This is a genomic window from Streptomyces sp. NPDC002490 (genome assembly GCF_040296045.1).
Taxonomy (GTDB): domain Bacteria; phylum Actinomycetota; class Actinomycetes; order Streptomycetales; family Streptomycetaceae; genus Streptomyces.
This window is the reverse complement of record NZ_JBEOWM010000005.1, coordinates 1-57671: the sequence shown is the minus strand read 5'-3', so window position 1 is coordinate 57671 and position 57671 is coordinate 1. Positions and strand designations below refer to the sequence as shown.

At 73.8% G+C, this 57671-nt stretch carries 49 protein-coding genes and 1 pseudogene; 36 read left to right on the top strand and 14 right to left on the bottom strand.

Translation table 11 applies throughout. The features are described from left to right. The first annotated feature begins 165 nt into the window (after window positions 1-165). The 4 genes from ABT092_RS04685 to ABT092_RS04670 are packed head-to-tail and all read left to right on the top strand — an operon-like array spanning window position 166 to window position 3300. Entirely contained in the window at window positions 166-573 is a 408-nt protein-coding gene (locus ABT092_RS04685; protein WP_351239757.1) for a hypothetical protein, read from the top strand. Window positions 574-605: 32 nt separating this feature from the next. After that, window positions 606-1400, top strand: coding sequence for an ATP-binding cassette domain-containing protein (locus ABT092_RS04680; protein ID WP_351239755.1), 795 nt, complete (start codon window positions 606-608; stop codon window positions 1398-1400). Further along, complete coding sequence (locus tag ABT092_RS04675) at window positions 1397-2692, top strand: hypothetical protein (RefSeq protein ID WP_351239753.1); 1296 nt, start codon at window positions 1397-1399, stop codon at window positions 2690-2692. The genes ABT092_RS04680 and ABT092_RS04675 overlap by 4 nt, the downstream gene beginning before the upstream one ends. Next, window positions 2689-3300 carry a hypothetical protein gene (locus ABT092_RS04670; RefSeq protein ID WP_351239751.1) on the top strand — a complete coding sequence of 204 codons (612 nt, stop codon included), beginning with the start codon at window positions 2689-2691 and terminating at the stop codon, window positions 3298-3300. Before ABT092_RS04675 ends, ABT092_RS04670 begins: the two co-directional genes overlap by 4 nt. Window positions 3301-3319: 19 nt before the next feature. Here the strand turns inward: ABT092_RS04670 and ABT092_RS04665 are convergent, their stop codons facing one another. Then, complete coding sequence (locus tag ABT092_RS04665; RefSeq protein ID WP_351239749.1) at window positions 3320-3925, bottom strand: GNAT family N-acetyltransferase; 606 nt, start codon at window positions 3923-3925, stop codon at window positions 3320-3322. 211 nt (window positions 3926-4136) lie between these two features. Here ABT092_RS04665 and ABT092_RS04660 point away from each other — a divergent pair, with 211 nt between their 5' ends. The 9 genes from ABT092_RS04660 (at window position 4137) to ABT092_RS04620 (ending at window position 15295) form a co-directional block, all read left to right on the top strand. Beyond that, a complete protein-coding gene (locus tag ABT092_RS04660; RefSeq protein WP_351239747.1) occupies window positions 4137-4730 on the top strand; it encodes a hypothetical protein in 594 nt (197 codons plus the stop codon). 122 nt (window positions 4731-4852) lie between these two features. Then, the gene (gene gatC, locus ABT092_RS04655; RefSeq protein WP_023538474.1) at window positions 4853-5149 is read left to right on the top strand and encodes an Asp-tRNA(Asn)/Glu-tRNA(Gln) amidotransferase subunit GatC; all 297 of its coding nucleotides are present in this window, start codon (window positions 4853-4855) and stop codon (window positions 5147-5149) included. 5 nt (window positions 5150-5154) lie between these two features. After that, window positions 5155-6657, top strand: coding sequence for an Asp-tRNA(Asn)/Glu-tRNA(Gln) amidotransferase subunit GatA (gene gatA / locus ABT092_RS04650; RefSeq protein WP_351239744.1), 1503 nt, complete (start codon window positions 5155-5157; stop codon window positions 6655-6657). 56 nt (window positions 6658-6713) lie between these two features. After that, window positions 6714-6893 (top strand): hypothetical protein, encoded by a 180-nt coding sequence (locus tag ABT092_RS04645; protein WP_351239983.1) that lies wholly within the window; start codon window positions 6714-6716, stop codon window positions 6891-6893. A gap of 14 nt (window positions 6894-6907) precedes the next feature. Next, window positions 6908-8419: an Asp-tRNA(Asn)/Glu-tRNA(Gln) amidotransferase subunit GatB gene (gene gatB / locus ABT092_RS04640; protein ID WP_351239742.1), complete on the top strand. Its 1512-nt coding sequence runs from the start codon at window positions 6908-6910 to the stop codon at window positions 8417-8419. A gap of 362 nt (window positions 8420-8781) precedes the next feature. Continuing rightward, window positions 8782-11025 carry an MMPL family transporter gene (locus ABT092_RS04635; protein ID WP_351239740.1) on the top strand — a complete coding sequence of 748 codons (2244 nt, stop codon included), beginning with the start codon at window positions 8782-8784 and terminating at the stop codon, window positions 11023-11025. A 43-nt stretch (window positions 11026-11068) separates the two neighbouring features. Continuing rightward, a complete protein-coding gene (locus ABT092_RS04630; RefSeq protein WP_351239738.1) occupies window positions 11069-11629 on the top strand; it encodes a GNAT family N-acetyltransferase in 561 nt (186 codons plus the stop codon). A gap of 169 nt (window positions 11630-11798) precedes the next feature. After that, window positions 11799-11987, top strand: coding sequence for a hypothetical protein (locus ABT092_RS04625; RefSeq protein ID WP_351239736.1), 189 nt, complete (start codon window positions 11799-11801; stop codon window positions 11985-11987). A 185-nt stretch (window positions 11988-12172) separates the two neighbouring features. Beyond that, the gene (locus ABT092_RS04620) at window positions 12173-15295 is read left to right on the top strand and encodes a helix-turn-helix transcriptional regulator (RefSeq protein WP_351239734.1); all 3123 of its coding nucleotides are present in this window, start codon (window positions 12173-12175) and stop codon (window positions 15293-15295) included. A gap of 34 nt (window positions 15296-15329) precedes the next feature. Here the strand turns inward: ABT092_RS04620 and ABT092_RS04615 are convergent, their stop codons facing one another. Next, complete coding sequence (locus ABT092_RS04615; protein ID WP_351239981.1) at window positions 15330-16469, bottom strand: PQQ-dependent sugar dehydrogenase; 1140 nt, start codon at window positions 16467-16469, stop codon at window positions 15330-15332. Between the two features lie 122 nt (window positions 16470-16591). Beyond that, window positions 16592-17602, bottom strand: coding sequence for an aldo/keto reductase (locus tag ABT092_RS04610; RefSeq protein WP_351239732.1), 1011 nt, complete (start codon window positions 17600-17602; stop codon window positions 16592-16594). 166 nt (window positions 17603-17768) lie between these two features. Here ABT092_RS04610 and ABT092_RS04605 point away from each other — a divergent pair, with 166 nt between their 5' ends. The 6 genes from ABT092_RS04605 to serA all read left to right on the top strand — a co-directional run bounded on the left by ABT092_RS04605 (window position 17769) and on the right by serA (window position 28374). Next, the gene (locus tag ABT092_RS04605; RefSeq protein WP_351239730.1) at window positions 17769-18761 is read left to right on the top strand and encodes a 2-hydroxyacid dehydrogenase; all 993 of its coding nucleotides are present in this window, start codon (window positions 17769-17771) and stop codon (window positions 18759-18761) included. A gap of 448 nt (window positions 18762-19209) precedes the next feature. After that, window positions 19210-22368, top strand: a complete 3159-nt coding sequence (locus tag ABT092_RS04600; protein ID WP_502968385.1) for a putative bifunctional diguanylate cyclase/phosphodiesterase — start codon at window positions 19210-19212, stop codon at window positions 22366-22368. 243 nt (window positions 22369-22611) lie between these two features. Continuing rightward, window positions 22612-24483, top strand: a complete 1872-nt coding sequence (locus ABT092_RS04595) for an acetolactate synthase large subunit (RefSeq protein ID WP_351239977.1) — start codon at window positions 22612-22614, stop codon at window positions 24481-24483. 39 nt (window positions 24484-24522) lie between these two features. Continuing rightward, window positions 24523-25047, top strand: a complete 525-nt coding sequence (ilvN, locus tag ABT092_RS04590) for an acetolactate synthase small subunit (RefSeq protein ID WP_351239728.1) — start codon at window positions 24523-24525, stop codon at window positions 25045-25047. A 238-nt stretch (window positions 25048-25285) separates the two neighbouring features. Beyond that, on the top strand, window positions 25286-26284 hold the full coding sequence (gene ilvC / locus ABT092_RS04585; RefSeq protein ID WP_351239726.1) for a ketol-acid reductoisomerase: 999 nt from the start codon (window positions 25286-25288) through the stop codon (window positions 26282-26284). Between the two features lie 485 nt (window positions 26285-26769). Then, complete coding sequence (serA, locus tag ABT092_RS04580) at window positions 26770-28374, top strand: phosphoglycerate dehydrogenase (RefSeq protein WP_351239724.1); 1605 nt, start codon at window positions 26770-26772, stop codon at window positions 28372-28374. A gap of 75 nt (window positions 28375-28449) precedes the next feature. Here the strand turns inward: serA and ABT092_RS04575 are convergent, their stop codons facing one another. Next, the gene (locus ABT092_RS04575) at window positions 28450-30000 is read right to left on the bottom strand and encodes an MFS transporter (protein ID WP_351239722.1); all 1551 of its coding nucleotides are present in this window, start codon (window positions 29998-30000) and stop codon (window positions 28450-28452) included. A gap of 94 nt (window positions 30001-30094) precedes the next feature. On the opposite strand from ABT092_RS04575, the gene ABT092_RS04570 reads away from it, so the two are divergent. After that, the gene (locus ABT092_RS04570) at window positions 30095-30679 is read left to right on the top strand and encodes a TetR/AcrR family transcriptional regulator (protein WP_351239720.1); all 585 of its coding nucleotides are present in this window, start codon (window positions 30095-30097) and stop codon (window positions 30677-30679) included. Between the two features lie 54 nt (window positions 30680-30733). On the opposite strand, the gene ABT092_RS04565 is transcribed toward ABT092_RS04570, so the two are convergent. After that, window positions 30734-31126 (bottom strand): MerR family transcriptional regulator, encoded by a 393-nt coding sequence (locus tag ABT092_RS04565; RefSeq protein WP_351239718.1) that lies wholly within the window; start codon window positions 31124-31126, stop codon window positions 30734-30736. 63 nt (window positions 31127-31189) lie between these two features. On the opposite strand from ABT092_RS04565, the gene ABT092_RS04560 reads away from it, so the two are divergent. Next, window positions 31190-32137, top strand: coding sequence for an NAD(P)-dependent oxidoreductase (locus ABT092_RS04560; protein ID WP_351239716.1), 948 nt, complete (start codon window positions 31190-31192; stop codon window positions 32135-32137). 53 nt (window positions 32138-32190) lie between these two features. Here the strand turns inward: ABT092_RS04560 and ABT092_RS04555 are convergent, their stop codons facing one another. Continuing rightward, entirely contained in the window at window positions 32191-33378 is a 1188-nt protein-coding gene (locus tag ABT092_RS04555) for a PucR family transcriptional regulator (RefSeq protein WP_351239714.1), read from the bottom strand. A gap of 203 nt (window positions 33379-33581) precedes the next feature. On the opposite strand from ABT092_RS04555, the gene ABT092_RS04550 reads away from it, so the two are divergent. Further along, window positions 33582-34508, top strand: a complete 927-nt coding sequence (locus tag ABT092_RS04550) for a proline dehydrogenase family protein (protein ID WP_351239712.1) — start codon at window positions 33582-33584, stop codon at window positions 34506-34508. A 44-nt stretch (window positions 34509-34552) separates the two neighbouring features. Beyond that, on the top strand, window positions 34553-36184 hold the full coding sequence (gene pruA / locus ABT092_RS04545; RefSeq protein WP_351239710.1) for an L-glutamate gamma-semialdehyde dehydrogenase: 1632 nt from the start codon (window positions 34553-34555) through the stop codon (window positions 36182-36184). Window positions 36185-36370: 186 nt separating this feature from the next. Here pruA and ABT092_RS04540 read toward each other — a convergent pair whose 3' ends face one another. Further along, window positions 36371-37072, bottom strand: coding sequence for a nitroreductase family protein (locus ABT092_RS04540; RefSeq protein ID WP_351239708.1), 702 nt, complete (start codon window positions 37070-37072; stop codon window positions 36371-36373). 133 nt (window positions 37073-37205) lie between these two features. Here ABT092_RS04540 and ABT092_RS04535 point away from each other — a divergent pair, with 133 nt between their 5' ends. Next, complete coding sequence (locus ABT092_RS04535; RefSeq protein ID WP_351239706.1) at window positions 37206-37775, top strand: GNAT family N-acetyltransferase; 570 nt, start codon at window positions 37206-37208, stop codon at window positions 37773-37775. Between the two features lie 47 nt (window positions 37776-37822). On the opposite strand, the gene ABT092_RS04530 is transcribed toward ABT092_RS04535, so the two are convergent. Genes ABT092_RS04530 through ABT092_RS04515 form a run of 4 tightly spaced genes read right to left on the bottom strand, consistent with a single transcriptional unit; the run spans window position 37823 to window position 41419 of the window. Beyond that, a complete protein-coding gene (locus tag ABT092_RS04530; protein WP_351239704.1) occupies window positions 37823-39022 on the bottom strand; it encodes an ABC transporter permease in 1200 nt (399 codons plus the stop codon). Beyond that, window positions 39019-39714: an ABC transporter ATP-binding protein gene (locus ABT092_RS04525; RefSeq protein ID WP_351239702.1), complete on the bottom strand. Its 696-nt coding sequence runs from the start codon at window positions 39712-39714 to the stop codon at window positions 39019-39021. The genes ABT092_RS04530 and ABT092_RS04525 overlap by 4 nt, the downstream gene beginning before the upstream one ends. Continuing rightward, entirely contained in the window at window positions 39711-40790 is a 1080-nt protein-coding gene (locus ABT092_RS04520; RefSeq protein ID WP_351239700.1) for a peptidoglycan-binding protein, read from the bottom strand. The genes ABT092_RS04525 and ABT092_RS04520 overlap by 4 nt, the downstream gene beginning before the upstream one ends. Beyond that, window positions 40787-41419 carry a hypothetical protein gene (locus ABT092_RS04515; protein WP_351239975.1) on the bottom strand — a complete coding sequence of 211 codons (633 nt, stop codon included), beginning with the start codon at window positions 41417-41419 and terminating at the stop codon, window positions 40787-40789. The genes ABT092_RS04520 and ABT092_RS04515 overlap by 4 nt, the downstream gene beginning before the upstream one ends. Window positions 41420-41562: 143 nt before the next feature. On the opposite strand from ABT092_RS04515, the gene ABT092_RS04510 reads away from it, so the two are divergent. The 9 genes from ABT092_RS04510 (at window position 41563) to ABT092_RS04470 (ending at window position 51557) form a co-directional block, all read left to right on the top strand. Then, window positions 41563-42258 (top strand): response regulator, encoded by a 696-nt coding sequence (locus ABT092_RS04510; protein ID WP_351239698.1) that lies wholly within the window; start codon window positions 41563-41565, stop codon window positions 42256-42258. After that, complete coding sequence (locus ABT092_RS04505) at window positions 42255-43733, top strand: ATP-binding protein (RefSeq protein ID WP_351239696.1); 1479 nt, start codon at window positions 42255-42257, stop codon at window positions 43731-43733. The genes ABT092_RS04510 and ABT092_RS04505 overlap by 4 nt, the downstream gene beginning before the upstream one ends. Window positions 43734-43765: 32 nt before the next feature. Beyond that, window positions 43766-44239: a hypothetical protein gene (locus ABT092_RS04500; protein WP_351239694.1), complete on the top strand. Its 474-nt coding sequence runs from the start codon at window positions 43766-43768 to the stop codon at window positions 44237-44239. A 302-nt stretch (window positions 44240-44541) separates the two neighbouring features. Then, a complete protein-coding gene (locus tag ABT092_RS04495; RefSeq protein WP_351239692.1) occupies window positions 44542-44667 on the top strand; it encodes a hypothetical protein in 126 nt (41 codons plus the stop codon). A gap of 76 nt (window positions 44668-44743) precedes the next feature. Beyond that, window positions 44744-45784, top strand: coding sequence for a 3-isopropylmalate dehydrogenase (locus ABT092_RS04490; RefSeq protein WP_351239690.1), 1041 nt, complete (start codon window positions 44744-44746; stop codon window positions 45782-45784). Between the two features lie 315 nt (window positions 45785-46099). Beyond that, window positions 46100-47185 carry a branched-chain amino acid aminotransferase gene (locus tag ABT092_RS04485; RefSeq protein WP_351239688.1) on the top strand — a complete coding sequence of 362 codons (1086 nt, stop codon included), beginning with the start codon at window positions 46100-46102 and terminating at the stop codon, window positions 47183-47185. Between the two features lie 171 nt (window positions 47186-47356). Further along, window positions 47357-48184, top strand: coding sequence for a hypothetical protein (locus ABT092_RS04480; RefSeq protein ID WP_351239686.1), 828 nt, complete (start codon window positions 47357-47359; stop codon window positions 48182-48184). Between the two features lie 341 nt (window positions 48185-48525). Beyond that, window positions 48526-50127, top strand: a complete 1602-nt coding sequence (gene cimA / locus ABT092_RS04475) for a citramalate synthase (RefSeq protein ID WP_351239684.1) — start codon at window positions 48526-48528, stop codon at window positions 50125-50127. Window positions 50128-50174: 47 nt separating this feature from the next. Further along, window positions 50175-51557 carry a hypothetical protein gene (locus ABT092_RS04470; protein ID WP_351239682.1) on the top strand — a complete coding sequence of 461 codons (1383 nt, stop codon included), beginning with the start codon at window positions 50175-50177 and terminating at the stop codon, window positions 51555-51557. A 126-nt stretch (window positions 51558-51683) separates the two neighbouring features. On the opposite strand, the gene ABT092_RS04465 is transcribed toward ABT092_RS04470, so the two are convergent. Further along, complete coding sequence (locus tag ABT092_RS04465) at window positions 51684-52286, bottom strand: YceI family protein (protein ID WP_351239680.1); 603 nt, start codon at window positions 52284-52286, stop codon at window positions 51684-51686. A 198-nt stretch (window positions 52287-52484) separates the two neighbouring features. Between ABT092_RS04465 and ABT092_RS04460 the strand changes: the two genes are divergently transcribed. The 3 genes from ABT092_RS04460 (at window position 52485) to ABT092_RS04450 (ending at window position 56865) form a co-directional block, all read left to right on the top strand. After that, window positions 52485-54845 carry a polysaccharide lyase 8 family protein gene (locus ABT092_RS04460; protein ID WP_351239678.1) on the top strand — a complete coding sequence of 787 codons (2361 nt, stop codon included), beginning with the start codon at window positions 52485-52487 and terminating at the stop codon, window positions 54843-54845. A 141-nt stretch (window positions 54846-54986) separates the two neighbouring features. Further along, the gene (locus tag ABT092_RS04455) at window positions 54987-56606 is read left to right on the top strand and encodes an acyl-CoA carboxylase subunit beta (protein WP_351239676.1); all 1620 of its coding nucleotides are present in this window, start codon (window positions 54987-54989) and stop codon (window positions 56604-56606) included. A gap of 46 nt (window positions 56607-56652) precedes the next feature. Beyond that, window positions 56653-56865, top strand: a complete 213-nt coding sequence (locus ABT092_RS04450) for an acyl-CoA carboxylase epsilon subunit (RefSeq protein WP_351239674.1) — start codon at window positions 56653-56655, stop codon at window positions 56863-56865. Between the two features lie 73 nt (window positions 56866-56938). On the opposite strand, the gene ABT092_RS04445 is transcribed toward ABT092_RS04450, so the two are convergent. Next, the gene (locus ABT092_RS04445; protein ID WP_351239672.1) at window positions 56939-57466 is read right to left on the bottom strand and encodes a DinB family protein; all 528 of its coding nucleotides are present in this window, start codon (window positions 57464-57466) and stop codon (window positions 56939-56941) included. Between the two features lie 110 nt (window positions 57467-57576). Next, window positions 57577-57671: pseudogene (locus ABT092_RS04440) on the bottom strand (ATP-binding protein); the annotation flags it as partial.

Sequence of the window (57671 nt, the reverse complement as noted above, 5' to 3'; positions counted from 1 at the left end):
CGCCCCAGAAGTAGTTGGGCGCTGCAACCACCTCTTCAAGCCATTTGATGACACGTGTGACTTCCGTCTCTCCGGGGCGGGTTGGGCCCGACCTACGATGATCGCGACTCGTGTGAATCTCGAATACGAGATCAATTCACGGAAACGAATGATGGGGGAAACATCATGTTGCTCACGCCCCGCCGCATAGCGGCGACGACCCTCGCCGCCGCGCTGGCACTTCCCGTCGGCATCGCCGCCGCCGGTGAAATCAGCGGCAGCCGGCTGCCGTTCTCGATCGCGACCTCCGGAAGCCAGGAGGACGGCAACCGTTGGAGCGGACCCGGCTCCAACCGCGTCCGTGCCTGCGGCGACGTTCCGACGTCGGACCTGAAGACGTTCAGCGCCTACGTCTACCAGGACCGGTCGCTCCTGCCCGACCCGCAGATCGCGTCGACCTCCCGGAACTACTCCAGTGGGTACGGTTGTGGTGCCTACAAGAGCACCAGCACCGGCAACAAGTACTACACCAAGGCCACCTGGGCGGGCGTGCCCGGCAGCCGTGCCTACGGTTTCGTGGCCGCCGAGAACTAAAAAACCAGGAAAAAGTGACCGTCGACAGTGACATGACCACGACCGGTGTGACGCCGGTCGCGTCCGTCGAGGGCGCCACGGTCCGCTACCGGACCGTGGTCGCCCTCGACGGCGTCCACGCCGAGTTCCGCTCCGGCACCACCGCCCTGCTCGGGCCGAACGGAGCGGGCAAGACCACCCTGCTCTCCCTGCTGAGCACGGCCCGCCGCCCCGACGAGGGCACCGTGACCCTGCTCGGCGAGCCGGTGCGGGGCCGGTCCGGCGTCCGCGCCGTGCGGGAACGGGTCGGCGTGCTGCCCCAATCCTTCGGCTACTACCCGCGCTTCACGCTCCAGGAGTTCGTGGAGTACGCGGCCTGGCTGCGCAAGGTGCCCGCCGGGCAACGGCGCGACCGGGTCCGCGAAGCCCTGCACCTGGTGGAGTTGGAGAAGTACGCGGACCGGCGCATGTCCGCGCTCTCCGGCGGCATGCTCCGCCGGGCGGGCATCGCCCAGGCCGTCGTCAACCGTCCGGACCTCGTCCTGCTGGACGAACCCACGGTGGGTCTGGACCCCGCCCAACGGGTCGGGTTCCGCACCCTCATCAAGGACTTGGGGGAACGATCCGCCGTGGTGCTGAGCACCCACCTCGCCGAGGACGTCGCCCACGTCTGCGAACGGATCCACGTCCTCCTGGAGGGCCGGGCCCGCTTCAGCGGCACCGCCGCCGAACTCTGCGGACGGGCCCCGGGGCACGACGGGACGGCACTGGACGGCCCGGCGGTGGAAGCGGGCTACCTGGCCGTGGTCGGCCAGGGCACCGGGGAACAGGGGAGCGAACGACCGTGACGCGTGTGCTGTGGCACGAGATGCGACGGGGCGAGGCGGGCAAAGCGGCCGCCCTGTGCGCGGTCGCCGGTCTCTGGTACCTGCTCTCCGGCGACCCGCAGACCAACGACTGGGCGGGCTGGTGGAACCAGACGAGCCTGGTCGTCCACGTCTTCGGCGTGATCGTCATGGGCTCCCTGATGGCCGCCGCCGCTGCCTGGAGCGCCAGCCGCGCCCAGCGCACCCGGGCGCACCTCTGGGCGGACACCACCCCCCGCGGCGGCTGGTCGCAGGCGCTGCTGGTGGGCGCCGCGGCATGGCTGTGGGCGCTGCTGGTCACCGCCCTGCTGGCGGCCGTCGCCTTCCACCGCACGGCCCAGATCAGCGAGGTCACCCGGCCGGCGTGGACGCCCCTGCTGCTGACCCTGGCGGTGATCGGGGTGCAGATCGCGGTCGGCGTCGCCGCCGGCACCCTGCTGCCGTCCCGGATCATCGCCCCGGCCGTCGGCGCCTTCTGGTACCTGGTGTTCCTGCTGACCGCCTTCGCGCCCGACCTGCCGCTGGTCCGGCTGCTGCCGGCGATCGACAGCCACTGGGACGTCGCCCACCAGCCGAACACCGTGCGCCTGCTCCTCGCGACCGCCTGGTGCGCCGCGGCGGCGCTCGCCGTCCTGGCCCTGCCCGCGCTGGCCCGCCGCACGGCCCCGGCCCCCGGCCCGCTGGTCGCGGTACCGGTCGCGGTGGCGGTGCTGGCCGCCGGCACCCTGCTGTTCCTGCGACCCGCCCCCCACTCCTTCTGGGCGGTCCCCGCGCCGCAGCCGGCGGAACCCGTCTGCGTCACCGAAGGCCGCACCGAGACGTGCCTGTGGCCCGACAACCGGCACCTGCTGCCCCAGGCCCGCACCGCGACCCGCACCGTCGACGAGGCCCTCGGCGACCTCCCCGGGTTCCGCCGTGCCTTCCACGAGGTCGGCTTGGCCCCGCGGGGCACCGGCAGCGCGGAACTCCCCCTCGCCCGGCCGGCGGTGGACGCGCGGACCCTCACCGAGTCGCTGCTCGTCGCCGCGCTGCCGCAGCCGCCGCAGGGCTGCGGGCCGCACCTGCTGGACGAGGCCGGCGGCATGCCCGACGCCTACCTCCTGGAGGCGGCCGTCCAGAGCCGGGCGAAGATGCCACCGGCGTACTACGGGGAGGACTTCGGCGCCGCCCTGGGTCGGGTGCTGGAGGCGCCGGCCGCCAACCGGGACCGCTGGCTCGGTGCCGCCGCGCACGCCGTCGGCTCCTGTCGTCCCGTCCCCCCGCTGCCCCGGTGAACCCCGCCGTCGCCTTCGCGCGCACTCGCGAACTGCCGCGCGCCGCGCTCGTCGCGCTGGTCCTCGCGGTGGCCGCCTCGGCGCTCACCGAGTCCCGGGTGGGCTTCCCCGACGTCCGCTACCTGGTCGACTACAGCGTGCCGGTGGCCGCGCTGGTGCCCGTCGCCCACGCCGTGGTGCTGGCCACCACCCTCCACTCGCCGATGGCCGACCTGGAGCGGCACGCGGCCCAGCCGATGGCCCTGTACCGCCGGCTGCACGTGGTGGCGCTGACCCTGTTCGCCCTCCTCCTGGCCGCGCTGCCGCTGGCCTTCGGCCTGCCCACGGAGGTCTTCACCACCTCGGCCCGCAACGCCGTGGGCCACCTCGGCCTCGCGGTGATCAGCGCCCGGTTCTTCGGCAACGGCATGGCCTGGCTGCTCCCGCTGGGCACCTTCGGCCCGACGCTGCTGCTGGGCGTCCGCGCGGACAACACCCCCGAGTGGTGGGCCTGGGCCATCCACGGCCCGTCCGCCGGCGGGGCCGCCGCGGTCGCGGCCGTGCTGTGGCTGGTGGCCCTCCTGCTGCCCGGCGGGCCGCCCCGGGCCGAGGAGCGGGGCGCGGTCTGAGGGCCCCGGGCGGGGACCGTCAGCGGTCGGCTCGGGGGCGCGGCTCGCGCCACATCGACCACAGCACCGGCCCGCCCCCGGGCAGCGGCACCTCCTCCCGGACGGCGAAGCCGAAGTGTTCGTAGACCGGGATGTTGGACTCCTGGGAGGACTCCAGGTACACGGGGTGCCCGGTCGCGTCCGCCTTCGCCAACCCGGAGCGCAGCAGCGCGCCGCCCTGTCCGAGGCCCCGGACGGCGGGGTCGGCGCCGATCAGGGCGAGGGACCAGTGCGGCTCCCGGGGCGCGTGCGCGGCGGCCGTCTCGACGGCCGCGCGGAACGCGCCGGCCCGGTCGCCGAGGAGGCCCAGCAGGGTCCCGACGGTCTCCTCGTCAGGAACGGCCCGAGCCTGCTCCGGCGGCACCCAGAAGGCCGCCGCGCCACCGGTGCGTTCGCACACCCCGTTGTGGAGGTACTGGCCGGTGAAGAGCACCGTGAAGTACGTGACCAGGGACGCCTCCCGCGAGGACGCCTCGGGAAAGAACCAGCCCATCATGGGGTCGTCCTGGAAGGCCCGCGCCAGGGAACGGCTGATCGGTCCCGCGTCATCGGCGGTGGCCGGGGCGGGGGTGTGCGTCGTCGACATGGGTGCATTCTGCATCTATGGATCTTGGTCGGCGGCACCGGGGCCGGTCCGCCCACCCGCGGCGCCAGCGACCCCGGCCACCGGCAACCGGGCGGCCGTGAGGAGGAACTACGATCGGGGCCCGGTCGCTGCGGGCACCGGTTGACGGTTCCCTCGGACGCGGAGCCGGACGCCCCCCCCGCAGCCCGACACCAGGGAGCACGCAAGCAGCATGCGAGAGCCGTTGGCTGACATCGCCCGGGCCGCCCTCCGGCTGGGCCGACCGCCGCACGACCGCGCGGCGGTCCGCCGTTCCGAGCCGGAACCGGGTGCTCCCCTGGTCGCCGACGTGTGGATCAGCGGCGACCTCGGGTTCGTCCTCCTCCTGCACCGCAGGGACGACGGGCAACTGGCCGAGGAGTTGTACCACTCCCTGCGGGGCGAGGACGGCGTCTGGGCGCGCCCGGACCACCTCGGCGGCGGGGTCGTCGGCGCCGAGATCGCGGACCCCGCCGTCCTGCGGGTGGTGCTCGCGGGGGCGCCGATGGCCGTGGTCGCGGAGTCCGAGTCCCTGATCGACACTCCGGACGGGGACGACGGGGCGCTGGCGCACGTGTGGGAGGTACTGCTCGGCGACGAGGTCGACCTCGTCGAGGTCGAGCGCTCTCCACCGGCCGCCTCCGGGACGTCGACGTCCTCCGCCGGCCGGCTGGCGCTCGTCGTGCTCCTGCCCGGTGAGCGGGCGCGCCTGCACGCCCTGCGGCGGGAGGACGGCAGGCCCGTCCGGCTCGGCGACCCGCTGGAGCTGCGCCACCCCGAGCGGTGAGCTCCCGTCCGCACGCAGGGGAGCCCCCGGGCCCGTGCGTGCGGACGGGGGTTTCGCGGGGACGGGGTCGGGCCCCATAGGATTGGGCCAAAACCCATTACTCACCCCTAGAGGATCGCCGCATGCCTGGCATCACGCGCGAGGAGGTCGCTCACCTCGCCCGGCTGGCACGCCTGGAGCTGAAGAGCGAAGAACTCGACCACTTCGCCGGTCAGCTCGACGACATCATCGGCGCGGTCGCCCGCGTCGCCGAGGTCGCCGACCAGGACGTCCCGCCGACCTCCCACCCGCTGCCGCTGACGAACGTCATGCGCGCGGACGAGGTCCGACCGTCGCTCACCCCCGAGCAGGCGCTGTCCGGCGCCCCCGCCCAGGAGCAGCAGCGTTTCAAGGTCCCGCAGATCCTGGGGGAGGACTGACCGCCATGGCCGACCCGAACAGCATCATCAAGCTGACCGCCGCCGAGACGGCGGCGCGCATCGCCTCCGGCGAGCTGACCGCCGTCGAGGTGACCGAGGCCCACCTGGCCCGGATCGAGGCCGTCGACGAGAAGGTCCACGCGTTCCTGCACGTGGACCGCGAGGGCGCCCTCGCCCAGGCCCGCGCGGTGGACGCCAAGCGCGCCGCCGGCGAGGAACTGGGGCCGCTCGCGGGCGTGCCGCTGGCGCTGAAGGACATCTTCACCACCCGGGGCGTGCCGACCACGGTCGGCTCCAAGATCCTCGAAGGGTGGATCCCGCCCTACGACGCGACCCTCACCAAGAAGCTGAAGGCCGCGGACGTCGTCATCCTCGGCAAGACCAACATGGACGAGTTCGCCATGGGGTCCTCCACCGAGAACAGCGCCTACGGGCCGACCGGCAACCCGTGGGACCTGACCCGCATCCCGGGCGGCTCCGGCGGCGGTTCCTCCGCGGCCCTCGCCTCCTACCAGGCGCCGCTGGCGATCGGCACCGACACCGGCGGCTCCATCCGCCAGCCCGCGGCCGTCACCGGCACCGTCGGCGTCAAGCCGACGTACGGCGGGGTGTCCCGCTACGGCATGGTCGCGTTCTCCAGCTCCCTGGACCAGGGCGGCCCCTGTGCCCGCACGGTCCTCGACGCGGCCCTGCTGCACGAGGTCATCGGCGGCCACGACCCGCTGGACTCCACCTCCATCGACGCCCCGGTCCCGCCGGTGGTCGAGGCCGCCCGCAACGGTTCGGTGGCGGGCATGCGGGTCGGCGTGGTGAAGCAGTTCCGCGGCGAGGGCTACCAGGCCGGCGTGGTGCAGCGCTTCGACGAGTCGGTGGAGCTGCTCAAGGAACTGGGCGCCGAGATCGTCGAGTTGGACTGCCCGTCCTTCGACCTGGCGCTGTCGGCGTACTACCTGATCGCGCCCTCCGAGTGCTCCAGCAACCTGGCCCGCTTCGACGCCATGCGCTACGGCCTGCGGGTCGGCGACGACGGCGACCACTCCGCCGAGGAGGTCACCGCGCTCACCCGTGAGGCGGGTTTCGGCGACGAGGTGAAGCGGCGCATCATGCTCGGCACCTACGCGCTCAGCTCCGGCTACTACGACGCGTACTACGGCAGCGCCCAGAAGGTCCGCACGCTGATCACCCGGGACTTCGAGAAGGCGTTCGAGCAGGTCGACGTGATCGTCTCGCCGACGACGCCGACGACCGCGTTCCCGATCGGGGAGCGGGCCGACGACCCGATGGCGATGTACCTCGCCGACCTGTGCACCATCCCGACCAACCTGGCGGGCAACGCGGCCATGTCGCTGCCCTGCGGCCTCGCCCCGGAGGACGGCCTCCCGGTCGGCCTCCAGATCATCGCCCCGGCGATGCAGGACGACCGCCTCTACAAGGTCGGTGCCGCCGTCGAGGCCGCCTTCGTGGAACGCTGGGGTCACCCGCTGCTTGAGGAGGCACCGTCACTGTGAGCGCACTGTCCAAGGCCAAGGGCTTCAAGAAGTCCAAGTCCGGCACCTACCTGTCCATGGCCACCACGGCGTTCGGCGCGGTGAGCATCGTCAAGCAGGCCCGCAAGGCCCGCTCCGAGCACGACACGCTGCGGCTGGTCGACGCCGCCGTGTCCGCCGCCGCCATCGTCACCGGACTGGCGATCCTCTACCGGGAGCTGAAGCGCCTCGGTGACGACGACGTCCTGCTGGGCTGAGAGGGAAGTTCCACGTGACTGTCACGACCGACCTGGTGTCGTACGAGGACGCCCTCGCGTCCTACGACCCCGTCATGGGCCTGGAGGTCCATGTCGAGCTGGGCACCAGGACCAAGATGTTCTGCGGCTGCTCCACGGAGCTGGGCGCGGAGCCCAACACGCAGACCTGCCCCACCTGCCTCGGCCTGCCGGGTTCCCTCCCGGTCGTCAACGCGACCGGCGTCGAGTCCGCGATCAAGATCGGTCTCGCGCTGCACTGCGAGATCGCCGAGTGGTGCCGCTTCGCCCGGAAGAACTACTTCTATCCGGACATGCCGAAGAACTTCCAGACCTCCCAGTACGACGAGCCCATCGCCTTCGACGGCTACCTGGACGTCCAGCTGGAGGACGGCGAGGTCTTCCGCGTGGAGATCGAACGCGCCCACATGGAGGAGGACACCGGCAAGTCGACGCACGTCGGCGGTGCCACCGGCCGCATCCACGGCGCCTCCCACTCGCTGCTCGACTACAACCGCGCGGGCATCCCCCTCATCGAGATCGTCACCAAGCCGATCGTCGGCGCGGGCGAGCGGGCCCCCGAGGTCGCCAAGGCGTACGTCGCCGAGCTGCGCGAGCTGATCCGGGCCCTCGGCGTCTCCGAGGCCCGGATGGAGATGGGCCAGATGCGCTGCGACGTGAACCTGTCGCTGCGCCCGCACGGCCGGGAGAAGTTCGGCACCCGCAGCGAGACCAAGAACGTCAACTCGCTGCGGTCCGTGGAGCGGGCCGCCCGCTTCGAGATCCAGCGCCACGCGGCGGTCCTGAACGAGGGCGGCGCCATCGTCCAGGAGACCCGCCACTTCCACGAGGACACCGGCTCCACGACCTCCGGCCGGATCAAGGAGGAGGCCGAGGACTACCGGTACTTCCCGGAGCCCGACCTGGTGCCCGTGGCCCCCGCCCGCGCGTGGGTGGAAGAGCTGCGCACCACCCTGCCCGAGCTGCCCCGGGTGCGCCGCAACCGACTGCGCGAGGAGTGGGGCGTCTCCGAGCACGACATGCAGTCGATCCTCAACGCGGGCGCCGTCGACCCGATCGCCGCCACCATCGAGGCCGGGGCCGACTCGGCCGCCGCCCGCAAGTGGTGGATGGGCGAGCTGGCCCGCAGCGCCAACGAGTCCGGGCGGGCCCTGGACGAGCTGCCGATCACCCCGGCGCAGGTCGCCCGGGTGGCGGAGCTGGTCGCGGGCGGTGACCTCAACGACAAGCTGGCCCGGCAGGTCATCGAGGGCGTCCTCGCCGGCGAGGGCACCCCGGACGAGGTCGTGGAGGAGCGCGGCCTGAAGGTCGTCTCCGACGACGGCGCACTCACCGCGGCCGTGTCGGACGCCATCGCCCAGAACCCCGGCATCGCGGAGAAGATCCGCGGTGGCAAGGTCCAGGCGGCGGGCGCCCTGGTGGGGGCCGTCATGAAGGCGACCCGCGGCCAGGCGGACGCGGCCCGGGTCAAGGAGCTGATCCTCGCCCAGCTGGGTGTGGAGGGCTGACGCAGGCGACGAGGGCGGTCCCGGGGTTCCCGGGGCCGCCCTCCGGCGCGTCCGGAAGCGTCCCGAGCCCGGCCCCACCGGTTCTGTGAGGAGAACCACGAACCGGTCCAACGATCACCCGATCCTGCGAGAGTGGCAGCGGTCCATCCGTGTCGTCCGGGGCGTGCGCGGTCCTCCGCGCGGACGCGTCCCGAGCGCGGGGCACCCGCGTGCGCCCGCGCCGACACGCCGTTCTCGCGTTCTTCCCGGCGGCTCCGGAGCGCCCGCGGACCACCGTGGGCGCTCCGGATCCTGCCGCGCGCCCCCACCGGGGCAGCGGCTCCTCCCGCGGAAGGCCGACCCAGCACCCCGGGAGCCCCACGGTGGCAGCACTCGCACGATGGTGCGTCCGGCACCGCCTCCTGGCGGTCCTGCTCTGGCTGCTCACCCTCGGCGCCACTGCGAGCGCGGCGGCCCTGGCCGGCTCCGCGTACTCCACCGACTACGAGGTGCCCGGCACCGAATCGGGTCGGGCCACCGAACTCCTCGCCCGGGGCTTCCCCGGCGTCGTCGGCGAGGGCGGCACCATCGTCTGGCACACCGAGAACGGCACCGTGCGCGCCGCCGACGTGGAACGGACCATGACGCGGACCCTGGACGAGGTCGCCGAGCTGCCGGCCGTCGCCGCCGTCACCGGCCCCTACGGCGAGGGGCCCGCGCAGGCCGACCGGATCAGCGCGGACGGCCGCACCGCCTACGCCACCGTCACCTTCGACCGCCCCGTGGGCGACCTCACCGCGGCCGACGCCCGCTCCGTCGTCGACACCGCCGCGCAGGCCGCCGGTGACGGCCTGCGCGTCGAGCTCGGCGGCAGCGCCGTCGCCCTCACCGAACCCCGCGGCGGCCTCCTCGCCGAGACCGTGGGCGTCGCCGTCGCGGCCGTGGTGCTGTTCCTGGTCTTCGGCTCCCTCGCCGCCTCCCTGCTGCCGATAGCGACCGCCCTGGTCAGCGTCGGCACCGCCTACGCGGGGACCGTGCTGCTCGGGCACGCCATGACCGTCGCCGACTTCGCCCCGATGCTCGGCATGCTCATCGGCCTCGGCGTCGGCATCGACTACGCGCTGTTCGTCGTCACCCGGCACCGGCAGGGACTGCGCCGTGGCCTCCCGGTCGGGAAGGCCGTCGAGGAGGCCGTCGCCACCACCGGGCGCGCCGTCGTCTTCGCCGGCGCCACCGTCTGCATTGCCCTGCTCGGCATGCTCGTCCTGCGACTCGGGTTCCTCAACGGGGTCGCCATCGCCGCCTCGCTGACCGTCGTCCTCACCGTCGCCGCCTCCGTCACCCTGCTGCCGGCCCTGCTGTCCTGGATCGGCCCGCGCGCCCTCGGCCGGCGGGAGCGCCGCCGACTCGCCGAGCAAGGTCCCGAACCGGAGACGGGCACGCCCCCGCAGGGGCTCGCCGCCCGCTGGGCCGCCTTCGTGGAACGGCACCCCAAGAAGCTGGGCGTCCTCGCCCTCGCCGCCGTCACGGTGCTCGCCCTGCCCACCCTCTCGCTCCGCCTCGGCACCTCCGACCAGGGCAACAACCCGGAGTCCGCCACCACCCGCCAGGCGTACGACCTGCTCGCCGAGGGCTTCGGTGCCGGCGTCAACGGCCCGCTCACCCTGGTCGGCGAGGTGCACGGGGCGGCGGACCGGGCCGCCCTGGCGGAACTCGCCGAGGCCGTGCGGGGCACCGAGGACGTGGCTTCGGTCAGCCCCGTCACCTACGCCCCCGACGGGGACACCGCCCTGCTCACCGTCATCCCCGAGTCCGCCCCCCAGTCCCAGCGGACCAGCGACCTGGTGGACCGGCTGCGCACCGAGGTGCTGCCGCGCGCGGAGCAGGGCACCGCCCTCGACCTGCACGTCGGCGGGGTCACCGCCGGCTACGACGACTTCGCCGCGCTCATCGTCGGCAAGCTGCCCCTGTTCGTCGGGGTCGTCGTCGCCCTGGGCTGCGTGCTGCTCCTGCTGGCCTTCCGCTCGATCGGCATCCCGCTCAAGGCCGCCGCCATGAACGTGCTCGCCGTCGCCGGGGCCTTCGGGGTCGTCGTCGCGGTGTTCCAGTGGGGGTGGGGGAGCGACCTCCTCGGTCTCGGCCGGGCCGGCCCCATCGAACCCTTCCTGCCCGTGATCATGGTGTCGGTGCTCTTCGGGCTCTCCATGGACTACCAGGTCTTCCTGGTCAGCCGGATGTACGAGGAGTGGTTGGCGACCCGGGACAACCGACGGGCCGTCCGGGTCGGCCTCGCCGAGACCAGTCGGGTGATCAACTCCGCCGCGGTCATCATGATCGCCGTCTTCCTGGCGTTCGTCCTCACCGGCGACCGGGTCATCGCCATGTTCGGCATCGCCCTGGCCGCCGCCGTCGCCCTGGACGCGTTCGTGCTGCGCACCCTCCTGGTACCGGCCCTGATGCACCTGCTCGGCAGCGCCAACTGGTGGCTGCCCCGCTCCCTGGACCGGATCCTGCCCCGGATCAGCATCGAGCGGCCCCGGCAACCCGTCGCCGCCGACGGCGGACGTGCGAGGATTCCGGGGCGGCGCGAGGAGCACCGGTCCGCCCGAGCCGGGGCGGACGCCTGACCAGCGGCGCCGCACCACCCGCACCACGACGAGGGGAAGCACCGTGTACGCGAGGGAACTGGACGGGAACGGGGCACGACTGCGTCCCCTGGAGCCCTGGCACGCCGAGGAGTTCCTGACCCACCTCGACCGGGGGCGCGACTTCATCGGGCAGTACATCGCCTTCGGCGCCGGGGTCCACGACACCGACGCCGCCCGGGCCCTGCTCCGCTCGTACGCGGACAAGCGCGCGGCCGACAGCGGCAGCCTGCACGGCATCTGGATCGACGACGCCCTCGTCGGCGGACTGCTCTTCCGGACCTTCGACGCGACCACCGGCAACTGCGAGATCGGCTGCTGGCTGGAGCCCGCCGCCACCGGACGCGGCCTGGTCACCCGGGGCGCCCGCGCCCTGCTCGACTGGGCCTTCGAGGAGCGCGGCATGCACCGCGCGGAATGGGTCACGGCCGCCGCCAACGAGCCGAGCCGCCGGGTCGCCCAGCGGCTCGGCATGCACCGCGACGGAGTCCTCCGCGAGAGCTACCCCTACCGGGGGGTGCGCCACGACATGGAGGTGTGGTCCGTGCTGGCTCCGCAGTGGCGCGCGGCACGGGGGAACGGCTAGCGACCGCAGCCCCGTACCCGTCTCCTCATCCGCCTCGGGCAGGTTCCCGCGGGGACCTAAGGCACCCGGGGCGCCCAGGATGCGGCATCTTCCCGATGCGCGGGGCCCTCGCCTACGGCGACGGTGGAAGTGCACCAAGAGGTGTCACCACCGTCCGAGGGGGAACCCGATGTTCGCTTACGAACTGCACCAGTTGAGGGCCGCCGAACTCCACCAGGAGGCCGCCCGCCGGCGTCTCCTCGACCAGGTGCGCCGCCTGGAGCGGGAAGGCGAGTCCGTGGACGGCGCCGATCCGGGCACGCCGGAACGGCCCCGACCCCCGGGGCCGCGGACCGAGAACTACGCCCGCGCCGCATGACCGTCGGCGTCCCCGCGCCGGACCCCCGTGGGCAGCGCGGGGACGCCGGCCCGGCGCCCTCCGGGGCGCCGCGCACCCCAGTGCCCCCGCCGGGCCCCGCCGACCGGCCCACCGGTCCCCCCGGCCCCCGTCCGCCCCGTGGACCTGCGGAGATATCCACTGGGGGAGTTCCTCGCCGCTGTGCGATGCTCGGCGGCGTGGAGTCCCGATCCGTCAGCCCCGTGTTCATCGGCCGCACCGCCGAACTGGCGGTGCTGCACCAAGCGCTCGGCCGCGCGGCCCGGGGGGAGCCGCAAGCACTCCTGCTCGGTGGCGAGGCCGGCGTCGGAAAGACGCGTCTCATCGAGGAGTTCGCCCGCTCGGCCCTCACCCGGGACGTCGTCGTCGCCATCGGCGGTTGCGTGGAGATCGGGGCGGACGGCCTGCCCTTCGCGCCCTTCTCCACCGCCCTCCGGGCCCTGCGCCTGCTGCTCCCCGAGGAACTCGCGGCTGCCGCCGCCGGCCAGGAGGAGGAACTCGCCCGACTGCTCCCGGAGTTGGGCGGCCCGGTCGGCGGCAGCAGCCACAACGAGGAGGCCATGGCCCGCCTCTTCGAACTGACCGTTCGCCTCCTGGAACGGCTCGCCCACGACCGGACCCTCCTGCTGGTCCTGGAGGACCTGCACTGGGCCGACGCCTCCACCCGGCACCTGCTCACCTATCTGTTCCGCGCCCTGCGCCGCGGCCGGATCGTCGTCCTCGCCAGCTACCGCGCCGACGACATCCACCGCCGCCACCCGCTGCGCCCCCTCCTGGCCGAACTCGACCGGCTGCGCAGCGTCCGCCGCGTGGAACTCCACCGATTCAACCGGATCGAGGTGGGCGCGCAGATGGCCGGAATCCTCGCCACGCAGCCCGACCCCGTCCTCGTCGACGAGGTCTTCGCCCGCTCGGACGGCAACGCCTTCTTCGTCGAGGAACTCGCCGCCGCTGCGGGGGAGGACCGCTGTCCGCCGCTGTCCGACTCGCTGCGCGACCTCCTCCTGGTCCGCGTCGAAGGTCTCCCCGACCCCGCCCAACACGTGGTCAGGGCGGTTGCCGAGGGCGGCTCCACGGTGGGGCACGCCCTGCTCGCCGCGGTCGTCGGGCTCGCCGAGGACGGGCTCATCGAGGCGCTGCGCGCCGCGGTCGGCGCCAGCGTCCTCCAGCCCACCGCGGACGGCGACGGCTACCGGTTCCGGCACTCCCTGGTCCGCGAAGCGGTCAGCGACGACCTGCTGCCCGGGGAACGCTCCCGCCTCAACCGTCGTTACGCCGAGGCCCTGGAAGCCGAGCCGACCCTGGTGCCCGCAGACGAGCGCGCCACCCGACTGGCCAGCTACTGGTACCACGCGCACGACCCCGCCAAGGCGCTCCCCGCCGTGCTGGGCGCCTCCGCCGAGGCCCGCGACCGGTACGCCTACGCCGAGCAACTGAGCCTGCTGGAACGGGCGATGCACCTGTGGGACGGCGCCCCCGAAACGGTGCGGGTCCGGCTCTGCGCGGGCGACTACATCGGCCAGTTCCTGCCCTACGAGGGGATGCCCGCAGCCACTCCCCTCACCTTCCACGACGTCCTGGCCGAAGCCGCCGTCGCCGGGCGCCTCTGCGGGGAACGCGTCCGGGCCCTGAAGATCACCAAGCGGGCCCTGCGGTCCTTGGAGGAGGCCCCCGACCCGCTGCGCGCCGCCTGGTTCTGGGTGCAGCGGTCGATGCTGGTCCAGGCACTCGCCCGCGGTGACGGCTGGCAGGAACTCGCCACCGCCCAGGACCTGGTGCGGGGGCTGCCGCCGTCCCCGGTGCACGCCGAGGTCCTCGCCCGGGTGGCCAACTGGTCGATGATCCACCGGCCCGGCCCGGACAGCTTCACCGCCGCGGAGCGCGCCGTCGAGTACGCGCGCATGGTGGGCGCCGCGGAGATCGAGCAGAACGCCCGGCTCACGCTCAGCAGCCTCATGGTCGACGCCGGCGACGCGGAGGCGGGCCTCGCCCAGATGTACCGGATCAAGGAGAACGCGCTGGGGCTCGGCCTGAGCGGCTCCGGCCGCGTGTACGTGAACCTCCCCCACTCGCTCGAAGCGCTGGGCCGCTCCCGCGAGGCCGTCGCCCTGTTGCACGAGGGCGTCGACCACGCCCGCCACTACGGCCTGCGCGAGACGCAGGCGTGGATCTGGGGCAACCTCGCCGACTCGCTCTACAGCCTCGGACGCTGGGACGAGGCCGTCCGGGCCGTCGCCCACGCCGAGCACCCCGGCCACGGCTCCAAGCCCCGTGGCGCCGCCGCCGTGATCGCCGGCCACCTCGCCCTGGCCCGCGGGGACACCGGGGGGACCGCCCGGCACCTGGCCGAGGCCCGCCGCCACTACGGCAGCCACGACCCCGTGCCCCAGCAGGCCATCCCCCTCGCCCGGCTCGCCCTCGGCGTCGCCGCCGGCGAGGGCCGGATCCTGGACGCCCGGGCGGAGTTCGCCGCCGCCCTCGCCGCGGGCTTCCCGCCCGGCACCCAGCGCTACGTCTGGCCGCTGCTGGTCGCCGCCGCCACCCTGGAGACCGAGGCGCGCGGGCTGCCGATCGCCGCGCCCGGCCGGGCAGTCGCCCTCGCCACCCTCCGCACCGCCGTGAAGTCCGTGGCCACGGGCGCCCCCGTGTGGCACGCGCACGCGCTGTGGGTCCGTGCCGAGATGCGCCGCGCCGAGCACCTCTCGACCTGTGCCGACTGGTACGCGGTCGTCGACGCCTTCACCCCCTTGGAACGCCCCTACGACCTCGCCCGGGTCCGCTACCGGCTGGCCGAGGCACTGCTCGCGGAGGCCACTGCGGGCGCCGCCGCGCGTCGCGGCCCGTCCGTCGGAGGGGGGAGCCCGCCGACGCCCCCGGCCACCGCGGTGGGCGAGGACGCACCCGACGGCCGGGCCCGGGCGGCGGAACTGCTCCGGCAGACCGCCGCCCTGGCCCGACACCTGGGCGCCGCCCCCCTCGGCGAGGCCGTGACCGCGCTCGCCGGGCGCGCTCGGCTCGCCCTCGCCCGCCCCGGCGCGCCCGCCCCCACCGACCCGTTGGCCCGCTACGGGCTCACTCCGCGCGAGCGGGAGGTCCTGGGCCTGGTCGCCGCGGGGCGCAGCAACCGCCAGATCGCGGAGGAACTGTTCATCTCGCCCAAGACGGCGAGCGTCCACGTCTCCCACATCCTCCCCAAGCTCGGGGTGTCCGGTCGGGGCGAGGCCGCGGCCCTGGTGCACCGGCTGCGACTGCTCGCCCCGGATCCGCCGTCCGCGCGGGCGCAGCCGTAGCGTCCCGCCCCGGCGGCCCTGCGACCGCCCCGCGTCACTCCACCTCCAGCTCCACCATGCGGTCGTCGCCCCGGCCGGGCGTTCCCCGGCCGTCGGTCTCGCTGCTGGTGAGCAGCAGGGTGTTGCCGCCCACCGCCACCACCGTGCGCAGCCGTCCGTACTCGCCGCGCAGGAACTCCTCCGGCTCCGGGGCGCCGTCCACGCCCCGGACGGGCACCCGCCACAGGCGTTCGCCGCGCAGCCCCGCCAGCCAGATCGAGCCCGCCGCGTAGGCGATCCCGCTGGGGGAGGCGTCCGAGGTGCGCCACTGGGCGACCGGGTCGTGGAAGTCCCTGCCGGAGCCCTTGCCCTCCGCCTCGGGCCAGCCGTAGTTGTCACCGGCCACGATGTGGTTCAGCTCGTCCCAGGTGTTCTGCCCGAACTCCGAGGCCCACAGCCGTCCCTCCTCGTCCCAGGCCAGTCCCTGGACGTTGCGGTGACCGTAGGAGTAGACGTACGAATCCTCCCCGAAGGGGTTCCCGGGCGCCGGTTCACCGGTCGGGGTCATCCGCAGGACCTTCCCGGCGAGGGACTCCTTGTCCTGGGCCAGCCCGGTGTCACCGATCTCGCCCGTTCCGGCGTACAACATCCCGTCCGGGCCGAAGGCGATGCGCCCGCCGTTGTGGATCGTGCCCTTGGGGATGCCCCGCAGCACCGTGCTCGGCGCGCCGAGCTGCGCGCCGGTGGGCTTGTCCTCCTCGTACCGCATCCGGGCGATGCGGTTGTCCGAGGCGGTGGTGAAGTACGCGTAGACCATCCGGTCGGAGTCGAAGGCGGGGGAGAGGGCGATGCCGAGGAGCCCGCCCTCCCCGGCCGCCGCCACCCCGGGCACCGCGCCCAGCTCCACCCGCTGGCCGGTCCGGCCGTCGATCCGGCTGACGGTGCCCTCGTCCCGGGAGGAGACCAGCAGGTCCCCGTCGGGCAGCGACACCAGCCCCCAGGGCGAGTCGAGCCCCTCGGCCACGGTGCGGACCGCCTCCACCGAGCCCTTCGCGGGGGCGGCCGTGGCGGTGCGGCCGGGGGAGGGCGCGGCGGGGGAGGCCGATCCGCTCCCGCGGTCGGCGGGCGGGGCCTCCTCCCCGGAGGAGCATCCGGAGAGGAGCACGAGCACGGCCGCGGTGAGGGCGGCCGTCATGGTTGGACGTGACACGATCGCGGTCCCTTCGACGGGGCGGGTTCACCTTGAGTACCCCGCCGGGCGCCGGAAGGTTCCCGGCGGCGCGGAACGCGCCCGGCGCGTCGACGCGGACGGGCGTCCTACTCCCGGGGCTCCCAGGACTCCCGGACCGGCGGCAGGGCGGCGATCTCCGCCCGGTCGGCGTCCGTGAGCCGCAGCGCGGCGGCCCGGGAGTTCTCCACCACCCAGCGGGCCCGTTTGGCCCCGGGCACCGCGATCACGTGCCGGCCCCGCTCCAGCACCCAGGCCAGCGCCACCTGGGCGGGGGTGGCGTCCGGCCCGTGCCGCCGGGCGACCCGGCGCAATCCCGCCACGATCGACTGGTTGGCGGCCATCACCTCGGCGGTGAACCGGGGGTGCCGGGCCCGGGCGTCGTCGGGTTCGAAGCCCTGCCCCGGGGTGAGGGTGCCCGTCAGGTACCCGCTGCCGAGGGGCATCGCCGCGAGGAGGCCCACCCCGCGCGCCTCGCACCAGGGCAGGAGCACCTCCAGGGCCTCCGGGGACCACACCGACAGCTCCGCCTCGACCGCGGCGACCGGGAAGACCTGCTGCATCCGTTCCAGCCGGCGGACCGTCACCTCGTGGGGGCGTCGCCCGCCCGAGCGGCGGGAGGCCCGGGCGCCCAGGGCGCAGACCCCGAGGGCCCGCACCTTGCCCGCACCCACCAACTCGGCCATCGCGCCCCAGGTCTCCTCGACCGGAACCTCCGGATCCGCCCGGTGCAACTGGTACAGGTCGATCACATCGGTCTGGAGCCGGCGCAGGGAGGCGTCGCAGGCCCGCTTCACGTAGCTCGGCCGGCCGTTGGCGACGATGTGCTGATCCCCCACCAACAGCCCGCACTTGGTGGTGACGAAGGCCTCGCCCCGGCGTTCCCTGAGGACCCGTCCGAGCAGCAGCTCGTTGGTGAACGGCCCGTACATGTCGGCGGTGTCGAGCAGCGTGCACCCCCGGTCCAGGGCCGTGTGCACGGTGCGCAGGGATTCGTCGCCGCGCCGTCGGGAGGCGGAGTACGCCCAACTCATCGGCATGCAGCCGAGTCCCACCGCGCCCACTTCGAGTGCCGTCGCGCCGATCGTCCTGCGCTCCACCTCGCCGTACCCTCCCCGTGCCGTTCGAGCGGCCCCCAAACTAACCGCTGGTGACCGTCCTCCGTGCCCGGGTCGCCGAGCCGTGCGGCGGCGGGCGCACGCCGGGGGCGCAGCCGCCGGCGCAGGCGGGCCGACGGGGAGTGCCGACAGCGCATAGCCTCGGGGCATGACCGGTGACGTATGGCTCGCGCTGCCGCCCGAGGAGATCGCGGGTCTCCCCGCTGGGCTGGACTACCACTTCTACGACGGCGGGGAGGACGGCACGCAGCCGTACCCCGCCGACCCGGCCCGGTGCGCCTTCTTCACCGTGCCCTACCTGAAGCGGTCGTCCGTGAAGGTGGGCGCCCTGCCCCTGATGCCCCGGCTGGAGGTGGTCCAGACGCTCACCGCCGGGGTGGACGACGTGCTGCCCGCGGTGGACGCGCTGCCCGCCGGGGTCCGGCTGTGCAACGCGCGCGGGGTGCACGACGCCAGTACCGCCGAACTGGCCCTCGCCCTGGTCCTCGCCGCCCTGCGCGGCATCCCCGACCACGTGCGCGACCAGGACCGCGGCCACTGGCGTCCGGGCTTCCGCCCCGCCCTCGCCGACCGGTCGGTCCTCATCGTGGGGTACGGGTCGATCGGCGCGGCGATCGAGGACCGACTGCGGCCGTTCGAGGTCGGGGAGGTCACCCGGGTCGCCCGCCGGGCGAGGCTCGCCCCGCACGGCCCCGTGCACGCCCTGGCCGACCTGCCCGCGCTGCTGCCGGCCGCCGACGTGGTGGTGCTCGCCACCCCGCTCACCGACGCCACCCGGCACCTCGTCGACGCCGGGTTCCTGGCCCGGATGAAGGACGGGGCGCTGTTGGTGAACATCGCGCGCGGGGCGGTCGTGGACACCGGGGCGCTCCTCGCGGAGCTGACCGGGAACCCGGGGCGGTTGACCGCCGCCCTCGACGTCACCGACCCCGAACCGCTCCCCGCAGGGCATCCGTTGTGGCACTCCCCGGGGGTGCTGATCAGCCCGCACGCGGGCGGTCCCTCCAGCGCGTTCCGCCCCCGCGCGGAGCGCCTGCTGGTCGAGCAACTCACCCGGTACGCCGCGGGGGAGCCGTTGGCGAACGTGGTCCGGGTGACGGGCCGACAGCCCGGCGCGCAGGGAGCGTCAGCAGCGCACTGAAGTGCACCGGGCACCCTCGTGGCGGTCGTGCGCCGTCGTCCCACGCCGTGCGCGACCCTTGGTACTTCGCGCCCGGGGCGGGCCGGCTGTCGGAAGCGCCCGACTTCCCCGGGTCGGCCGGACACCCGAAAGGTCACTCGCAGTCACGGAGAGTAGAGAGGCTATGTCCCTGAGTGACCAGTTTGGTGTATCGTCGCCGCTAGGGGCTGCGCCACGCAGTGTGTGGCGCGGGGGACGGGACAGCGGAACGCGAGGGGGGCTGATCGTTGGTGCACGGCCTGTGGAACGACCATCCGACACTCAGGGGGACCAGACGCCGACCCGGGCGCGCACCCGCTCGGTGCCGTCGCCCGGATCATGAGGGCGGACGCGGCGCAGCCGCCCCCGCGCGTCACCGGTCGCGGCACGGCCACCGGAACCGAGCGCGCTCTCGGCCGGGGAGCACCCGGTGAGTGCCCCGGGCACCACCGCATCCGTCGGGACCGGGCCGGGCGGCCGCACCGGACGGGTGGTCCACCTGCTGCTCGCCGTCGTCTGCGGCGGCTACGCGATGGGGGCGGCCCTCGACTGGGGCTCCCCCGAAGTGGCGCTGATCATGGGTGACTTCGGGCTGAGCGCCGCCGCGGCGACCGCCGCCGTCTCCTGCCTGCTGTACGCCCGCACCCGGCACAGCCGCCCGCGCGCGGCCTGGTACCTGTTCGCCCTCTCCTCCGCCATGGCCGCCCTGGGAAACGGCGTCTGGGGCTGGTACGAGGTCGTCCTCCGGGTGCCCGTGCCCAGCCCCAGCTTCGCCGACCTGTTCTTCCTCTGCTTCGCCCCGCCCGCCATCGTCGGACTGCTGCTGCTCGCCAAACGCCCCGTGACCCGGGCCGGATGGATCTGCCTGGGCCTCGACACCTGGCTCATCTGCGGCTCCCTGCTCACCCTCTCCTGGAGCCTCGCACTCGCCCACACGGCGCGCTTCCAGGGGCGGAGCGTCTCCCACACGGCGCTCTCCCTCGCCTACCCCCTGCTGGACATCGCCCTGGTGAGCATCGTCCTCGCCCTGCACTACCGCCGCACCTGCGTCAACCGCTCCACGGTGAACACCGCCATCGGCGCCCTCGCCCTGACCGTCATGTGCGACGCGCTGTTCAGCTCGCCGCTGCTGCACGCGAGCTACCGCTCCGGACAGTTGCTCGACGCCGGCTGGTTCGCCGGCTCCCTGCTGCTCGCCTACGCGCCGTGGGCGTCCGTCCCCGAACCCTCCGTCCGCCCCCCGACCGACTGCGAGCCCGGCGCGCATCCGCAGCAGCCGGCGCACGCCCACCCGCTGTCCCGCCCGGGCTGCCCGGCAGGCCCCGGCACGACCCGGGGCCTGCCGGCCCCGCAGGCCCCGGGCCCCCCGCCGGACGAGGGACGGCGTCCCGAGCGCCCCCGGCCGACCTCCGGCTCGCTCGCGGCGCTCGCGCCCTACCTGGCGGCCACCGTCTGCACCCTGGGCATCCTCTACAACGTCCTGAACGACCGCAGCGTCGACCGGGTGGTGCTGGTCACCGCCTGCACGGTCGTCCTGGCCCTGGTCGTCAGGCAGGGCATCATGCTGATGGACAACGTCGCCCTCACCCGAGAACTCGCCGAGCAGGAGAACCACTTCCGCTCCCTGGTGCAAGGCTCCAGCGACGTCATCATGATCGCCGCGCCCAACGGCGTGCTCCAGTACGTCAGCCCGGCCGCCGCCGGGGTCTACGGCCGGGACGCCGAGGACCTCGTGGGCAGCGAGCTGGCCTCGCTGATCCACCCCGACGACCGCGGCGCCTTCCTCCACGAGGTGCGCCGGTTCCTCGCCGCGGACCCGCCCGTCGACCCGACCACCCGCATCGAGTGCCGCTTCCACTCCGGCAGCGACCAGTGGCTGCACGTGGAGTCCACCGTCAACCGGCACCACGGCGGACTGCTGTTCAACAGTCGGGACGTCACGGAACGCGTCCGCCTCCAGGCCCAGTTGCAGCACAGCGCCGAACACGACCCGCTGACCGGACTGCCCAACCGGGCGCTGTTCACCCGCCGGGTCGCCGGCGCCCTCGGCGGTCGCCGCTCCGCTGACCGGGACCCGGGCACCGCGGTGCTCTTCATCGACCTCGACGGCTTCAAGGCCGTCAACGACACCCACGGGCACCAGGCCGGCGACGCCCTCCTGGTGGAAGCCGCCCGGAGGCTCCAGGAGGCGGTGCGCCAGGGCGACACGGCCGCCCGGCTCGGCGGCGACGAGTTCGCCGCCCTCGTCATCGGCGGCGGCGACGCCGACCGGTCCGCCCGCGAGCGCCACCTCGTGGAACTCGCCGACCGGTTGCGCATCCGCCTCTCCCAGCCCTACGCGATCGGCGGCCACGACCTCAAGGTCGCCGCGTCCATCGGCATCGCCTTCGCCGAACCCGGTCTCGGCGAGAGCGAACTGCTGCGCAACGCCGACCTCGCCATGTACCGGGCGAAGGCGGCGGGCAAGGGCCGGGTCGAGCTGTACGCGCCGCACCTCCAGGCCGAGGCCGTCCGCCGGACCGAACTGGCCGGGCGGCTGCGGACGGCCCTCGACGGGGGCGAGTTCGCCCTGCTCCACCAGCCCGTCGTGCACCTCGCCACCGGCTCGATCAGCGCCGTCGCGGCGCAGGCCCGGTGGCGGTCCGGACAGGGCGTGCTGTTCACCCCCGCCGAGTTCCGCACCCTGTCCGAGCTGCCGGGCCACCCCGGGGGCGAGGAGCCCGGTGTCGACCGCGCCGCGGCACTGGACCGCTGGACGCTGGAGGAGGCCGTCGCCCGGGCCGCCGAGCGGGCCCGCGCCGGCCACCGCACGGCCCTCGTCGTCCGGCTCGGTGCACACGGCCTGCTGGAGCGCGGCGGCACCGCGGTGGCGGTCGAGGGCCTGCTGACCCGGCACGGCCTCGCCACCGGCCAGTTGACGATCGAGCTGGCCGACGTCGGCCCCGCCCTCTCGCTGGACGCGCTGGAACGCCGCCTCACGGCACTGCGGAGGGCCGGGGCCCGGATCGCGCTGGACGGCTTCGGCGCCGGCCCCACCGCGATCGAGGCGCTGCGCCGGCTCCCCCTCGACGTCCTCAAGCTCGACCGGGGCCTGGTCGAGGGCGTCGTGGAGTCCACCCGGCTCCACAAGATCACCAGCGGACTGGTGCGGATCGCGACCGCGCTCGGCCTGGAAGCCGTCGCCGACGGAGTGGACCTGCCGGAGCAGGTGACCGCACTGAGGGCGATGGGCTGCACCCACGGTCAGGGCATGGCGTTCTCCGGAGCGCTGGACGAGCACCGACTCCGCAGGGCCCTGGCCACGGGGCGGTACCCCGTCCCCCGAGAACAGGGCGGCGAGCCCCGGGAGCCGGTGTACGAGGAGGGGCCCAAGGCCCTCGGAGCGGCCGTGCTGGCCGGCCCCCGGGGCCTGTCCCGGGGCGCTCGCGAGCCGCACGCCGCCCTGGGGCCCGCGACCCCTCGCGACACCCGTGGCCAGGGCGGATACACCTCCCTGAGTCCGGTCACCCACCCCGCGCCGCCCGCCGGCGGATACCGCTTCGGAGCATCGCCTCGCCCACATAATGAGACCCGCGTCCCACCCACTTGACAGGGGTTGAGTGCGAGAGGGAGGGTCTGATCCATGCGCACCCGAATTCTCGTACTTGGACAGCGCGTCGGCTGAAGCAGGGTCGTCCACCACACCCCGCTACCCGCACCGGCGCGCTCCCCTCGCTTGCCTCACGGCACGAGGGGTTTTTTGTTGCACCGGCACCGCGCCGGTCGCCCGAGCAGACCGCAACACTCCGTACAACCGTCGCACATCCCCCTCAGCATCGAGAAGAGAATGACGATGACCGAGCAGGCCACCGGGGCCCACCATCCGCAGCCGCGGCCCCGTTCCGGAGGACAGTCCGCCACCGTCGAGCACGTCACCGGTGCGCAGTCCCTCATCCGCTCCCTCGAAGAGGTCGGGGCCGAGACGGTGTTCGGCATCCCCGGCGGTGCGATCCTGCCCGCGTACGACCCGATGATGGACTCCACCCGGGTGCGCCACATCCTCGTCCGCCACGAGCAGGGCGCGGGCCACGCGGCCACCGGGTACGCCCAGGCCACCGGCAAGGTCGGCGTCTGCATGGCCACCTCCGGGCCGGGCGCCACCAACCTGGTCACCCCCATCGCCGACGCGCACATGGACTCCGTCCCGCTGGTCGCCATCACCGGACAGGTGGCCTCCGCCGCGATCGGCACCGACGCCTTCCAGGAGGCGGACATCGTCGGCATCACCATGCCGATCACCAAGCACAACTTCCTGGTCACCAAGGCCGAGGACATCCCCCGGACCATCGCCGAGGCGTTCCACATCGCCGCCACCGGCCGCCCCGGGCCGGTCCTGGTCGACATCGCCAAGGACGCCCTCCAGGCCAAGACCACCTTCAGCTGGCCGCCCGCCCAGGACCTGCCCGGCTACCGCCCGGTGACCAAGCCGCACGCCAAGCAGATCCGCGAGGCAGCCAAGCTGATCACCCAGGCCAAGCGGCCCGTGCTGTACGTCGGCGGCGGAGTCATCAAGGCCGGCGCCACCGCCGAACTGAAGGTCCTCGCGGAACTCGCCGGCGCGCCCGTCACCACCACCCTGATGGCGCTCGGCGCCTTCCCCGACAGCCACCCGCAGCACCTGGGCATGCCCGGGATGCACGGTTCCGTCGCCGCGGTGACCGCGCTCCAGAAGGCGGACCTGATCGTCGCCCTCGGCGCCCGCTTCGACGACCGGGTCACCGGCAAGCTGGACAGCTTCGCCCCGTACGCCAAGATCGTCCACGCGGACATCGACCCGGCCGAGATCGGCAAGAACCGGGCCGCCGACGTGCCGATCGTCGGCGACGCCCGCGAGGTCATCGCCGACCTCGTCCAGGCCGTCCAGAAGGAGCACGCCGAGGGCCACTCCGGCGACTACACCGCCTGGTGGGCCGACATCGACCGCTGGCGCGAGACCTACCCGCTGGGCTACGACCAGCCCACGGACGGTTCGCTCTCCCCGCAGCAGGTCATCGAGCGGATCGGGCAGCTCGCCCCCGCGGACACGATCTTCACCGCGGGCGTCGGCCAGCACCAGATGTGGGCCGCCCACTTCATCCGCTACGAGCAGCCCGCCACCTGGCTGAACTCCGGCGGCGCCGGCACCATGGGGTACTCGGTGCCCGCGGCGATGGGGGCCAAGGCCGGCCAGCCGGAGCGCACGGTCTGGGCGATCGACGGCGACGGCTGCTTCCAGATGACCAACCAGGAACTGACCACCTGCGCGCTGAACAACATCCCGATCAAGGTCGCCATCATCAACAACGGCGCCCTCGGGATGGTCCGCCAGTGGCAGACCCTCTTCTACAACCAGCGCTACTCCAACACCGTCCTGCACAGCGGTCCCGACGACCCGCAGGCGGACGGCCAGCCGGTGCCCGGCAAGCCCGCCGGGGGCACCCGCGTCCCCGACTTCGTGAAGCTCTCGGAGGCGATGGGCTGCGTGGCGCTGCGCTGCGAGTCCCCCGAGGACCTCGACAAGGTCATCGCCGAGGCCAACGCCATCAACGACCGCCCCGTCGTGGTCGACTTCATCGTCCACGAGGACGCCATGGTGTGGCCGATGGTCGCCGCCGGCACCTCCAACGACACCATCATGGCCGCCCGTGACGTCCGCCCCGACTTCGGCGACAACGAGGACGACTGAGGCCCGGAAGACGATCGAGGCAGGAAGAGAATGACCGTCATGTCCAAGCACACGCTCTCGGTCCTGGTCGAGAACACCCCCGGCATCCTCGCCCGGATCGCCGCACTGTTCTCCCGCCGCGGATTCAACATCGACTCGCTCGCGGTCGGTGTCACCGAGCACCCCGACATCTCCCGCATCACCATCGTGGTCAACGTCGAGGACCTCCCCCTCGAACAGGTCACCAAGCAGCTCAACAAGCTCGTCAACGTGCTGAAGATCGTCGAGTTGGAGCCCGGCTCCGCGGTGCAGCGCGAACTCGTCCTCGCCAAGGTCCGCGCCGACAACGAGACGCGCTCCCAGATCGTGGAGATCGTCCAGCTGTTCCGCGCCAAGACCGTGGACGTCTCGCCGGAGGCCGTCACCATCGAGGCCACCGGTTCCAGCGACAAGCTGGAGGCGATGCTCAGGATGCTGGAGCCGTTCGGCATCAAGGAACTCGTCCAGTCCGGCACCATCGCCATCGGACGGGGCTCCCGGTCCATCACGGACCGCTCGCTGCGGTCCCTGGACCGCTCCGCCTGACACCCGGGCGGGGGCCACGCCCCCGCCCCGTCGAGCCCTCGTGTGCGCGGGACCCTCCGCGCGCGTGGGGCGGTGCACCCGGCGCGGACCTCGCTCCCCTCGCGGAGGAGGCTCCGCGCGCGTACCACCCCACGCGCGCGCCCGCATCGCGAGACCCCGTCACCTCCCCCTCCCCGCCCGCCGTACGGTGGGACGCACACCCAGCGACACCGGCAGAAATACACCAAGGAGAAACCCAGTGGCCGAGCTGTTCTACGACGCCGACGCCGACCTGTCCACCATCCAGGGCCGCAAGGTCGCCGTCATCGGTTACGGCAGCCAGGGCCACGCCCACGCGCTGTCCCTGCGGGACTCCGGTGTCGACGTCCGCGTGGGTCTGCACGAGGGCTCGAAGTCCAAGGCCAAGGCCGAGGAGCAGGGCCTGCGCGTGGTCACCCCCGCCGAGGCGGCGGCCGAGGCCGACGTCATCATGATCCTCGTGCCGGACCCGATCCAGGCCAAGGTCTACGAGGAGTCCATCAAGGAGCACCTGAAGGACGGCGACGCCCTGTTCTTCGGGCACGGCTTCAACATCCGCTTCGGCTTCATCAAGCCCCCGGCCGGCGTCGACGTGTGCATGGTCGCCCCCAAGGGCCCGGGCCACCTGGTGCGCCGCCAGTACGAAGAGGGCCGCGGCGTCCCCTGCATCGTCGCGGTCGAGCAGGACGCCTCCGGCGGCGCCTTCGCGCTGGCCCTGTCCTACGCCAAGGCCATCGGCGGCACCCGTGCCGGCGTCATCAAGACCACCTTCACCGAGGAGACCGAGACCGACCTGTTCGGTGAGCAGGCCGTGCTGTGCGGCGGTGCCTCGGCGCTGGTCAAGGCAGGCTTCGAGACCCTGGTGGAGGCCGGTTACCAGCCGGAGATCGCCTACTTCGAGTGCCTGCACGAGCTGAAGCTGATCGTCGACCTCATGTACGAGGGCGGCCTGGAGAAGATGCGCTGGTCGATCTCCGAGACCGCCGAGTGGGGCGACTACGTCACCGGCCCGCGGATCGTCACCGACGCCACCAAGGCCGAGATGAAGAAGGTCCTCGGCGAGATCCAGGACGGCACCTTCGCCAACAACTGGATGAAGGAGTACCAGGACGGCCTGCCGCAGTACAACGAGTACAAGAAGGCCGACGAGAAGCACCTGCTGGAGACCACCGGCAAGGAGCTGCGCAAGCTGATGAGCTGGGTGGACGAGGAGGCGTAAGCCCCGTCCGTGCCACCGTCCGTGCGCTGGTGCACCACGGTCCGCGCCCCGCGCGCCGGACCGGGTGCCCCGCGCGCGGGCGTGCCCCCGTGCGCCCGCTTCGCTACGGCGACGCCGGCGCGGGCCCGACCGTGTGGTGCGCCGCTGCCGCACGGGAGCGCGTTTCTCCGGGTCAGGGGCTTCCCCGAGGGCCGGAAGGGGCCGGAGTGACGTTTCCGACGTGCTCTGGTCCCCTGCGCACGAGGGAGCGGGACGGCGTCGACTTCCGGTCACCGACCCGACGGCCGTGGGACGTTTGTCCAGTTCGGCCAGCCACGGAAGGGTGATCCTTCCGGTGCGGCGGAAAATGTCTCCCGTTCCGCCACTACACTGCACAGCACATACGCGTCAGGCCCACAGCGTCGTGCGTCTTCCACGCGGCAAGCCAACCTCCACCGCCTGCGGCCGTCGGGACGGCCGTCCGCAATGGACTTGTGAGGACTCACGTGAGCACTGCTGCCAACGGCAAACCGGTCGTACTCATCGCTGAAGAGCTGTCGCCCGCGACTGTGGACGCGCTCGGGCCCGACTTCGAGATCCGGCACTGCAACGGCGCCGACCGTTCCGAGCTGCTGCCCGCGATCGCCGACGTCGACGCCATCCTCATCCGCTCGGCGACCAAGGTCGACGCCGAGGCCATCGCGGCCGCCCGCAAGCTGAAGGTCGTCGCCCGCGCCGGCGTGGGCCTCGACAACGTGGACGTCTCCGCCGCCACCAAGGCCGGCGTGATGGTCGTCAACGCCCCCACCTCCAACATCGTCACCGCCGCCGAACTGGCCTGCGGTCTGCTGGTCGCCACCGCGCGCAACATCCCGCAGGCCAACGCCGCGCTGAAGAACGGCGAGTGGAAGCGCTCGAAGTACACCGGCGTCGAACTCGCCGAGAAGACCCTGGGCGTGGTGGGCCTCGGCCGCATCGGCGCGCTCGTCGCCCAGCGGATGTCCGCCTTCGGCATGAAGGTCGTCGCCTACGACCCCTACGTGCAGCCCGCCCGCGCCGCCCAGATGGGCGTCAAGGTGCTCTCGCTGGACGAGCTGCTGGAGGTCTCCGACTTCATCACCGTCCACCTGCCGAGGACCCCCGAGACCCTCGGCCTCATCGGCGACGAGGCGCTGCACAAGGTCAAGCCGACCGTCCGCATCGTCAACGCCGCCCGCGGCGGCATCGTGGACGAGGAGGCGCTGTACTCGGCGCTGAAGGAGGGCCGGGTCGCCGGCGCCGGGCTCGACGTGTACGCCAAGGAGCCGTGCACCGACTCGCCGCTGTTCCAGTTCGACCAGGTGGTGGCCACCCCGCACCTGGGCGCCTCCACCGACGAGGCCCAGGAGAAGGCGGGCATCGCGGTGGCGCGCTCGGTGCGGCTGGCGCTCGCCGGCGAGCTGGTGCCGGACGCGGTGAACGTGCAGGGCGGCGTCATCGCCCAGGACGTGAAGCCGGGGCTGCCGCTGGCCGAGCGGCTGGGCCGCATCTTCACCGCGCTGGCCGGTGAGGTCGCGGTGCGCCTGGACGTCGAGGTGTACGGCGAGATCACCCAGCACGATGTGAAGGTCCTCGAACTCAGCGCGCTCAAGGGCGTGTTCGAGGACGTCGTGGACGAGACGGTGTCCTACGTCAACGCCCCGTTGTTCGCGCAGGAGCGCGGTGTCGAGGTGCGGCTGACGACGTCCAGCGAGTCCCCCGACCACCGCAACGTGGTCACGGTGCGCGGCACCCTGGGCGACGGCCAGGAGGTCTCGGTCTCCGGCACCCTGGCCGGGCCCAAGCACCACCAGAAGATCGTGGCGATCGGCGAGCACGACATCGACCTCGCCCTCGCGGACCACATGGTCGTGCTGAAGTACGCGGACCGTCCCGGCGTCGTCGGCACGGTCGGCCGGGTCCTCGGCGAGGCGGGCGTCAACATCGCGGGCATGCAGGTCTCCCGCGCGGTGGCCGGTGGCGAGGCACTCGCCGTCCTCACCGTCGACGACACCGTGCCCGCCGCGGTGCTCGCGGAGCTGGGCGAGGAGATCGGCGCCGTCTCGGCCCGCTCGGTGGACCTCACGGACTGACGTCACCGCCTCCGGCATCCCGTACGGGGCCGGTCGATCCCCCCGGATCGACCGGCCCCGTACGCGTGCGGAGCCTCAGTCCCGTTCCCGACCGCCGGGAGGCGGTTCGCGCACCACCAGCAGGGCGGTCACCGCGGCCAGCAGCAACACCAGCGTCCCGCCGAGGGCCGCCGCTCCCAGTCCGTCCGTGAACGCCTCCCGGGCCAGGGCGGCGAGGGCTCCCGAGGCGTGCTCCGGCAGCTCCCCGGCCACCGCCAGGGCGCCGCCGAGGGTCTCCCGCGCGGCCTCGGGCAGGGCGCCGTCCACGGTCGCCCCGTCCATCCGGTGCCGGTAGACGGCCGTGCCGATCGAGCCCAGGACGGCCATCCCCAGGGCCCCGCCGAACTCCTGGCCCGTCTCCAGCAGGGACGAGGCCGAGCCGGCCCGCTCGGGCGGGGCCGCGGCCAGGGCCACGTCCGTCATCTGCGCCATCACGGTGACGACCCCGCAGGCCAGCACCCCCGAGCCGGCCAGGACCCATCCCAGCGAGTCGGTGCCGACCGTGGCCAGCAGCCCGAACCCGGCGGCGGCCAGCCCGAAGCCGCCGGTGACGACGTGCCCGCGGCGGGCGCCGCGCTGGACCAGGGCGGTGGTGGCGGGGGCGGCGACCCCGATCAACGCCGAGGGCAGCAGCGACCACAGGGCGGCCTCCATCGCGCTCTTGTCGAGCACCGACTGGAGGTACTGGGTGGTGAAGTAGGCCGAGCCCATCATCGCGAACATGGCGAGGGAGTTCAGGCAGACCGCGGGCCCGAAGCCGCGGCCCCGGAACAGCGCGGGGGGCAGCAGGGGAGCGGTGGCGGTGCGCTGCCGCCGTACGAACAGCGCGGCGAAGACCGTCCCCACCAGCAGGGGCAGCAGCGCGGGGGCGACGAGGCCCTCGGCGGGGACCTCCTTGAGCCCGTAGACCAGGGGGAGCACCGCGGCCGTCGACAACACCACGCCCGGCAGGTCGAAGCGGCCGGGCGCGGGGTCCTTGGACTCGGGGAGCAGCAGCGGGGCGAGCACCAGCAGCAGCACCATGGCGGGCAGGTTGACCAGGAAGACGGAGCCCCACCAGAAGTGCTCCACGAGCACGCCGCTCAGGACGGAGCCGAGGGCCACCCCGCCCGTCATCACGGCCGACCAGACGCCGATGGCGCGGGCGCGCTGTCCGGGGTCCCGGAACAGGCTCCGCACCAGGGCCATCGTCGAGGGCATCAGGGCCGCGCCGCCGACGCCCAGCAGGGCGCGGGCGGCGATCAGCGATTCGGCGCTGGGGGCGTAGGCGGCGCTAAGGGAGGCCGCGCCGAAGGCGAGGGCACCGAGCAGCAGCAGCCTGCGGCGGCCGACGCGGTCGCCCACCGATCCCATCGTCATCAACAGTCCGGCGAGGACGAAGGCGTAGACGTCGAAGATCCACAGCTGTTGGGTGCCGCTCGGGGCGAGGTCCGCGCTGATCGCCGGGACGGCGAAGTAGAGCACGGACACGTCCATGGAGACGAGCAGCAGGGGGAGCATCAGGACCGCGAGCGCGGTCCACTCGCGGCGTCCGGCGCGCGGTGGAGCGCCGACGGGCCCGGGGGCCGCCGGTGGGTGGGTGGTCATGGCAGGGACTATACGGCCGTCTTATACAAGTGTCTATGACGCTCGTATGGACGGGCGGGGAGGGCGGGGCGGGAACGTCGGTACGCTGCCCGGCATGGGACACCGCGAGGACTTGCTGGAAGGCGCGAAGCGCTGCTTGCTGGAGAAGGGCTTCCTGGGAACGACGGCGCGCGACGTCGTCCGCGAGTCCGGGACGAACCTGGCGTCCATCGGGTACCACTACGGCTCCAAGGACGCGCTCCTGGCGCAGGCGTACGTGGAACTCGTGGAGGGCGTCAGCACGGCCTTCGACGCCCCGGGGGGCGAGGAGGACCGCACGGCGGACGGCTCCCTGGCCCGCTTCGAGCGGTCCTGGGAGAACGTCATCCGCACCTTCGCCGAGAACGCGCCGACCTGGCGTCTGGGCCTGGAGGTGATGGTGCACGCCGACCGGCTCCCCGGGGTCCGCGAGCACCTGGCCCGCGCCAGCGGACAGGCCCGCAGCGGGCTCGTCGCGATGTTCCTCGGCGGCCCCGAACCGGAGCCCGCCGACCCGCTGGCGACCACCGCCGGGGGCTTCTACTCGACCCTGCTCCAGGGGCTGATGGTGCAGTGGTTCTTCGACCCGGACACCACCCCGACCGCCGGCGAACTCACCGAAGGGCTCCGCCGGGTGATGACCGCGGCCCGGGACGCCTGACCGGGCGCCCGGCGCCGTCCGCCCGCGGCCGTCACCGACCGCCCGGCCCCCGGCTCACGGTGCGCCCTCGGAAGCCGCGGCGGGCCCCGGGTCCGTTCGCGGGGTGAGCGCGATGATGCGGTCCAGGGCGTCGCGCGCGGCGGTCAGGCCGTCGATGGCGGCGTCCAGCCGTTCGCGTTCCCCGAGGAGTTCCGGCAGCCAGCCCGCGCACAGGGGGGCCGGGCCCCGTCCCTCGTCCACGGTGCAGGGCAACAGCCCCGCGATCGTCCGGGTGCCCAGCCCGGCGGCCAGCAGGGCGCGGATGGACCGCACCGCGCCGACGTCCGCCTCCTCGTACGCCCGGTACCCGCCGGGCAGTCGGCGGGGCGCCAGGAGCCCCTGCTCCTCGTAGTACCGCAACAGCCGTCGACTCACCCCGGTGCGCAGGGAGAGGTCGCCTATCCGCATGAATGTCCTTTCGCCCGCAGGCACTTGACCTTCACACCGGTGTGAGGTCCTAGCGTGCCGTCCATGACCACACAGAACCCGACTCCCGCGCCCGATAGTCCCCTCGGACCCGTCACCCTCCTCGGCCTCGGCCCCATGGGGACCGCCCTCGCCCACGTCCTGGTGGACCGCGGCCATCCGCTGACGGTCTGGAACCGCACCCCGGAGAAGGCCGCTGCCCTGGTGGCGAAGGGGGCCCGGCTCGCGTCCACCGTCGACGAGGCGGTGGCGGCGAGCCCCGTCACGATCACCTGCCTCAAGGACTACGCCGCCCAGCACGCGATCCTCGGCCCGGCCGGCGACGCCCTGCGGGGCCGGGCCCTGATCAACCTGAACTCCGGCACCCCGGCCGAGGCGAACGAGGCGGCCGGGTGGGCGGCCGGGCTGGGCCTGGACCACCTCGACGGGGCGGTCATGGTGCCCCCGACGCTGGTCGGCCGCCCCGGTTCGGTGCTGCTCTACAGCGGCTCCCGCACGGTCTTCGAGCGGCACCGGGCCGTCCTCGCGGCCCTCGGCGAGCCCCGGTACCTGGGCGCCGACCCGGGGCTGGCGGTGCTCCACAACACGGCCCTGCTGGAGATGATGTACACCACCGTCAACGGCTGGCTGCACGCCAGCGCACTGGTCGGCTCGGCGGGGGTGTCCGCGGCCGAGTTCGCGGACCTCGCCCTCGGCTGGTTCATGCCCACCGTGCTGGACCCCGCGAGCCTCCTCGCCCAGGCGCCCCTGCTCGACCGGGGCGAGTACCCCGGCGACCTCGGGACCCTGGAGATGAACCTGACCGCGCTCGACCACCTCGCGTCCACCAGCGAGGAGCGGGGGATCGACGCCACCCAGCCCCGGCTGTTGCGGGCCCTCGCGGCACGGGGCGTCGCCGAGGGCCACGGGGCGGAGAACTACTTCTCCCTCTTCGAAGTCCTCCGCCGGGCGTCCCCCGACCGCCCGGTCCGCACCGGCGCTCCGGCGGCCTGAACCTTCGGGCCGCCCAAGCGGACCGCTCGGGTCCGCTCCGGCGGCGGTGCGGATCAGATCGGGTCGGAGCGGGGCTCCAGCCGCGCCGCCTTCAGCGCCATGTGCAGCAACAGCCGGTCCTCGCCGTCGTCGAGGTCCAGGCCGGTGAGCTGCTCCACCCGGGAGAGGCGGTAGTAGAGGGTCTGCCGGTGGATGCCCAACTCGGCGGCGGCACGCCCCGCCTGCCCCGCCCGGTCCAGGTACACCTCCGCGGTGCGGGCCAGCTCGCGGTGGGCGGGGGCGAGCAGTTCGCGGGCCACCGGATCGCCGTCCGGGGCGGTGGCCGGCAGCGCGGTCAGCAGCCGGTACGGGCCGATCGCCGACCACTGGGCGACCGGGCCGAACCGGGGCTCGGCCCGGGCCGCGCGGGCCGCCGCCGCGGCCTGGCGCCAGGCGTCCGGCACCTCGGCCAGGTCCCGTCGCACCGCCCCGAGCCCGGCGGTGGGCGACTGCCGGGCCCCGACGGCCGTGGCGCGCAGCCGGGCCGCGACCGTCAGCGCCGGATCGAGCGCGTCGGACGTCCGCAGCCGTACCAGCACGGCGAGGGCTTCGGCTGCGGAGCCCCAGGCCAGGGTGCACAGCGCCGTCGCGGCGGGCAGGGCACGGACCGAGGGCGGCGCCGGGGCGGGCGCCCCGGGCCGTGACCAGGGCGCCACGCACACCACCGTGTGCAGGCCGTCGGCCCGCGGCCCCAAGGCGGTGCGCAGCGCGGCCACCGCCATGTCCCGCTGCCAGCCGCGCTCCGCCGTGAGCAGCGCCCGCAGCTCCCGGGCGAGGTCGGCGTCGGCCTGTTCCTCGTCGGCGAGGAGCACCCCGATCCGCTCGGTGACCTCCATGGCGGCGGCGAGGCGGGCGTCGGTGGGGTCGGGGTCGTCGTCCAGCAGCCAGACGTAGCCGAGGACCACGTTGCGGTGGCGCACCGGCAGACAGATCCGGCCCCGGAACACCCCCGCCTCGGGGGCCGCCGGGATGCGCACCGGGCCGGTGGCCCGGGTGATGCCGAAGCCCTCGAACCAGGCGCGCACCGCCGCCGTGGAGCCGCGGGTGAGGATCGACCGGGTCCGGACCGGGTCCATGGCCCGGTCGTCCTCGCTGTCGTGGGCGCCGAACGCGACCAGCCGGAAGTCCCGGTCCTCCAGGGTGGCGGGGGCCCCGAGCAGTGCCGAGACCTCGTCGACGAGTTCCTGATAGTCGCCCTTCACGCATCCATTCTCCGGCACCGGCGGAGCTTCTTCATACAGATGTCTGAGATACCGGCCACGGATGCGTGACAGCTGTAGATGGCAGAGGATCGGAGCGATCCTTAGGTTTCACGGTGGTTCCCCTCGCCGTACCCCGGACCGTCCGCACCCGCGCCGGACCTCCCGGGCCGACGGCCCGTTCGTTCTCTCCGTGGAGGTGGCCCGTGCTGGGTCCCGTGATTCTCGCCGCGTCGCGCAGCGACAGGATGCGCCGGTTCGTGTCGGCGGCTCCGGGCACCAAGCAGGTGGTCGCCCGGTTCATCGCCGGGGAGACCGTCGACCAGGTGATCCCGATCGTGAGCGGCGCCGCCGAGCAGGGCCTGGAGGTCACCCTCGACGTCGTCGGCGAGGACATCACCACCCGCGAGCAGTCCTTCGCCGCCCGGGACGCCTATCTGGAGCTGATCGAACGGCTCAAGGAACTGGGCCTCGGCGAGCGCGCCGAGATGTCGGTGAAGCTGTCCATGTTCGGGCAGGCCCTGGAGGGCGGCCACGAGCTGGCGTTGGCCAACGTGCGGCCCGTGGTGGAGGCTGCCGCCGCGATCGGCACCACCGTCACCCTGGACGCCGAGGACCACACCACCCTCGACTCGATGTTCGCCATCCACAGCGAGCTGCGGAAGGACTTCCCGCAGACCGGCTGCGTCATCCAGGCGTACCTGTTCCGCACCGAGGAGGACGCCCGCCGGCTCGCCGCCGAAGGCTGCCGGGTGCGGCTCGTCAAGGGCGCCTACAAGGAGCCCGCCTCCGTCGCCCACCAGGACAAGCCCGAGATCGACAAGGCGTTCGTGCGGGTCCTGCGCATCCTCATGGAGGGCGAGGGGTACCCGATGATCGGGTCCCACGACCCGCGCCTGATCGCCATCGCCCAGGACCTCGCCCACCGCGCCGGCCGCAAGCTGGACGAGTACGAGTTCCAGATGCTGTACGGCATCCGCAGCGAGGAGCACCTGCGGCTGGCCGCCGAGGGCCACCGCATGCGCGTGTACACCGCGTACGGCACCGACTGGTACGGCTACTTCATGCGCCGTCTCGCCGAGAAGCCCGCGAACCTGCTCTTCTTCGCCCGCTCCATCCTCACCAAGGGCTGAGCGCTCCCCGACCCCTCCCGACCCACTTAGGAGACACGGAAACCATGGACGCTGTGACCCAGGTCCCCGCACCGGTCAACGAGCCGGTCCACGGCTACGCCCCCGGCTCCCCGGAGCGCGCCCGGCTGGAGGCCAAGCTCAAGGAGCTGGCCGAGAACCCGATCGACCTGCCGATGACCATCGGCGGCGAGAAGCGGCTGGGCGGCGGCGACGCCTTCCAGGTCGTGCAGCCCCACAACCACCGCGCCGTGCTCGGCACCTACCGCAACGCGACCCAGCAGGACGCCCGGGACGCCGTCGACGCGGCCCTGGCCGCCGCTCCCGCCTGGCGCGCGACGTCCTTCGACGACCGCGCGGCGATCATCCTGCGCGCCGCCGAGCTGCTGGCCGGCCCCTGGCGCGAGACGCTGGCCGCCTCCACCATGCTCGGCCAGTCCAAGACCGCCCAGCAGGCCGAGATCGACACCCCCTGCGAACTGGTCGACTTCTGGCGCTTCAACGTCGCCTACGCCCGTGACCTGCTCGCCGAGCAGCCGCCGGCGAACTCCCCGGGCGTGTGGAACCGGCTGGACCACCGTCCGCTGGAGGGCTTCGTCTACGCGATCACGCCCTTCAACTTCACCGCCATCGCGGGCAACCTGCCCACCGCCCCCGCGCTGATGGGCAACGTCGTGGTGTGGAAGCCGTCCCCGACGCAGACCCACGCCGCGGTGCTGCTGATGCAGCTGCTGGAGGAGGCCGGGCTGCCCAAGGGCGTCATCAACCTCGTCACCGGCGACGGCATCGCCGTCTCGGAGGTGGCCCTGAACCACCGCGACCTCGCGGGCATCCACTTCACCGGCTCCACCCCGACCTTCCAGCACCTGTGGAAGACGGTCGGCGAGAACATCGGCACGTACCGCACCTACCCGCGGCTGGTCGGCGAGACCGGCGGCAAGGACTTCGTCGTGGCGCACCCCAGCGCCGACCGGGCCGTCCTGAAGACCGCCCTGACCCGCGGCGCCTTCGAGTACCAGGGCCAGAAGTGCTCGGCGACCTCCCGTGCCTACGTCCCGGCCTCCCTCTGGAACTCCGGCTTCAAGGAGGAGTTCGCGGCCGAGGTCGACGGGCTCGCCATGGGCGACGTCACCGACCTGTCGAACTTCATCGGCGCCGTCATCGACGAGCGGGCCTTCGCCAAGAACAAGGCCGCCATCGACCGCGCCCAGGCCGATCCGACCTGCACCGTGGTCGCCGGCGGCTCCTACGACGACTCGGTGGGCTACTTCGTCCGCCCGACGGTCGTCGAGTGCACCGACCCGACCAACGAGGTGTTCACCACCGAGTACTTCGGCCCGTTCCTGGCCGTCCACGTCTATGAGGACGACCAGTACGACGCCATGCTCGACCAGATGGAGTCGGTGTCCGACTACGCGCTCACCGGGTCCGTGATCGCCGGCGACCGTGCCGTCGTCGCGCACACCATGGAGAAGCTGCGCTACGCCGCCGGCAACTTCTACATCAACGACAAGTCGACCGGTGCCGTCGTCGGCCAGCAGCCCTTCGGCGGCGGCCGGGCCTCGGGCACCAACGACAAGGCGGGCGCCCCGCAGAACCTGATGCGCTGGACGCTGACCCGGGCCATCAAGGAGACCCTGGTCGCGCCGACCGACTACACCTACCCGCACATGGGCTGATCCCGACCCGGGCGGCCCCGCACCGGCCGCCCCGCGGCGGTGGCTCACTTCCCAGCCCGGCCACCGCCCCGCCCGCGCGCGGACCGACCCCCCGGTTCCGCGCGCGGGCCCCTCGACACCGCCCCGTTCCCCGGTCCCCCAAGCCGGGGTCCGGGGCGGTCTCCACGCCGGACCCGTCCGGCGGCGTCAGACCTCCACCAGCACCTGGTCCAGCGACTTGCGCACCAGGGCCGGGACCACGCAGTCCTCGGCGGGATAGCCGACCGGCAGCACCGCGAACGCCTTCTCGTTCGCCGGCCGCCCCAGCACCTCCCGCAGGAACCCCATCGGGCTCGGCGTGTGCACCAGGGCGGCCAGCCCCGACAGGTGCAGCGCGGTCAGCAGCACCCCCACCGCGATGCCCACCGACTCGTTGACGTAGTAGTGCTTGCGCCGGGTGCCGTCCGGCCCCACCCAGTACCGCTGCTGGAAGACGACGATCAACGCGGGCGCGTCCGTGAGGTGGGGCTTCACCTCGTCGGTGCCGAGCGGACGCAGCGCCGCCAACCACTCCTCGCCCAACCGCCCGTCGTAGGAGACGCGCTCCTCGTGCTCCGCCGCCTCCCGGATCGCCCGCCGCACCCCGGGGTCCCGCACCAGCACGAACGTCCACGGCTGCTGGTGCGCCCCGGACGGCGCGGTCCGGGCGCACGCCACGGCGTCCCGCACCACCTCCGGCGGCACCGGGTCGGCGGAGAACATCCGGACCGTCCGCCGTTGCTCCATGCGCCCCCGCAACTCCGCCGCCCGCGCCGCGCACACCTCGGGACGGGGGCGCTCGGGCCGGTACGGCTCGGGACGGTAGGGCTCGCCGTGGATCGGGGTCCAGTGCTGCGCGGTCCGTGTCATGCCCGGGAGTGTGCGCCGGGGACCGGCGGCCCGGAAGACAGCCCCGGACGATAGCCCCGGGCTGTCACCGGACTCCCGGGCGCACGGCGGGTATTCGGATGCGGGGCACCGCCCGCCCGTCGATACTGGCGCGGTGACGAACACCCCGACCCCGGCCCCCGCACCGCGCCTCGCCCACACCGCCCAGCTCACCGCGGCGGAACTGCGGCAGGCGCGGACCTTCCTCGACACCGTCTTCGACGGCGACTTCAGCGACGACGACTGGGACCACACCGTGGGCGGCATGCACGCCCTGCTGACCGACGCCCACGGCATCGCCGCCCACGGCTCCGTGGTCCAGCGCCGGGTGGTGCACGCCGGCCGCTCCCTGCGCATCGGCTACGTGGAGGGCGTCGCGGTCCGCGCCGACCTGCGCCGCAAGGGGCTCGGCGGAGCCGTGATGGCGGCCCTGGAGCAGGTCGTCGAACGCTCCTACGCCTACGGGGCGCTGTCGGCCAGCGAGGAGGGCGCGGCCCTGTACGCGGGGCGCGGTTGGCGGGTGTGGCCCGGCCGGCTGGGCGTGCTCGGGCCCGCGGGCGAGGAACGGCTCGTCGAGGAGGAGGGCACCACCTACGTGTGGGCCGCCCACCCGCAGGGCGGCCTCGGCACCCTGGACCCGGAGCGCCCCCTGCTGTTCGACTGGCGTGACGGCGACGTGCTCTGACGCGGCGGGTCGCGGGCGCCCCCCTGCGGCGCCCGCGACCCACCGCCTCAGACCGCGTTCAGCGCCAGCGCGGGATGGAGCCGGGCGGCCCGGACGGCCGGGTACAGGCCCGCGACCACCCCGATCAGCAGCGTGGCGACCAGCCCACCGGCCAGCGACCAGGGCGGAACCACCGCCGACCACCCCTGCGCCCGTGCGAAGCCGTACGTGGTCACCGCCCCGAGCAGGGCGCCCGCCACCCCACCGCACGCCGACAACAACAGCGCCTCGGTGACGAACTGGAGCCGGATCGCGCCGCGGGTGGCGCCCAACGCGCGGCGCAGCCCGATCTCCTGACGGCGCTCCAGCACCGAGATGACCATGGTGTTGGCCACGCCCACCCCGCCGACCAGCAGCGCCACCGCCCCCAGGGCGAGCATCAGGGCCGTCAGCCCCTCGTCGGCGGCGGCCTTGGCGGCCAGCGCGTCCGAGGGACGGGACACCTTGACGGCCGCCGGGTCCCCGGGGCTGACGGTGCGGGCCAGGACCGCCCGCACCTCCGCCACCGAGGCGTCGGTGGAGCGCTCGAAGACGGTGGTGGGATGACCGTCGAAGCCGAAGTGGCGTTCGGCGGCGGGGAACCCGACCAGGGCCACCCGGTCCACGGTGGGCACCAGCTCGACCGGCCGCAGGATGCCGACGACGACCACCCGCACCTCGTTCATCATGATCGTCTCGCCCGGGCGGACCACCCCCAGGCGCTCCGCCGCCACGGACCCGAGGACCGTGGTGGGCAGCCGTTCACGGGCCCGGTCCAACCACACGCCCCGCTCGACCTCGGCCCCCAGCGCCGCCAACAGATCGGTGCGGGCCGCCTGGGCGGTGACACCGGCGGTGCGCTCCACCGGCACCAGATCGCTGCGTCGGATGCGGGCGTCGACCTCGGCGGTGGCCGTGGCGTGCAGCACCGGCCCGATCCGTTCGACCATGGCGACCGCGTTCCTGGGCAGGACGGCGGGCGAACCGTGCGCGTCCTCGCCGGCCTCGGCGGTCAGCAGATTGGTGCCGAGCCGGTCCAGCCTGGCCATCAGGTCGGCACGGCTCGACTCGGACAGTCCGACCACGGTGACCATGGTCGCGATGCCGAGGGCGATGCCCAGGGCCGAGAGCACCACCCGGGCCCGGCGCGCCCGCAGCCCGACCGCGCCCGTGCGCAGCACGTCCCCCGGGGAGAGCCGGGCGGGCCTGAGGGGATCGGCGGTCCTCACGGGCGGCCCTCCCGCGGTCGGGCGGCGTCCGCGACGACCAGGCCGTCCCGCATCCGCACCCGGCGGGGCAGCGCGTCCGCGATCCCGTGGTCATGGGTGATCACGCAGACGGTGGTGCCGGCCGCGTTCAGCTCGTGCAGCAGCTCCATGACGACCGCACCGGACGCGGTGTCCAGGGCGCCGGTGGGCTCGTCCGCCAGCAGCAGCCGGGGCGCGCCCACCAGGGCGCGGGCGACGGCCACCCGCTGCTTCTCGCCGCCGGACAGCTCCTGCGGGGTGTGTCCGCGGCGGTGGTCCAGTCCCACCCGGGACAGCGCCTCCCGGGCCAGAGCGCGCCGCCGGCGGGGCGGTACGCCCGCGTACAGCAGACCGTCCGCGACGTTGTCGACCGCGTCCCGGCCGGCCGCCAGGTGGAAGTGCTGGAACACGAAGCCGACGTGCCGGGCGCGCAGAGCGCACAGCCCGGCGTCGGACAGGGCGGTCACCTCGTGCCCGGCGATCCGCACGCTGCCCGAGGTGGGCCGGTCGAGGGTGCCCATCAGCTGGAGCATCGTGGACTTGCCGGAGCCGGACGGGCCGACGACGGCGACCAGTTCGCCCTCCGCGAGGGTGAGGTCCACTCCGCGCAGGGCGTGCACACCGCCCGGGTACGCCTTGGTGGCGCCGCGCAGTTCGACCACGGGAGCCGTCACGAGGCGGCCACCCCCACCCGCAGGCCCTCGCGCAACCCGGGGCCGCTGACCTCGATCCGGCCGTCCGCGGTCATCCCGGTCTCCACCCGCACCAGTTCGGCGGTGGTGCCCCGGACGATCTGGAGGCCGTAGCCGCCGTCCTCGCCGCGCAGGGCGACGACCGCCTCCACGGGCACCGCCAGGACCCCCTTCCTCGCCTCGCTGACGAACCGCACGCTGGCCGTCGCACCGGTGTCCTGCGCGGCCACCGCCCGCTTCCCGTCGGCCAGGGCGATCTCGACGGTGATGCCGTCCCCGGACCCCGCTCCGTCCCCGGCGCCCGCCTCGTCCTGCGGGCGCACCGTCCGGACCACCTCGCCGGAGGCGGTCCTCCCGTCGGGCAGGACGACCTCGACCCGGGTGCCGTTCGCGGCCAGTGCCCCCTCGTCCTGCTCCAGTTCGGCCCGGACGACCGGTTCGGTGGAGGCGACGGCGAGCACGGTGGTGTCCGGGCCCACCCGGTCGGCGAGGGCCGCCTCGGCGGAGACCACCCGGACGCGGTCCGGCTGGAACACGACGTGGCCCAGGCCCACCCGGCCGGTGGGCTCGCGGTTCAGGGACTTCTGCCAACGCTTCACGGCCGCCTCGGTGGCCCCGTCGTACCAGACGTCGACGTGCACTCCCGCGCCGTGCCCCAGGTCGCGCAGGTTGCGCTCCAACTGGAGCACGTCGCTGCCGCGGTCGCCGACCTTCATCTCCCGGTACATCGGGACCGGCCCGTACAGCAGGGTGACCGGCTTGTCGTCCAGTTCGTACAGCGCCTCCCCCCGGCCCGGGGTGCTCCCCTCACGGGCGGCCACCGTGACGGTGCCCTCGACGGCGGCGCGGACGGGGCGCCGTCGGGCGAAGTCGAGCGTCCCGTCCACCGTGGTGGACCTGACCAGGTCGGTGCGGACCACGGTCGCGGTGGCCGGCGGCAGGTCGGCGCCCCGTTCGGGGCCCCGCCCCCCGTCCTCCGCGCCGAGCAGCAGCACCCCCGTGGTGGCGGTCGCCGCGACGCAGACGGCGAGGAGCACGAGGCGGGTGCGGCGCCTCACTGCATGCCGTCCAGACCTTCGAGCAGCTTCGACGCGCACGCCTCGTCGGCCTGCCGGTACGCCGGCGAGTCCGAATCGAGCACGGGGGAGGCCGGGTTGGGGTCGCCGCCGGGGATCGCGTTGCCGTCGCTCATGACCGGGTTGGTGAACCGGGAGACGCCGTTGTCGCGCATGCACTGGGCGTGGGCGAGCATCGACTCGTACGCCTTCTGCTGGTCGATCTTCGGTTGGGCGTTCAGGGCCGCCCGGAGCTCGTCCACGCACGCTCCGTTCTTGCCGCCCTTGATGCCCTCGTTGCGCCCGGGCTGGGAACCGATCTCGTCGATCCGGTCCCAGTCGAGGTGGCCGCTGAGCCTGGGGTCGGGGAAGTCGGGGTAGCCGCCCTCGGCGCGCATGCACCGCACGTACGCCACCTGCGCGTCGTAGAAGGCGCTCTTGCCCTCGGGGCGGGGGCTGCCGCTCGCCCGGTCCGGGCCGGACTTCGAGGCCGAGGGGGCAGCCGGGAGCGAGGGGATGTCGTCGGTGGCGCTCTCGCGGGTCCCGGCGCCGCAGGCCACCGGGAGGGCGAGCAGCGGAACCGCGACCAGCGCGGCCAGAGGCAGTCGGACGCGACGGGGAGGGAAGGCCATGGGGATCATGCGCCCCACCCTCGGCACCGCACGTCATGACCGGTCCATGGCCACATGATGAGAACGTAACAATGCCTCCGACCTGCACTTCCCCTGTCGGGAGGGGTCGTGGACCGGCGGCTGCGGTGCCCATAATCGACCGCATGCCGCAGGTGCTGCTCATCGAGGACGACGCGTCCGTACGGGACGGAATGGAGCTCGTGCTGCGCCGGCACGGGTACGCCATCGACACGGCGGCGACGGGGGAGGAGGCCCTCGCCCTGCTCGACGGCCCCGGCGGGCACGAGGTCGACCTCGCGGTCCTGGACCTGATGCTGCCGGGGATGGACGGCTTCGAGGTGTGCCGCCGCATCCGCGCCCGCAGCGCCGTGCTCCCGATCATCATGCTGACCGCCCGCGGCGACGACCAGGACGTGGTGGCCGGGCTGGAGGCGGGCGCCGACGACTACGTGACCAAACCGGTCACGGCGCCCGTGCTGGAGGCCCGCATCCGGGCGGTGCTGCGGCGCGCCGAGCCGTCCGGGACGGACCGGGCCGCCGGGCCGGACTTCGCCGGGCTGGTCATCGACCGGGTGGGGCTGACCGTCACCAAGCGCGGCACGGCCATCGCGCTGCCGCCCACCGAACTGCGGTTGCTGCTGGAGCTGTCGGCCTCGCCCGGCCGGGTCTTCAGCCGGGAGCAACTCCTCGCCTCCGTCTGGGACCACACCTTCCTGGGGGACTCCCGGCTGGTGGACGCGGCGGTGGGGCGGCTGCGGGCCAAGGTGGAGGACGTGGCAGCCCGGCCCCGGTACGTGCAGACGGTGCGCGGCTTCGGCTACCGCTTCGGGCCGCTGTGAGACGGGCCGCCCGCGGGCTGCTCGGCGGACTGCGGACCCGGCTCGTCGTCACCTTCGTGGCGGTCGCCCTGGTCAGCGCGGTCACCGCGACCGCCCTCGCCTACCGGGACGCCCGCACCGCCGTTCTCGAACGCACCCAGGACACCGCGGTGGACGACCTCCGCGCCCAGGTCGCCCGGGTCGCCGCCGACTTCGACCTGCCGGCCGACCAGCGGGCGCTGACCGGGTTCGCGGATCGGGTCTCGGAGGGCCTCGGCAGGCGGATCGTGGTCGCCCGCTACCGGGACCTGAGCGGGATCTCCGACCGCTACGCCGAACCGGAGCCCCGGATCACCCCCGCACTGCGGGCTGCGGTCGGCGCCGGTGGCGGGGCCCGGTTCCAACGGGTGGCGGTGGGGGACCTGCCGTACCTGGTGGTGGGCATGCCCGTCACCTACGCGGAGGACGGCCGGTCCTCGGGGCTGGAGGTCTTCGCGATCACCGATCTGCGGGCCGAGGAGGAGGACACCGCCGCCCTGCTGGACTCCGTCCGGTCGGGGATCGTGCCGGTGGTGGGCCTGGCCGTGGTGCTGGCGCTGCTGGCGGCCGGGACGGTGCTGCGTCCGGTGCGCACCCTGGGCCGGGCCACCCGCCGGCTGGCCGCCGGCGACCTGGGCAGCCGGGCGGCCGTCACCGGCCACGACGAACTGGCCCGGCTGGCCCGGACGTTCAACGAGACGGCGGACGCGCTCCAGGCGTCCGACGCGGAGTTGCGCGAGCAGGAGGCCAAGGCGCGCCGCTTCGTCGCGGACGTGTCGCACGAACTGCGCACGCCGCTGGCCGCGATGACGATGGTGGCGACCGTCTTGGAGGAGGACGCCGACCAGTTGCCGCCGGACGCGGCCCGGGCGGCCCGTACCGTCGGCGCGGAGACGGCCCGGTTGGCCCGGCTGGTCGAGGACCTGATGGAGATCTCCCGCTTCGACGCCGGGGCGGTGCGGCTGCACGCGGTGGAGACGGACCTCGCCGACACGGTGCGGGCGTCGCTCGCGGCGCGGGGGTGGACGGAGCGGGTGGGCACCCGGCTGCCGGAGGGGGTGCGGGCGGTGGTCGACCGGCGTCGCGTGGACGTGATCGTGGCGAACCTGGTGGGCAACGCCCTGCACCACGGCGCGCCGCCGGTCACCGTGACGCTCCGGACGGAGCGGGCGGACGGAGGGGAGTGGGTGGTGGTGGAGGTCGCCGACCACGGTCCCGGGCTGCCGCCGCAGGCGCGGGAGCGGGTCTTCGACCGCTTCTACAAGGCGGACGCGGCGCGCACCCGCGGGGCGGTCGCCGACCACGGACCGGGCAGCGGCCTGGGGACCGCGATCGCGTGGGAGAACGCCCGGCTGCACGGCGGCACCATCGAGGTGGCCGAGGCCGGCCCGGCGGCCCGGGGCGCGGTGTTCGTCCTGCGACTGCCGCTGCGGCGCACCGAGGAGGCGGGGGAGTGAGCGGAGCGCGGACGGGCCAGAGGACGCCGGCCGTGGCGGTCGCCGTGGCGGCGCTGTTCGGCGCGGCCCTGACGGGGTGCGGGGTGCAGCCGACCGGGGTGGTCGAGGCGGGGGAGCCGGCCACCGGACTGACCCGGGGGATGCGGCTGTACTTCGCCTCCGAGACCGGGTTGCGGGCGGTGCCCCTGCTCGGGCGGAAGGTCGAGGACCTCGCGGAGGTGGTGAAGCTGCTCGCCCAGGGGCCGCCGCCCGGGTACGACGAGGCCCTCACCACGCTGGTGCACGTCTCGGGAACCTACGAGATGACCGGGCGGGGCACGCGCGTCACCATGCGGCTGGACGGCCCCCATGTGGACGCCGGCACCGGGCAGCTGGTGTGCACCCTGGCGCGTGCCCAGGCCGTGCTCGAACCGGGGGTCAGGGCCGACGAGGTGGAGGTCACCATCGAGCCGGACGACCGGGGTCCGTCGGGTCCCCACCGGTGTGCGGACTTCCTCGACCGCTGAGCCCGTCCCGGGGCCGGCCCGGGGCGTGTGTCGCGGCGCACACCCATGGTGACCTGCGGCGACGCGCGCCCCGTCTCAGATAGTAGGAAGTCCGACTACTTGTGGAGACAGATGCCTCCGACTCCCTTAGCTTGGTAGGGAGCCGAGGATCCGTCCGACCGGGCGGTGCGGCGGCGGACCGGTGCCCCGTGCAGGTGACCCCTGCGGCCCGCGTTCCCGCGCCCTTCGGCGTTCCGTCGCCCCCGGCGACCGCGCACCTCCCCCTCCCTTCCGTACTTCCGGACGTCAAGGAGCACCCCGCCATGGCCGAGACGACCATCCGCCGAGTCCGTCACCGCCGTTCGAACGACGCCGAGCGCAAGAACGCCGCCGCCGCCCTCCAGCGCGCCCTCGACCGCCGCGACAACGGCGGCGCCACCGGGCACTGACGCCCCTCCCGCCACCCGTGCGTCCGCATGGTGGACGCCTGGTGTCACACCCTGGGACGGACGATAAGGTGCCGCCATGTCTGCCAGCATCAATCTCGCAGTGATCCCCGGTGACGGCATCGGCCAGGAGGTCGTGGCCCAGGGGCTCAAGGTCCTCAGCGCGGTCCTCCCCGAGGACGTGAAGCTGGAGACGAAGGAGTACGACCTCGGCGCCCAGCGCTGGCACCGCACCGGGGAGACCCTCCCCGACGCGGAGTTGGCGGCCCTCAAGGGGCACGACGCGATCCTCCTCGGAGCGATCGGCGACCCCTCGGTGCCGTCCGGCGTGCTGGAGCGCGGTCTCCTCCTCAAGCTCCGCTTCGCCTTCGACCACCACATCAACCTGCGGCCGTCCAAGCTGTTCCCGAACACGGCGACCCCGCTCGCCGGCCGCCCCGAGATCGACTTCGTGGTGGTCCGCGAGGGCACCGAGGGCCCCTACACCGGAAACGGCGGCTCGCTGCGCACCGGCACCCCGGCCGAGGTCGCCACCGAGGTCAGCGTGAACACCGCCTACGGCGTGGAGCGGGTCGTGCGGGACGCCTTCGAGCGCGCCAACGCCCGCCCCCGCAAGAAGCTGACCCTGGTCCACAAGAACAACGTCCTGGTGTACGCCGGGCACCTGTGGAAGAACACCTTCGACGCGGTCGCCGCCGAGTACCCGGACGTCACCACCGACTACCTGCACGTGGACGCGGCGACGATCTTCTTCGTCACCCAGCCCGAGCGCTTCGACGTGATCGTCACCGACAACCTCTTCGGCGACATCCTCACCGATCTGGCCGCCGCCGTGACCGGGGGCATCGGCCTGGCCGCCTCCGGCAACATCAACCCGACCGGTGCCTTCCCCTCGATGTTCGAGCCGGTGCACGGCTCCGCGCCCGACATCGCCGGCACCGGCAAGGCCGACCCGACCGCGACGATCCTGTCCGTCGCCCTGCTGCTGCGCCACCTCGGCTACGAGGCGCAGGCCGCCCGCATCGAGGAGGCCGTCTCCGCCGACCTGGCCGAGCGCGACGGCACCCCCCGCACCACCGACCAGATCGGCGACGCGCTCGCCGCACGCGTAGCCGGCTGACCCGGCGCGCCACACGTACCGGGGCCCGACCCCGGACCGGGGTCGCCCCGGACGAGAAGCCGCCGGAGCCCGAGGCATCCGGCGGCTTCTCGCATGCCGCCCGCGGTGCCACCATCGAATCCCCGGCCGCCCGCACGCCGCACGCCGGCGCCGCGCGATACTCGAAGCGAGGGCCGTGCATTCGTCGCGGACCCACCCTTACCCGGCGAAGCTCGGACGTCCTAGTATCGTCACGCGGCGGTCGTGCGGCGTACGCGCACCCCACGGGCGGACCGGAACACGGCCCCGAGAACCTACGGTGAAGGACAACCAGTCATGACGACGCCCAGAATCGAGCTGAAGCCCTCCGCGCACCCGCTGCCCGCGGACCAGCGGGAGGCGATCCTGCGCAACCCCGGCTTCGGCCGTCACTTCACCGACCACATGGTCACCGTCAAGTGGACCGAGGGCCGCGGTTGGCACGACGCCGAGTTGGTGCCGTACGCCCCGCTCTCCCTCGACCCGGCGAACATGACCCTGCACTACGCGCAGACCATCTTCGAGGGGCTCAAGGCGTACCGCCGCCCGGACGGCTCGGTGGCCACCTTCCGGCCGTCGGCCAACGCCGAACGGTTCCAGGCGTCCGCCCGGCGCCTCGCCATGCCGGAACTGCCCGCCGACCTCTTCGTCGCCGCCTGCGACGCGCTCGTCACCCAGGACGAGGGGTGGGTGCCCGCGCACGGTGAGGAATCCCTCTACCTGCGGCCCTTCATGTTCGCGACCGAGGTCGGACTCGGCGTGCGACCCGCCAACGAGTACCTGTTCCTCGTCATCGCCTCCCCGGCCGGCGCCTACTTCCCCGGTGGCGTCAAGCCCGTCTCCGTGTGGCTCTCCGAGGACTACGTCCGCGCGGTCAAGGGCGGCACCGGCGCCGCCAAGACCGGCGGCAACTACGCGGCCTCGCTGGTGGCGCAGAAGGAGGCCGCCGCCGAGGGCTGCGACCAGGTGGTGTGGCTCGACGCGGTCGAGCACCGCTGGGTCGAGGAGATGGGCGGGATGAACCTGTACTTCGTGTACGGGGACCGGATCGTCACGCCCGAACTGACCGGCTCGCTGCTGCCCGGGATCACCCGCGACTCCCTGCTCACCCTCGCCCGCGACCTCGGGTACACCGCGGAGGAGGGCCGGATCTCGACCGAGGACTGGCGTCGTGACGCCGCCAGCGGCGCCCTGACCGAGGTGTTCGCCTGCGGTACCGCCGCGGTGATCACCCCGGTGGGCACCGTCAAGTCCCGCTCCGGCCAGTGGACCCAGGCGGACGGGGAGCCCGGTCCGGTCACCATGCGACTGCGCGAGGCGCTGCTCGCCGTCCAGTCCGGAGCGGCCGAGGACCCCCACGGCTGGATGCACCGACTCGGCTGAGGAACCCGGCCGGGGAGCGCCGCGAACGGGCTCCCCGGCTCCGCCCCTCCCACGAGGGGGGGCGAGGGGGCGTCCGGCCGGGACCGGGCGCACCCGAACGTCGTCCGCGCCCCACCCGGACCGACGGCGAGCGGGCGACGGTCGCCCCGGGAACGCTGGGGGGTGTGAGTGGTGACGACGACGGAACCCGACGCGGGCGGCCCCGGCGGATCGACGGACCGGCCCCCCTACGACCGGTCCGTGCCGCGCTCCGCGCGCGCCACGCGGTGGGAGGGCGCCGGGTTGGTCCTGGCGGCCCTCTTCGCCGCCGCGGTCAGCGCGGCGGTGTTCACCGTCTGGCTCCCGCACGGCAGCGAGCGGTACCGGGAGTTCGCAGCCGCCGAGCCGTGCCCGGTCCGCGCCGCGGAGGACGGTCCGCTGGACTGCGTGCGCACGCTGACCTTCACGGTCCGGAGCACCGAGGTCGACAAGGTCGGCAGGAACGACGACCACCGGGTGACCCTGCACCGTCCGCCCTCCTGGACCGAGGTCGTCTCGCTCGGCCTCCCCCGACCCCCGATGGAGCGGCTCCGGCCCGGGCACCGGGTGACCGCCACCGTCTGGCGCGGCGACATCACCTCCATCAGCTGGGCCGGCGAGCGGCAGCGCACCTCCGAGGAGCCGTTCGACGAGCCCCAGGCGCTCGCCGCGATCGGGACCTTCGCGGGTCTCCTCGCGGCGCTCTGGCTCGGCTTCGGCGCGGTACGCCTGCTCACCCCGCGCCGAGTCGAACCGTTCGTGTGGCGCGGGTACGGCATGCCGCTCTTCTACACCATGCTGATCGTCTCCGTCCTCGCGGGAGCGCTGGCCCTCGTGCTGGAGTGGCCCTGGTGGCTGGTGCCCGCGCTCGTCGTCCCCTTCGTGACCTACACGGCCCGGGAGTTCTACCGGTACCGACGGAAGGCCCCCCTGCTGCCGGGAGCCCCGCCCGGACCTCCCCCCGCGCCTCCGCGGGGCTGACGGCGCCGCCCGCGCCCGCGGCGCCGGGAGCGCAGGGCGACCACCGTCGTCCAGTGGGTGAGACCGTGCCGCGTCCGGGACGGAACTGTGGCAAACTCCGTGCGTGCTCTCGTTCGCCATGATTATCGGCAACAGGCGCGCCGGTCCGCAGGACCGCTGACTCGACACCACCCGGGGATCAGCGGCCCAGTGCCCCAGACCCGCGCGCAGACCTCTCGCACCCGCGAGGGGTTTTTTCGTTTCCTGGACCCCACCACCATCCGGAGGCGAGGGCGCGCGAGGATGGGGGCAAGTGGAGCCAGTCATTCCGGAGCCACGCACCCGACAGGAGTCACCCCGCCATGAGCAGTCAGGCCACCGACGACAGTTTCCACGTCTTCGACACCACGTTGCGCGACGGGGCGCAGCGCGAGGGGATCAACCTCACGATTTCCGACAAGTTGGCCATCGCCCGCCACTTGGACGACTTCGGCGTGGGATTCATCGAGGGCGGCTGGCCGGGGGCCAACCCCCGGGACACCGAGTTCTTCGACCGTGCCGCCAAGGAGATCGACTTCCGGCACGCCCAGTTGGTCGCCTTCGGCTCCACCCGTCGCGCGAACGGCAAGGCGTCCGAGGACCCGCAGGTCCGGGCCCTGTTGGAATCGGGCGCTCCGGTGATCACCCTGGTCGCCAAGTCCCACGACCGCCACGTCGAACTGGCGCTGCGCACCACGCTGGAGGAGAACCTGGAGATGATCCGGGACACCATCTCCTTCCTGCGGGGAGAAGGGCGCCGGGTGTTCCTCGACGCCGAGCACTTCTTCGACGGCTACCGGGCCAACCCCCAGTACGCCAAGGAGGTCGTGCGCACCGCGAGCGCGGCCGGCGCCGACGTGGTGGTGCTCTGCGACACCAACGGCGGGATGCTCCCGGCCCAGGTCCAGGCCGTGGTCGCCACCGTCCTCGCCGACACCGGGGCCCGCCTCGGCGTCCACGCCCAGGACGACACGGGTTGCGCGGTCGCCAACACCCTGGCCGCGGTCGACGCGGGCGCCACCCACGTGCAGTGCACAGCCAACGGCTACGGCGAACGGGTCGGCAACGCCAACCTCTTCCCGGTGGTCGCGGCCCTGGAGCTGAAGTACGGCCGCCGGGTGCTGCCCGAGGGCCGGCTGCGGGAGATGACCCGGGTGTCCCACGCCATCGCCGAGGTCGTCAACCTGACGCCGTCCACGCACCAGCCGTACGTGGGGGTCTCCGCGTTCGCGCACAAGGCCGGGCTCCACGCCTCCGCGATCAAGGTGGATCCGGACCTGTACCAGCACATCGACCCCGAACTGGTCGGCAACCGCATCCGGATGCTGGTCTCCGACATGGCGGGCCGGGCCTCCATCGAGCTCAAGGGCAAGGAGCTGGGGGTCGACCTGGGCGGCGACCGCGAGTTGATCGGCCGGGTCGTGGACCGGGTCAAGGAACGCGAGTTGCGGGGCTACACCTACGAGGCGGCCGACGCCTCCTTCGAGCTGCTGCTGCGCGAGGAGGCCGAGGGCCGCGCCCGCCGTTACTTCCGCACCGAGTCCTGGCGGGCGATCACCGAGGACCGACCGGACGGCAGCCACGCCAACGAGGCCACCGTGAAGCTGTGGGCCAAGGGGGAGCGCATCGTCTCCACCGCCGAGGGCAACGGTCCGGTGAACGCCCTGGACCGGGCGCTGCGCCTGGCGCTGGAGCGGATCCACCCCGAGCTGGGCTCCTTCGAACTGGTCGACTACAAGGTGCGCATCCTGGAGGGCCGCCACGGCACCCACTCGACGACCCGGGTGCTCATCTCCACCAGCGACGGTGCGCAGGAGTGGTCCACGGTCGGGGTCGCCGACAACGTGATCGCCGCCTCCTGGCAGGCCCTGGAGGACGCGTACACCTTCGGGCTGCGGCGCGCCGGGGTGGAGCCCACGGAGTAGCCGGCGCGGCCGGGCCGGCCGCGCCGGATGGGGGTAGCGTCGAAGGCATGAACGCCGTACGGCCCTCCTGGCCCCGGGCGCTCCTGGGCCCGGGGCTCGCCCTGGCCGCCGCGGTCCTGCTGGTGGGGGCCCCGGCGGCGCCGGCCGTCCCCGCCGCCCCTCCGGCCGCGGTCGCCGCGGTCACCGAGGTGACGACGATCGCCGCCGCCCTGCGGGAGCACCCCGTCTACGTCGACCCGGCGGCGTCCGGCCAGCTCTCCCGTGCGGACGCGGACGCCCTCGCGCGGAAGGTCGAGGCGGCGGACAAGCCGCTGTTCGTCGTGGTGCTCCCGGCGGACCACCCGACCCGGAACCTCTTCACCGACCTGCGGACGGCGACCGGGATCGCCGGGGTGTACGCGGTCCGGCTGGGGGACCGGTTCGACGCCCGGGCCGACAGCACGGTGATGCCGCCGGCGACGGTGGGCAACCTGGTCCGCAGCGTGGAGGGCGACGCCGGGGCCGCGGTCCAGCTGAACGACTTCGCCGACCGGGCGCTGCCCGTCGCCCGCGGCTCGGCCCCCGCCGGCTGGGGCGGAGCCGCGCAGGACGGCGGGGACCTGGTGGCCCCGCTCGTGCTGGCCGGGGCGCTGGTGGTGGTGGGCGGCGCGGGCGCGTACGCGCTGTCCCGGCGGCGCCGGCACCGGACCGCCGCGCGGGTGGAGCGGCAGCGGGCCGCCCTGGACGAGCTGCGGGTGGTGGTGGACGAGGACATCACCGCCTTCGGCGAGGAACTCGACCGGCTGGACTTCCACCCCGGCGAGGCGGGTGCGACCGAGGCGATGCGCACCGACTACGCGCACGCACTGGACGCCTACGAACGGGCGAAGTCGCTGATGGCGGCGGCTCGGCGGCCCGAGGAGGTCCGTCCGGTGACCGAGGCGCTCGCGGACGGGCGCTTCTCGCTGGCCGTGCTGGACGCCCGCCGCACGGGTGCGCCGCTGCCCGAGCGGCGGCCCCCCTGCTTCTTCGATCCGCGGCACGGTCCGTCCGTCGAGGACGTGCCCTGGGCGCCCCCGGGGGGCGCCGAGCGGACGGTACCGGTGTGCGCGGCGGACGCCGCCCGGCTGCGGGACGGCGCCGAGCCCCTGGTGCGCGAGGTGGGGACCGAAGAAGGGCGGCGCCCCTACTACGCGGCCGGTCCCGCGTACGGGCCGTGGGCGGGCGGGTACTTCGGCGGCGCGCTGCTGCCCGGTCTGCTGGTGGGCACGCTGCTCGGCGGGATGATGGCCGCTCCCGCGTACGCCGCCGACTACGGCTCGGGGTACGGCGACTTCGGCGGGGACGCCGGCGGTGACGTCTCCGGTGCCGACCCGGGCGACTACGGGGGCGGTTTCGGCGACGGCGGTGGCTTCGGCGACGGCGGCGGGGACTTCGGCGGCGGGTTCTGAACCGGCCGGGCGCCCGGGAACGAACGAGCGCCCGCCCTCTCGCTCGGGGGCAAGCGGAAGGCGGGCGCGCTCGAAGGGCCCGGGGTGCGGGCCGGGGCACCCGTGCGGGGTGCCCGGGGTGGCGAATCAGTCGGCGCTGCGGATGGCGGAGACGTCGAAGTTCAGCTTGATCTTGTCGGAGACCAGCACGCCTCCGGTCTCCAGCGCGGCGTTCCAGGTCAGACCCCACTCGGAGCGCAGCAGCTCGGCCTTGCCCTCGAAACCGACGCGCTGGTTGCCGAACGGGTCGGTGGCGGCGCCGTTGAACTCCAGGGCGAGGGCGATGGGACGGGTGGTGCCCAGGATGCTGAGGTCACCGATCATCTGGAACTCCTCGCCGCCGACGTGCTCGGTGCGGGTGGAGCGGAAGGTCATGGTGGGGAACTCGTCGATGCGGAAGAAGTCGGCGCTGCGCAGGTGGCCGTCGCGGTCGGCGTTGCCGGTGTTGATGCTGGCCATCTGGATGTCGAGGACGGCGCGGGAGCGGGTGGGGTCGGCACCGTCCAGGTCCAGGGTGCCGGACACCTCGTCGAAGGCGCCCTTGACGTTGGTGACCATGGCGTGGCGGGCCACGAAGCCGATGGCGGTGTGGGCGGGGTCGAGGGCGTAGCTGCCGGTCAGCGAGGTGAAGTCGGGTGCGGCGGTGGCGAGGGCGGCGGCGGACTCGTTCTTGCGGCCGAAGAGGGCCATGGGGTGCTCCTGGGGGGTGTGGGTGGGACGGGGCCACCGGGGCGGCCTTTGGTTGAACCTTCAACGAAGAGGACTCTAGAGGTATTCCGTTCAAATTTCAACTGCAAGCACGGAGTGTGCACGCCCTCGCTCTCCGTCGACCACCCGGAACGGGTGAGGACCTGCACCCCGGGGCGCCGCCGCGGGTACCAGGGCTCCATGACCCCCACCCGGAGGACCCTGCTGCTCGCCACCGGCGCCGGCGCCGTCCCGCACCACCCGCGCACCCCCGCCGCCCCCGCCGCCGAGGACCCGTACCCCGCACTGCGCCGCCGCTGGCTCGACCTCGCCCTGGGCACCGGCTACGACCCGACCGCCGAGCCCTACGCCGCGCGGCTGCGCGCCACCGCCGAACGCGCGGCCACCTGGCACGCCACCATGGCCCCCGGCCCCACCGCACTCTGGCCCGACCAGCCCCTCACCCGCCCCGCCGGCATCACCCGCAGCGGCACCCGGCTGTGGACCATGGCCCGCGCCCACCTCCAACCCGGCACCGACCGCACCGGCGACCCCGCGCTGCGCGCCGCGGTGCTGCACGGCCTGGACCACCTCACCGCCACCGCCTACCGCCCCGGCGCCGAGCCCCACGGCAACTGGTGGGAGTGGCAGATCGGCACCCCCCGCCCGCTGCTGGACACCGCCCTCGCCCTGGACGCCCACCTCACCCCGGCCCTGCGCGCCACCCTCTGCGCCGCCGTCGACCACTTCCTGCCCGACCGCGCCCTGCACGCCTACACCGGCACCTCCACCGGAGCCAACCGCGTCGACCACTGCCGCGTGGTCGCCCTGCGCGGCGTCCTCGGCCACGCCGCCGACCGGCTGGCCCTCGCCCGCGACGCCCTCGCCCCCGTGTTCCGGTACGTCACCGAGGGGGACGGGCTGCACGCCGACGGATCCTTCCTCCAGCACACCTGGGTCCCGTACACCGGCACCTACGGACAGGTCCTGCTGGACGGAGCGGCCCGGCTGCTCCTGCTGCTCGACGGCTCGCCCTGGCAGGTGACCGACCCGGCCCGCCGGAACCTCGCCGACGGCGTGGAACGGGCCTTCGCCCCGCTGCTCCTGGACGGCCTGATGATGGACGTGGTCAACGGCCGGGCCATCAGCCGCGGACTGCTCCGCTCCGACGACGGCGTCCCGCGCGGCGACCACTACCACGGCCACGCCGTCATCGCCGCGATCGCCCTGCTCGCCGAGACCGTCGGCGCGCCCGCCGGCGGCGTCACCCCCGCCCGGCGCGACCGGTGGCACGCCCGGATCAAGGGCTGGGCCGCCCGCGACACGGTCACCCCGCTGCTCGCCTCCCCCCAGTTCGACACCGCCGACCTGGCCCGGCTGCACGCGGTGGCCGCCCGCCCGCTGCCCGCGGCCCCCGAACCGAGGGGCCACACCCTCTTCCCCGCCATGGACCGTGCGGTGCACCGCACCGACGCCTTCACCGCCGCCCTCGCCACCGCCTCGCACCGCACCTCCCACTACGAGTGCGGAGCCGGCGAGAACCCCCGCGGCTGGCACACCGCCGCCGGGATGCTCCAGTGGTGGCCGCGCGGCCGCCGTGCCGACCAGTACACCGACTGGTACTGGCCCACCGTCGACTGGTACCGGCTGCCCGGGACCACCGTGTCCACCCGGCGGCTGCCCGACCGCGCCGGCGGCGAGTGGGGCGCCCCGCGCCCGCCGGGGCGCTGGGTCGGCGGCACCACCGACGGCACCCACGCGGTCGTGGGCCAGGACCTCCACGGACTCTGCTCCTCGCTCCGCGCCCGCACGGCCTGGTTCTTCCTCGACGACGCCGTGGTGTGCCTGGGCGCCGGGATCACCGCCCGCGACGGCGTCCCGGTGGAGACGGTCGTCGACAACCGCAACCTCGGCCCGCGGGGCACCGCCCGGCTGCGCACCGGCCCCGGACCCCGCCCCCGCTGGGCCCACCTCGACGGGCACGGCGGCTGGGTGCTGCTCGACGGCCCGCCCCTGCGCACCCGGCGCACGGAGCGCACCGGGGCCTGGGCGGACATCAACGACGGCGGCTCGCCCGAGCGCCGCACCCGCCACTGGCAGACCCTCTGGCTCGACCACGGCATCGACCCCACCGACGGGCGCTACGCCTACCTGCTGCTGCCCGGCGCCCCGCTCGCCGCCGTCGCCGCCCGGGCGGCCGACCCCGGCTGGCTGTCCGTCCTCGCCAACCGCCCCGACCGGCAGGCGGTCGCGGTGCCCCCGCTCGGGGTGCTGGCCGCCGCCTTCCACCGGGCGGGCGCGGTCGGCCCGCTCGCGCTGACCGCGCCCGCCGCCGTCCTGGTGCGCCGGCGCGGGCGCACCCTCACCTTCTGCGTGGCGGAGCCCTTGCGCACGGGGCGCCCCCTGGACCTCCGCTGGGACCGGCCGGTGCACCGGGTGCTGGCCCGCGATCCGGGGGTGGAGGTCCGCGAGACCGGGCGCGGGCTACGGTTGCGGGTGGCGCCCGGGACCGCCTGCGCCACCCTGCGCTGCACGGTGCAGTCCGAGGACGTCTTTGTGTGAACCCCACAACCCCCCACCCCGCTCGACAGGAGGGTCATGACGGGATTGCGCTGCTTCTGTTCGGGGGTACCAGGAAAACGGGCCGGAGACTGTACGGAGTCGACGGCCCGATTTCCGGGGTGGACTTCGTAAGGTCGCTACATGACCGTTTTGGACGAGACTGGTTCCCCCGGCTCTTCGGACGCCTCGGGACTCACGGGGGACGAGCCCACTGACGCGCGCGGCCGGGTGGCCGAGCTCCACGCCATCCGGGAACAGGCCCTGCGGGGGCCCGGCGACCGGGCGACCGAGGCGCAGCACGCCAAGGGGAAGCTGACGTCCCGCGAGCGCATCGAGCTCCTGCTCGACGCCGGCTCCTTCCAAGAGGTCGAGCAACTGCGCCGGCACCGCGCCTCCGGCTTCGGCCTGGAGGAGAAGCGGCCCTACACCGACGGCGTGGTCACCGGCTGGGGCACCGTCGAGGGGCGGACCGTCTTCGTCTACGCACACGACTTCCGGATCTTCGGCGGCGCGCTGGGCGAGGCCCACGCCACGAAGATCCACAAGATCATGGACATGGCCATCGCGGCCGGGGCGCCCCTGGTGTCCTTGAACGACGGCGCCGGCGCCCGCATCCAGGAGGGCGTCTCGGCGCTGGCCGGATACGGCGGGATCTTCCAGCGCAACACCCGGGCGTCCGGCGTCATCCCGCAGATCAGCGTGATGCTCGGCCCGTGCGCGGGCGGCGCCGCCTACTCCCCGGCGCTCACCGACTTCGTGTTCATGGTCCGCGAGACCTCGCAGATGTTCATCACCGGCCCGGACGTCGTCAAGGCGGTCACCGGCGAGGAGATCACCCAGAACGGGCTCGGCGGCGCCGACGTCCACGCGGAGACCTCCGGCGTCGCCCACTTCGCGTACGACGACGAGGAGACCTGCATCGCGGAGGTGCGGTACCTGCTCTCCCTGCTGCCGCAGAACAACCGCGAGAACCCGCCGCGGACCGTGGCCGAGGACCCGGTCGAACGCCGCTCCGAGGTGCTGCTCGACCTGGTGCCCGCCGACGGCAACCGCCCCTACGACATGGCCAAGGTCATCGAGGAGCTGGTGGACGACGGCGACTACCTGGAGGTCCACGAGCGCTGGGCGCGCAACATCATCTGCGCGCTGGGCCGACTGGACGGCCAGGTCGTCGGGATAGTGGCCAACCAGCCGCAGACCCTCGCCGGCGTCCTGGACATCGAGGCATCGGAAAAAGCTGCGCGTTTCGTGCAGATGTGTGACGCTTTCAATATCCCGATCGTGACCCTGCTGGATGTTCCGGGCTTCCTCCCCGGGGTCGACCAGGAACACGGCGGAATCATCCGGCACGGCGCCAAGCTGCTGTACGCGTACTGCAACGCCACCGTGCCGAGGATCTCGCTGATCCTGCGCAAGGCGTACGGAGGTGCGTACATCGTCATGGACTCGCAGTCCATCGGTGCGGACCTCACCTTCGCCTGGCCCACGAACGAGATCGCGGTCATGGGCGCCGAAGGGGCCGCCAACGTCATCTTCCGCCGTCAGATCGCCGGTGCCGCCGACCCGGACGCCATGCGCACCCGCATGGTCAAGGAGTACAAGTCCGAGCTGATGCACCCGTACTACGCGGCCGAACGAGGGCTGGTCGACGACGTGATCGACCCCGTGGAGACCCGCGAGGTGCTGATCCGCTCGCTCGCGATGCTCCAGTCCAAGCACGCGGACCTGCCGTCCCGCAAGCACGGCAACCCCCCGCAGTAGCCCGCCGCGCCCCCTGCCCCCACCCTCAACTCCACGGAGTAGCACCATGACGACATCCGCCACCGCGACCGACCACGGTCTGCTGCGCGTCGAGAAGGGCCACGCCGAACCCGAGGAGGTGGCCGCCCTCACCGCGCTCCTGCTGGCGCGCGCCGCCGCCGGCGGCACCGAGCCCGCGCCCCGCGCGGTCGCCAAGCCCGGCTGGCGCCGACTGGAGCGTCAGTACGGCTTCCGGGCACCCCACAGCTGGCAGGTCTGACCCGCCGCGACACCGTAGGACGCGTCGGCCCGCACCGGTCCCCCCGGTGCGGGCCGATGCGCGTTCCCGGCCGTCAGGCGCCGGTGCGCCCGTCGATGCGCTCCCGCAGCAGGTCCGCGTGCCCGTTGTGGCGGGCGTACTCCTCGATGAGGTGGATCAGGATCCAGCGCAGCGAGACCTGGTCCGCGCCGAGGAGCGCAGCGGCCTCGGGGGCCAGCCGGCCCCGCTCGTCCAAGGAGGCCCGGGCGATCGTCATCCGGGAGGCGTCGACCTCGGCCCGCCAATCGGCCAGCACCTGATCGATGCGCCGCTCCGGCACCAGGCCGAAGCCGTCCGTGCCGGAGTCCGGGTACACCGGCTCCACCGTGCGCCCCGCGAACACCCGCTGGAACCAGGTGCGTTCGACCTCGGCCAGGTGCTGCACCAGTCCGAGCAGGGTCATGGCGGACGGCTCCACCGAGGCGCTACGGGCCTGTGCGTCCTCCAGGTCCTCGCACTTGAGCGCCAGGGTCTCGCGGTGCATCTCCAACCAGCTCTCCAGCATGGTCCGTTCGTCGGCCTGCGGCGGAGGGACGGTTCGTCCGTCGGGAAGGGTCGTCATGCCCCCACCCTGGCACGAGGCCGCTGCCGACACCCCGTCAGCACACGGAACGAGCCGCACCCGTACGGACCGGTGCGGCTCGTTCCACGCTGTCGAAGGGGCGGGCCCCGCTAGCGGAGTCGTGCCATGAGGGCGTGTTCGACGAGGGTGATGAGGGCGCTCTTGGCGTCGGCGCGGTGGCGTGCGTCGGTGGTGATGATGGGTG

What these genes read in the sequence shown, in the direction of transcription:
- ABT092_RS04685 (WP_351239757.1), top strand. Translation starts at nt 166, where the DNA reads ATGTTGCTCACGCCCCGCCGCATAGCGGCGACGACCCTCGCCGCCGCG.
- ABT092_RS04680 (WP_351239755.1), top strand. Translation starts at nt 606, where the DNA reads ATGACCACGACCGGTGTGACGCCGGTCGCGTCCGTCGAGGGCGCCACG.
- ABT092_RS04665 (WP_351239749.1), bottom strand. Translation starts at nt 3,925, where the DNA reads ATGTCGACGACGCACACCCCCGCCCCGGCCACCGCCGATGACGCGGGA.
- ABT092_RS04660 (WP_351239747.1), top strand. Translation starts at nt 4,137, where the DNA reads ATGCGAGAGCCGTTGGCTGACATCGCCCGGGCCGCCCTCCGGCTGGGC.
- gatC (WP_023538474.1), top strand. Translation starts at nt 4,853, where the DNA reads ATGCCTGGCATCACGCGCGAGGAGGTCGCTCACCTCGCCCGGCTGGCA.
- gatA (WP_351239744.1), top strand. Translation starts at nt 5,155, where the DNA reads ATGGCCGACCCGAACAGCATCATCAAGCTGACCGCCGCCGAGACGGCG.
- ABT092_RS04645 (WP_351239983.1), top strand. Translation starts at nt 6,714, where the DNA reads ATGGCCACCACGGCGTTCGGCGCGGTGAGCATCGTCAAGCAGGCCCGC.
- ABT092_RS04625 (WP_351239736.1), top strand. Translation starts at nt 11,799, where the DNA reads ATGTTCGCTTACGAACTGCACCAGTTGAGGGCCGCCGAACTCCACCAG.
- ABT092_RS04620 (WP_351239734.1), top strand. Translation starts at nt 12,173, where the DNA reads ATGCTCGGCGGCGTGGAGTCCCGATCCGTCAGCCCCGTGTTCATCGGC.
- ABT092_RS04615 (WP_351239981.1), bottom strand. Translation starts at nt 16,469, where the DNA reads ATGACGGCCGCCCTCACCGCGGCCGTGCTCGTGCTCCTCTCCGGATGC.
- ABT092_RS04605 (WP_351239730.1), top strand. Translation starts at nt 17,769, where the DNA reads ATGACCGGTGACGTATGGCTCGCGCTGCCGCCCGAGGAGATCGCGGGT.
- ABT092_RS04595 (WP_351239977.1), top strand. Translation starts at nt 22,612, where the DNA reads ATGACCGAGCAGGCCACCGGGGCCCACCATCCGCAGCCGCGGCCCCGT.
- ilvN (WP_351239728.1), top strand. Translation starts at nt 24,523, where the DNA reads ATGTCCAAGCACACGCTCTCGGTCCTGGTCGAGAACACCCCCGGCATC.
- ABT092_RS04575 (WP_351239722.1), bottom strand. Translation starts at nt 30,000, where the DNA reads ATGACCACCCACCCACCGGCGGCCCCCGGGCCCGTCGGCGCTCCACCG.
- ABT092_RS04570 (WP_351239720.1), top strand. Translation starts at nt 30,095, where the DNA reads ATGGGACACCGCGAGGACTTGCTGGAAGGCGCGAAGCGCTGCTTGCTG.
- ABT092_RS04565 (WP_351239718.1), bottom strand. Translation starts at nt 31,126, where the DNA reads ATGCGGATAGGCGACCTCTCCCTGCGCACCGGGGTGAGTCGACGGCTG.
- ABT092_RS04560 (WP_351239716.1), top strand. Translation starts at nt 31,190, where the DNA reads ATGACCACACAGAACCCGACTCCCGCGCCCGATAGTCCCCTCGGACCC.
- pruA (WP_351239710.1), top strand. Translation starts at nt 34,553, where the DNA reads ATGGACGCTGTGACCCAGGTCCCCGCACCGGTCAACGAGCCGGTCCAC.
- ABT092_RS04540 (WP_351239708.1), bottom strand. Translation starts at nt 37,072, where the DNA reads ATGACACGGACCGCGCAGCACTGGACCCCGATCCACGGCGAGCCCTAC.
- ABT092_RS04515 (WP_351239975.1), bottom strand. Translation starts at nt 41,419, where the DNA reads ATGGCCTTCCCTCCCCGTCGCGTCCGACTGCCTCTGGCCGCGCTGGTC.
- ABT092_RS04510 (WP_351239698.1), top strand. Translation starts at nt 41,563, where the DNA reads ATGCCGCAGGTGCTGCTCATCGAGGACGACGCGTCCGTACGGGACGGA.
- ABT092_RS04495 (WP_351239692.1), top strand. Translation starts at nt 44,542, where the DNA reads ATGGCCGAGACGACCATCCGCCGAGTCCGTCACCGCCGTTCGAACGAC.
- ABT092_RS04490 (WP_351239690.1), top strand. Translation starts at nt 44,744, where the DNA reads ATGTCTGCCAGCATCAATCTCGCAGTGATCCCCGGTGACGGCATCGGC.
- ABT092_RS04485 (WP_351239688.1), top strand. Translation starts at nt 46,100, where the DNA reads ATGACGACGCCCAGAATCGAGCTGAAGCCCTCCGCGCACCCGCTGCCC.
- cimA (WP_351239684.1), top strand. Translation starts at nt 48,526, where the DNA reads ATGAGCAGTCAGGCCACCGACGACAGTTTCCACGTCTTCGACACCACG.
- ABT092_RS04470 (WP_351239682.1), top strand. Translation starts at nt 50,175, where the DNA reads ATGAACGCCGTACGGCCCTCCTGGCCCCGGGCGCTCCTGGGCCCGGGG.
- ABT092_RS04465 (WP_351239680.1), bottom strand. Translation starts at nt 52,286, where the DNA reads ATGGCCCTCTTCGGCCGCAAGAACGAGTCCGCCGCCGCCCTCGCCACC.
- ABT092_RS04460 (WP_351239678.1), top strand. Translation starts at nt 52,485, where the DNA reads ATGACCCCCACCCGGAGGACCCTGCTGCTCGCCACCGGCGCCGGCGCC.
- ABT092_RS04455 (WP_351239676.1), top strand. Translation starts at nt 54,987, where the DNA reads ATGACCGTTTTGGACGAGACTGGTTCCCCCGGCTCTTCGGACGCCTCG.
- ABT092_RS04450 (WP_351239674.1), top strand. Translation starts at nt 56,653, where the DNA reads ATGACGACATCCGCCACCGCGACCGACCACGGTCTGCTGCGCGTCGAG.
- ABT092_RS04445 (WP_351239672.1), bottom strand. Translation starts at nt 57,466, where the DNA reads ATGACGACCCTTCCCGACGGACGAACCGTCCCTCCGCCGCAGGCCGAC.